The following is a 57671-nucleotide window of genomic DNA, read 5'->3' on the forward strand; positions in this document are numbered from 1 at the left end:
ATCGACGCCGGTCGCGGGAGAGATAACCCGCATTTACGTCGGGCCGGATGCGTCAAAACAGAAATTACAGTCCGCCCTTGGCGAACTGCAACAACTGAGTGGATTGAGCGGGCAGGTCAGGAACTACAGCGCACGTTAAGGGTTGCCAGCAAATTCACCTATCGGTGAAATCGTTGGGAAATAGGCTACGCAAACGTTTTCTTTTTCTGTTAGAATGCGCCGCGAACAGGATGATGAGCGGCGCTACGCTCTGTTGAACCGGCGGTAATCGCTGTTGGTGCGAGAGAGATTGTGTTGGCATCGTTCGTGAGTGAGAGAATTCATGGTTTGGGTTGATTACGTCATCATTGGCATTATTGGTTTCTCTGCGCTGGTCAGTCTGATCCGGGGCTTTGTTCGTGAGGCGCTTTCGCTGATCACCTGGGGCAGTGCATTCTTTGTCGCCAGCCATTATTACCCATACCTGTCGGTCTATTTCACGCGTTTTGAAGACGAGCTGGTGCGCAACGGGGTTGCCATCGCCATTCTGTTTATTGCGACATTGATTGTGGGAGCGATCGTCAACTATGTGATTGGTTCACTGGTTGAACGAACCGGGCTTTCAGGCACCGACAGGGTACTGGGCATTTGCTTTGGTGCGCTGCGCGGCGTGTTGATTGTCTCTGCGCTGCTGTTCTTTTTGGATACCTTTACCGGTTTTTCACAAAGCGACGACTGGAAACGGTCTCAGTTCATCCCGCAGTTTAGCTATATCATCAGGTGGTTTTTCGACTACCTGCAAAGCACGTCAAGTTTCTTGCCGCAGCACATAGAGCTGCGGTAGCGCTGATGAGGAAAAGACAACATGTGCGGTATTGTCGGTATCGCCGGTTTTACACCGGTAAACCAGTCGATTTATGACGCGTTAACGGTGTTACAGCACCGTGGACAAGATGCCGCAGGCATCGTCACCATCGATCCCATGAACTGCTTCCGCCTGCGTAAGGCGAACGGCCTGGTGAAGGACGTATTCGAGGCGCGTCACATGCAGCGCCTGCAAGGCAATATGGGCGTGGGGCATGTACGTTATCCTACCGCAGGCAGCTCCAGCGCATCGGAGGCCCAGCCGTTTTATGTCAATTCCCCGTTTGGCATCACGCTGGCGCACAACGGTAATCTGACCAACGCTCATGAACTGCGCAAACAGTTGTTTGAGCAAGGGCGTCGCCACGTTAACACCACCTCTGATTCTGAAATCCTGCTCAATATCTTTGCCTGCGAGTTGGATCGTTTCCAACACTATCCGCTGGATGCTGACAACGTGTTTGCTGCCGTTGCTGCTACCCACAAGATGATTCGCGGTGCCTATGCGTGCGTCGGGATGATCATCGGGCACGGTTTGTTTGCTTTCCGCGATCCCAACGGTATCCGTCCATTGGTGATCGGCAAGCGCGAACTAGCCGATGGCCGCATCGAGTATATGGTGGCCTCGGAAAGCGTGGCGCTCGATACCCTTGGCTTTGAGTTCTTGCGTGACGTAGCGCCGGGAGAGGCGGTTTACATCACCGAGAAAGGGCAACTGTTTACCCGTCAGTGCGCCGAGAACCCGAAAAGCAACCCGTGTCTGTTCGAGTATGTCTATTTCGCTCGTCCAGACTCCTTTATCGATAAAATTTCGGTCTACAGCGCCCGCGTGCGCATGGGCCAAAAGCTGGGCGAGAAGATTGCCCGCGTGTGGGAAGATCTGGATATCGATGTAGTGATCCCGATTCCGGAAACCTCCTGTGATATCGCCTTAGAGATTGCGCGCATTATCGATAAACCGTACCGTCAGGGGTTTGTGAAAAACCGCTATGTGGGCCGTACCTTTATCATGCCGGGTCAGGAACAGCGTAAAAACTCGGTGCGTCGCAAACTGAACGCCAACCGTGCCGAGTTCCGCGACAAAAACGTGCTGCTGGTGGATGACTCCATCGTACGTGGCACCACCTCGGAGCAAATTGTCGAGATGGCGCGTGAAGCCGGTGCACGTCGCGTTTATCTGGCCTCTGCCGCGCCGGAAATTCGTTTCCCCAACGTGTACGGCATTGATATGCCGAGCGCCAATGAGCTGATTGCCCACGGCCGCGAAGTGGAAGAGATTCGTAAGATTATCGGTGCCGACGCCCTGATTTTCCAGGATCTGGACGATCTGATCGCCGCCGCACGGGAAGAAAACCCGGATATCGTGCAGTTTGAATGCTCGGTATTTAACGGTATTTACGTGACCAAAGATGTCGATCAGGGTTATCTCGATTATCTGGAAGGGTTGCGTAATGACGATGCCAAAGCGTTGCGTGGTCAGAACGAAGTCGAAGATCTGGAACTGCATAACGAAGGTTGATGTCATCCTGGCAGCCGATCGGCAATGACTGTGAAAAGGGAGGTGCGTAAGCGCCTCCCTTTGTTGCTTATTGGGCGGGGATAAGGCAAAGTCAGCCCGTTATCCTTTTTGCACAGCAGCATTTCGAGGTTTGGCATGAAACGACTCATCATTGGACTTTCCGGTGCCAGCGGCGCGATTTATGGCGTGCGCCTGTTGCAGGTGTTACAGTCGTTGGACGATGTGGAAACCCATTTGATCATGAGCCCAGCCGCCCGACAAACGCTGACGCTGGAGAGTGATTACAGCGTGCGCGATGTGCAGGCATTGGCTGATGTGGTGCATGACAGTCGTGACATCGCGGCCTCGCTGTCGTCCGGCTCGTTTCGCACGGCGGGAATGGTGATTCTCCCCTGTTCCATCAAAACCCTCTCGGGCATTGTGCACAGCTACAGCGATAACTTATTGATTCGTGCCGCAGACGTGATATTAAAAGAGCGCCGCCCATTGGTGTTGTGCGTGCGTGAAACCCCGTTGCACCTCGGCCATTTGCGCCTGATGACGGCGGCCGCAGAAATGGGGGCGGTGATCATGCCGCCCGTTCCCGCGTTTTATCACCGCCCGCAAACCTTGCAAGACGTGGTGGACCAAACGGTCAACCGCGTGCTCGATCAGTTTGATATTGCGTTGCCCGAGGCGTTGTTTACCCGTTGGCAAGGCAGTTAACGTCGTCCAATCTGGCAGAGTGATGCAAAAACACACCAATCAGGTGCAATTCCCCTCGTCTTTTCTCGCGCTTTCTTGCCTGTCGGCGCAAGGTTTGCACTACGCTTAAGCGGTGATGCGTTGTTATGGTGCAAAGGTTGATTGATTTGCACCAATATGTTGCCGGGAAAGCGCGCCGTCTCTTTTCCGATCAACCCTCGTATCATCATCCTCGTCAGGGTGCCCCTATCACTACGCGCCTGCGGCAGATTTCGGATTTATCCGTATTTTGCTGCGATTATGGCGTGGATTTTGCAGGGTTTCTGCTGATGAGACTGGCGGCGCTGGCATCCCTCTCGCGCAAGAGCGCGCAGGCGTCTGACCGCCCCTTTACGCTTAGTGATATTCATTCTTTTTGATCATCATTCCATCAAGATAAGGGTTGCGAAATGAAAAAATTATTCAGAATTCTGCCGTTGGCCTTAGTTATTGCTGCGGGAAGCGCGCTGGCCGATGTTCCCAAGAATCTCAAAATCGGCACCGATCCGACGTATGCACCCTTTGAGTCCAAGAATGCCAGCGGTGAACTGGTGGGGTTTGATATTGATTTGGCTAAAGAGCTGTGCAAGCGCATCAAGGCTGAATGTACCTTTGTGGAAAGTGACTTCGACGCGCTGATCCCTTCACTGAAAGCGAAAAAAATTGACGCCATCATCTCCTCGCTCTCCATCACCGAGAAGCGCCAGCAGGAGATTGCTTTCACGGAAAAACTCTACGCTGCTAACGCGCGTCTGATTGAGAAGAAAGGGGCGAACATCCAACCGACGCTGGAGTCGCTGCGCGGTAAACGTGTCGGCGTGTTGCAGGCATCGACTCAGGAAGCTTTTGCCAACGCCAACTGGCAGCCCAAAGGCATTGATGTGGTGGCTTACCAGAACCAGGATTTGATCTACGCCGATTTGACCGCAGGCCGTATCGATGCCGCGTTCCAGGATGAAGTGGCGGGCAGCGAAGGCTTCCTGAAATTACCGGCGGGTAAAGATTATGTCTTCGCGGGTCCGGCGGTGAAGGATGATAAATTCTTCGGTGTAGGCACCGGCATGGGGCTGCGCAAAGACGATAAAGCGCTGAAAGCCGCGTTGGATAAAGCGTTTGAAGAGATTCGCAAAGACGGCACCTACGACACTTTCGCGAAGAAATACTTCGATTTTGACGTATACGGCGGCTAATGGCGTGTTGCCGGGATCTGCCTGCATTATGCAGGCAGAGTGTGCATTTTTAGACGGAAACACGCGATGCTCTACGGCTATACCGACCTGATTCTCGACGGAGCGCGCATGACGCTGCAATTAGCGGTGTGCTCGCTGCTGTTGGCGTTGGTCATTGGGCTGATTGGTGCGGGAGCTAAACTCTCTGCCAATCGTCTGCTGTCCGGTTTTTTCTCCGCGTACACTACCCTGATCCGTGGCGTGCCGGATCTGGTGTTAATGTTATTGATTTTTTATGGCCTGCAAATTGCGCTCAACAGCGTGACGGAAACGATAGGTATCGCACAAATCGATATCGATCCGCTCTCGGCGGGGATTATCACGCTCGGGTTTATCTACGGTGCCTATTTCACTGAAACCTTTCGCGGTGCCTATCTGGCTGTGCCGCCTGGGCAGATTGAAGCGGCCGTGGCTTACGGTTTTACGCCACTGAAGGTGTTTCGTCGCATCATGTTTCCTTCCATGATGCGCTTTGCCTTGCCCGGTATCGGCAACAACTGGCAGGTGATCCTCAAGGCAACGGCGCTGGTGTCGCTGTTGGGGCTGAATGACATTGTCAAAGTGACCCAGTTGGCGGGCAAAGGGGCGCATGAACCGTTTTATTTCGCCATTGTCGCCGGGGTGATGTATCTGATTTTTACCACGGTCTCCAACGGGGTACTGTGGTGGCTGGAACGCCATTACTCGCAGGGCGTGAAGAAGGTGAATTATGAGTGAGATCCTGCAACAGTACTGGCAACCTTTGTTATGGAGTGATGGGTATCGTCTCACCGGTCTGGCGATGACGCTGTGGCTGCTGATTTCGTCGGTGGTGATGGGCGGCCTGCTGGCGATCCCGCTGGCGATTGCCCGCGTATCTCCACGGCGGCGTTTCAGTTTTCCGGTGTGGGTCTTTACCTATGTGTTTCGCGGCACACCGCTCTACGTGCAGTTGCTGGTGTTTTACTCCGGCGTTTACAGCCTGGAGATCGTGCGCGGCACCGACATGCTGAATGCGTTTTTTCGCAGCGGACTGAACTGTGCGGTTCTGGCACTGGCGCTGAACACTTGCGCCTATACCACAGAGATTTTTGCCGGCGCGATCCGCTCGGTGCCTTATGGCGAAATTGAAGCGGCCAGAGCCTACGGTTTTTCCCGGTTTAAACAGTATCGCTGCATTATTTTGCCCGGCGCGTTACGTATTGCACTGCCTGCGTACAGCAACGAGGTGATTTTGATGCTCCACTCCACGGCGCTGGCGTTTACCGTGACGGTGCCGGACATCTTGAAAATTGCCCGAGATATTAACGCTTCCACCTATCAACCGTTTTATGCCTTTGGCATTGCTGCGGTGATCTATCTGGCAATCTCTTTTGTGCTGATCGGCCTGTTTAAACACGCGGAACGGCGCTGGCTGCGGCATATTCATACCCGTTCATCTCATTAACATCAGGAAAAAACAGCATGTCAGACCATAAACTGATGGTGACGGAACTGCACAAGCGTTACGGGGAACACGAAGTGCTGAAGGGCGTTTCTCTTCAGGCGAAAGCGGGCGATGTGATTTCGATTATCGGCTCATCCGGGTCGGGGAAAAGTACGCTGCTGCGCTGCATCAACTTTCTGGAAAAACCGTGCGAGGGGGCGATTTTCGTCAACGATGAAGAGATTCGCATGGTGCGTGACACCGACGGGCAACTGAAAGTGTTTGATAAGAAGCAACTGCAACTGCTACGCACGCGGTTGACCATGGTATTTCAGCATTTCAACCTGTGGAGCTTTATGACGGCACTGGAAAACGTCATGGAAGCGCCGGTACAGGTGCTGGGATTGAGCAAAGCGGAAGCCCGTGAGCGTGCGGTGCGTTATCTCGATAAAGTGGGGATTACCGGCGACGCGCAGAACAAATATCCGGCCAATCTCTCCGGTGGGCAGCAGCAGCGTGTCTCCATTGCCCGTGCGCTGGCGATGGAGCCGGAAGTATTGCTGTTTGACGAACCCACGTCGGCGCTGGATCCTGAACTGGTAGGCGAAGTGCTGCGTATCATGCAGCAACTGGCGGAAGAGGGCAAAACCATGGTGGTGGTCACCCATGAAATGGAATTTGCTCGTCACGTATCGAGCCATGTGATCTTTTTGCATCAGGGTGTGATCGAAGAAGAAGGCCCGCCGGATCGCGTATTTGGCAACCCGACCAGCCCCCGTTTGCAGCAATTTCTCTCTGGCGCGTTGAAGTAGCCGCTACTGTCAGCAACAGGGCGCATTTCCCGACGTTCGGCGATGCGCCCTTACGCTATTTTTTCCCAGTCACATCCTTGAGCGCTTCTTCCAGCTCGAAATAGCGAAAGCCAAAGCCAGCCGCCTCCAGCCGATGCGGAATAGCGCGCTGTCCACCCAATACCAGCGTGGCGGCTTCCCCCATCAGCAATTTGAGCGCAAACGCGGGCACGCGCATAAAACAGGGTCGATCCAGCACGTGGGCCAGCATGGCGCAGAACTGCTCGTTGCGCACCGGATAGGGCGCGGTCATGTTGAACGGTCCGCGCAGAATCGGGTTATCCAGCAGGTAAAGAATGGCATTGACCATATCGTCGATGTGAATCCACGGCATGTACTGTTTGCCGGATCCGAGTGGGCCACCGAGTCCGAGGCGGAAAGGCGGCAGCATTTTGGCCAGCGCGCCGCCGTTTTCTGCCAGCACGATACCGGTACGCAACAAGCACACGCGCGTGCGATCGCTCTCCGCACTCAGCGCCAATTCCTCCCAGCGCGCACAGAGTTGATGGGTAAACTCAGGCGTGGGCGATTCTTCTTCGGTGATCAGCTCGGCACCTTGATTGCCGTAATAGCCGACCGCAGAGCCAGAAATGAATACCGAGGGCGGCGAGGCGCTGGCTTTAATCAGCGTGGCCAACTGCTCGGTAATGTGCCAGCGGCTCTCACTCAGTTTCTGCTTTTGTTGCGGCGTCCAGCGTTTATCGGCAATCGGCTCGCCTGCCAGATTGATCACGGCGTCGATGTCATCCAGCGAGGTGCGATTTTGCAGCGTTGACCAATACTCTACGCGTTCGCCGAGTACCTGACGGGCACGCGCTGTATCGCGGGTGAGTACCGTGACATGGTGAGATAAAGACAGTAATCGAGCAATCAGGAGACGGCCGATCAGGCCGGTACCGCCCGTAATCAGTAGTTGCATCGTTGCCTCACTTATTCCCTATCGGTTCAGATGGCGCTTTAAGGATGTAACGCGGGACCTATCCGTATTTTTATCATGAATGCTAATGATAATAGGTGATTCTGAGCGAGATACCGCGACTATCTGGTAAAAAAACGCTGCATTTCAGTACGCCACGCTGCCCTTGGGATTGGCAAACCCTGCTGCATTATGGGGCGAAATGCTGCAAAACAGCGCAGCCTGAAGCGCAAAGCGGTTCATGTTGCCCGCGTAATTTCAACGTCGGTACGCTTTTTCGGCGTTGGTATGCGCTTTGCAGCATGATGGTGATTCGCTTTCCCCTGCGCGCTGCATCGGGCAGAAGGGCGAGATTGTTCAATTTGCTATTATCCGCGTGTCTGTGACACGGATTCTGTAACTCAGGATCGTACTGAACAGGGAGTGTTCAGTACGTTTTTTTTATGCGGTGCTTACCGCTGGTTGAGCGACGGCCTTGGTCCTCTATCCTCAGCACATTGATGTGTGTAATCGTGCGACACCCACCTGCTAAATGAAAAAAGGATAAGAGATGCGTACGGTAATTTTGTTACACTTTGCCGCATCGCGTAGTGTTTTTTTTCGGGGATCACCATGAAGTTGATGTTTGCCTCAGATATTCACGGCTCGCTAACGGCGACGGAGCGGGTTCTCGATATTTTTACTCGCAGCGGTGCCGAGTGGCTGATTCTGTTGGGGGATTTCCTCAATCACGGCCCGCGTAATCCGCTGCCGGAGGCTTATCAGCCTGCTGATGTGGCGAGCCGATTGAATGCGTTTGCCCGTCACATTGTGGCGGTGCGCGGTAACTGTGACAGCGAAGTGGATCAGATGCTGCTCGACTTTCCGATGACGGCACCGTGGCAGCAGGTGCTGTTGCCACAGCAACGTCTTTTCCTGACGCACGGTCATCTCTATCATCCTCAGCATCTTCCGCCGTTGCAGGCGGGCGATGTGCTGGTGTATGGGCATACCCATCTTCCTGTGGCTGAGCGTCAGGGGGAGATCTACTGCTTTAACCCTGGCTCCGTCAGCCTGCCAAAGGGGGGGAATGTGCCCAGTTACGGGATGTTGACACAGGGCACGCTTGCGGTTTTACCCTTAATGGGTGGCGAGCCTATTGCACAGGTGACTATTAGTCACTAAGTTATCAACGATCTTGCACGACTAACGCTTAGTACGTTTAAAACAGACGCGCGTCGCAACGCGCCAATACTGAAGGGTTCAGAGGATGGTGGAGCAAAGTCAAGCGGCAGGCACCGAGTGGGTGGATATTGTTGACGAGAACAATGACGTTATCGCCCAGGCCAGCCGCCAGCAAATGCGCGCTCAACGTTTACGTCACCGCGCCACCTATATCGTTGTTCATGACGGCATGGGAAAAATACTGGTTCAACGCCGTACCGAAACAAAAGATTTCTACCCCGGTTGGTTGGATGCGACCGCCGGGGGCGTAGTGCAAACCGGTGAACAGATGTTGGAATCTGCTCGTCGTGAGGCGGAAGAAGAGCTGGGCATTGCCGGTGTGCCTTTCGCCGATCATGGCCTGTTCTATTTTGACGGTGACAATTGTCGGGTGTGGGGGGCATTATTCAGCTGCGTTACCCACGGTCCGTTCGCCTTGCAGGAAGAAGAAGTGGCTGAGGTGTGCTGGATGACACCGCAAGAGGTTACGGCGCGTTGCGATGAGTTCACGCCGGATTCTCTCAAAGCCCTGTCGCTGTGGATGAGCCGTTACAACGAGCAAAGCTACGGCAAACCCATCACGCGTGATCCTGTTAAATCGGATAGCGCGGTCGCCGCATCGGACGACGCTGAAGAGTAATTGGGTTGCTCTTGTGCTGCGGGCTGCCAGTGGTGGCCCGCAGCGCGCACGATTATGCACTAGCGACAGCCTGTCGCGAGCCGGGACACACCAGTTGACGGCTCTTGATGTGATACATCTCCAGATCCTCACGCAGGAAGAAGGCCATCTCCCACGGATTTTTGTGAATAAACGCCTCGCGCACCTGCTCGAACAGCGGATTGTGTGACGGGATCAGATGGGCATCGCCCTCAATCAAGGTGTAGTTCCACTCAATGGCGCGTTCAAAGGTGTAGTGTGAGCGCTCATCCATCGCAAAGAAACAGTGCGGATTGCGCTTGAGCTGCCGGGATTTGAACGTTTCAGGGAAGGTGATAAGAAACACATCATTATCCACCGAAGAGAGAAACGCCAGAACCGTGGTGTGGGGCTGTTCTTCTGCCATGGTGACCAGCACGCCTACCTTGTTGGTAAAATCATGGTGTTCCGTCTCTGGCAGCGCATTCAGTGGCGTAAGCGGTACCGGACGTTCTTCGCGCGTATCCTGAGGATAGTGATAGTCCGGCGCGCGAATGTCCAGCACGCAGCTTAACCCATACATCACCTGGCACTCACGTGGCTCCAGCAGTACCCAATCTTCATCCACCTCCGCCACGCGCCCTTTGTAAGAGGCACGGTAAACGGAAATGTTGGCATCAAACTGATCCACGCCGGTGCGATTATCAAGATGCAGCGTGGCGAAATCGCCGACGGCCAGCGCGTGGCCTTTGGGGAAGAAAACCCGCAGGGCATTGTTGGCGCGTGGGTAGACGCCGCAAATGTGCATCACCACCTTGCCCTGCTGGTAGCAGGCTAAAACCCCCAGCGTCTGCTTGCCGAGATAGTGAACCAGATTCATGCTGTGTATTCCTTACGAAGTGAATAGCGAAGCGCTAATGCGTTGTTTTTGTGTTTGTTTCGAGATTATTTGTCTACGTGTACGCTGTCAATAGACGTTGCCATGAAAAACAGACAGGCCAATAATCATCGGGTTACACTGAATATATCGGTCAAACAAAAGGAAAGATTATGCTGGTTATCTGGGGAAGGAAAACCTCATCCAATGTACAGGCGTTAATGTGGTGCGTTGGGGAGCTCGACCTGCACGTTGTCAGACATGATGTAGGGCACCGCTATGGGGGGACAGATACAGCGGCATTTTACGCACTCAACCCTAATCGCACCGTTCCTGTACTTCAGGATGGGGATAACCCAGCGCTGTGGGAAACGGGGGCTATCCTGCGATATTTAGCGAACCGCTACGCAACGGGCGGTTTCTGGCCCGAGGACTTGTTAGCAAGAACGGAAGTGGATCGCTGGGCTGAATGGGCAAAATTGAATATTGCGCTTGGATTTACTGCGCCTGTGTTTTGGCGTGTGGTGCGTACACCAGAGGCTGAGCGTGACCTTCGTGCGATCGATACTGCCGTTACTGCTTTTGAGCAAAAGCTCGACATCGCCGAGCAACAGCTTGCCAAACACCCTTTTTTAGCCGGGGAGGCGTTTTCACTGGCGGATATTCAGTTTGGTCATGTGCTGTATCGTTACTACGATATTGAGATCAATCGTAAGCCTTTACCGAATCTACACGCTTACTATGCAAGGTTGATACAACGCCCGGCCTTTCAAGAGCACGTGATGGTGTCCTATGACGAACTGCGCGCGTGAGCGGGATTGATGTAAAAAAAATCCCCCCGCAACCTGCGTTGCGAGGGGATGGGTGCTGAAGTGGCAGTCTGCCACTCGCCGTGGGTTACCCGAGATTACTGCTGGGTAGCCTGAATGGCGGTCAGGGCCACGGTGTAAACGATATCGTCTACCAGTGCGCCACGGGACAGATCGTTCACCGGTTTGCGCATGCCTTGCAGCATCGGCCCGATGGAGATCAGGTCAGCAGAACGCTGTACCGCTTTGTACGTGGTGTTACCGGTGTTCAGATCCGGGAAGATGAACACGGTAGCTTGACCAGCAACCGGTGAATTCGGCGCTTTGGATTTTGCAACGTCGGCCATTACTGCGGCGTCGTATTGCAACGGACCATCGATGACCAGGTCCGGGCGTTTTTCCTGTGCCAGACGGGTGGCTTCACGCACTTTTTCCACGTCGCTGCCCGCGCCGGAGTTACCGGTGGAGTAGGAGATCATGGCAACGCGCGGATCGATACCAAACGCGGCGGCGGAATCGGCGGACTGAATCGCGATTTCGGCCAACTGTTCTGCGGTCGGATCCGGGTTGATGGCGCAGTCACCGTAGACAAACACTTGTTCCGGCAGCAGCATAAAGAACACGGAAGAGACCAGTGAACTGCCCGGAGAGGTTTTGATCAGCTGCAACGGCGGACGGATGGTGTTAGCGGTAGTGTGAACGGCACCGGAAACCAGACCGTCAACTTCGCCTTGTTCCAACATCAGGGTGCCCAGCACCACGTTGTCTTCCAGTTGCTCACGCGCAACCACTTCGGTCATGCCTTTGCTCTTACGCAGCTCAACCAGACGCGGAACATAGCGTTCGCGAACCGCTTCCGGATCGACAATCTCAATGCCTTTGCCCAGTTCTACACCCTGTGCAGCAGCAACGCGTTGGATCTCTTCCGGATTACCCAGCAGCACGCAGTGTGCAATACCACGTTCGGCACAGATAGAAGCGGCTTTCACGGTACGCGGTTCGTCGCCTTCCGGCAGCACAACGCGTTTGCCCGCCTGGCGTGCCAGTTCGGTCAACTGATAGCGGAATGCCGGCGGAGACAGACGACGAGAACGCTCAGACGCGGCGCTCAGGGATTCGATCCACTGGCTGTCGATGTGACGGGCCACGTAGTCTTGGACTTTCTCAACGCGTTCGCTGTCGTCAGCCGGGACTTCCAGGCTGAAGCTTTGCAGGCTGAGCGAGGTCTGCCAGGTGTTGGTGTCTACCATAAATACCGGCAGGCCAGTCTGGAAGGCGCGTTCGCACAGTTTGGCGATGCTGGCATCGATTTCATAACCGCCGGTCAGCAGCACGGCACCGATTTCTACGCCGTTCATGGCGGCCAGGCACGCGGACACCAGCACGTCAGGACGATCCGCAGAGGTCACCAGCAGGGAGCCCGGACGGAAATGTTCCAGCATGTGCGGAATGCTACGCGCACAGAAGGTTACGGTTTTCACGCGACGGGTCTGAATTTCGCCTTCGTTGATGATGCGGGCATTCAGGTGTTTTGCCATGTCGATAGCGCGGGTGGCGATCAGATCGAAGCTCCACGGCACGCAGCCCAGCACGGGCAACGGGCTGTTGGCAAACAGCTGTTTCGGATCGACGTTCGGCACGTCTGCTTTGCTGGAATCGTCAAAGATTTCAGACAAATCAGGACGGGTACGACCTTGCTCATCCACCGGGGCATTCAGTTTATTGATGATAACGCCGGTGATGTTTTTGTTCTTGCTGCCGCCAAAGCTGCTGCGTGCCAGTTCAATACGCTCTTTCAACTGGTCCGGAGAGTCGTTGCCCAGTGCGATAACGAACACGATTTCGGCGTTCAGGGTTTTGGCGATTTCATAGTTCAGCGCGTTGGCAAACTGATGTTTGCGCGTCGGCACCAGACCTTCTACCAGCACCACTTCTGCATCTTTGGTGTTTTCGTGGTAGTTGGCGATGATCTCTTCCATCAGCACGTCTTGCTGGTTGGTGCTGAGCAGCGCTTCAACGTGGCTCATTTTCAGCGGTTCAGCCGCAGTGATGGCTGAGTTGGCGCGGATGATGGTGGTGGTCTGGTCCGGCGTATTATCGCCTGAACGCGGCTGCGCGATCGGTTTGAACACGCTCAGGCGCACGCCTTTTTGTTCCATGGAACGAATGACACCCAGGCTGACGCTTGTCAGACCAACGCTGGTGCCAGTGGGGATCAACATGATTGTACGGGACACGGCTAAACCTCTTTACGGTTGCTCGCTGAGTCAAAAACAGCTTGGTCAGAAACGACACCGTCAGCCTTGGCTGACGGTGTGGGATTACTTGTCTTACGCGGTGAGACGCAGGGCGTCTTGCGCGATAACCAACTCTTCGTTGGTCGGGATCACCAGCGCAGGGCGGCAGCCCTCTTTGCTGATGTTGCCGCCGTTGCCGAAGCGGGCAGCCAGGTTGCGTTCGTGGTCGACTTCAAAGCCCAGCAGGCCCAGCTTGTTCAGCGTCAGTTCACGCACCATGGCCGCGTTTTCACCGATACCGCCGGTGAAGATAACGGCATCCAGACGGCCTTCCATCAGCGCACTGTAGGCACCGATGTATTTGGCCAGACGGTGGCAATACACGTCCATGGCACGTTTGGCATCCGCCTTGGTGGTGTAGTTGTCTTCAACATAGCGGCAGTCGCTGGTGACTTCAGTCAGGCCCAGCAGGCCAGATTCTTTGGTCAGCAGCTTGTTGATAGCTTCAACGCTCATGCCCAGGGAATCGTGCAGGTGGAAGATGATGGCCGGGTCGATGTCACCGCTGCGGGTACCCATGACCAAACCTTCCAGCGGGGTCAGACCCATGGAGGTATCAACACACTTACCGTTACGCACTGCGGTTACGGAACCGCCGTTGCCCAGGTGGCAAGTGATCAGGTTAACTTCGTCAACCGGCTTGTTCAGCGCTTCTGCGGCCTGTTGGGTCACATAGAAATGGCTGGTGCCGTGTGCGCCATAGCGGCGAACGTGATGCTCGGAGTACAGTTTGTACGGCAGCGCATACAGGTAGGATTCTTCCGGCATGGTCTGGTGGAATGCAGTGTCGAATACGGCAACGTTTTTGTCTGCCAGCGCCGGGAATGATTTCAGCGCTTCGTCGATACCAATCAGGTGAGCCGGGTTGTGCAACGGTGCGAACGGCACGGAATCTTTGATGCCTTGCAGCACGTCGTCGTTGATCACGGCAGACTGGGTGAACTTCTCGCCGCCGTGTACGATACGGTGACCGATAGCAACCAGTTGCGCGGAGAGTTCAGGTTTCTGTGCCAGAATGGTGTTAACGATGAAGTTCAACGCTTCGCTGTGTGCAGCGCCTGCGCCCAGCGCAGCTTCCTGCTTGGCACCATCCATTTTCCATTTGAGACGGGCTTCAGGAAGGTGGAAACACTCGGCCAGACCTGACAGGTACTCTTCCCCGTTAACAGCATCGATGATAGCGAACTTCAGGGATGAACTACCGCAGTTAAGAACCAGTACTAACTTACTCGACATGGAAGTACCTACTTGTTATACATGGTGAACAAATGTCAAACAGCGCGTAGCGTAGCCTAAACAGCCGCTGACATTTATGACTAACGTCATGGCACGGTGTGATTTCCCTGACATGACCATGAAAAAGCGCCGATATGGCCTATCCGCATAGCATACTGGATGCACGGCGTGCGAAGATGACATATCGGCCCTGAAAAGCATGTGGCGAAAAATAAGGCGATAAATGTCGCGCCCGCACCAATGGCCCCCTGTTTTTTGCCTATGCTGTAGTTAATACAGTTGAAAACGGCATTCATCATCAAGCACGATGGTGAATGGATCGTTATTCTGGCATGCAGCATGACCACATTGGCTCAGTGACATGACTACTTTAGTATAGATGGCGGCCTACGCCGAGGTAGGATACCGATAGCGTCAGGCAAACACAAAATATATTTTAAGTTTATCAAATAGAGTTGCTGGCTTGTTTTAGGATTTTATTTTTTATCTGTTATTTTGATGATGCAATTGAAAATGGTAATAACTGAAACGGTAACAAAGGAGTCGCCATGAAATCTCAACCTACTGATAAACGCGGGGGATGGCGTGTACTCCATTACGGGCAGCATTATATGAAAACCTGGCCGCTGGATAAACGTCTGGCGCCTGTTTTCCCTGAAAACCGCGTGGTGCGCGCGACGCAGTTCGGTATTCGCTTTATGCCGCCGCTGGCCGTGTTCACCTTAACCTGGCAGATTGCGCTGGGCGGCCAACTGGGGCCGGCGGTTGCTACCGCGTTGTTTGCCTGTAGTCTGCCGTTACAGGGGCTGTGGTGGCTGGGTCGCCGCTCGGTATCACCGTTACCGCCAACGCTCTCCGAATGGTTTCACGATCTCCGCCTTAAACTGCAACAGGCTGGGCTGGCGCTGGCGCCGATTGAAGGTAAACCTACCTATCAGATGCTGGCCGACGTGCTGAAACGTGCTTTTAAACAGCTGGATAAAACCTTTTTAGACGATCTGTGACCCTCTGCATATAGATAGCATTATTTTGTCCTTCCCCTCTGTTTTAAATCAAAAAACCGGAGGCTAGCGCTATCTTCCCACTTTGGGGTATGCGATTCTGGTATCAGGTTAAACGAGTCAGCGGCGTCAGGCCGGTACTATAGAGGTTCAGGAGAGCACGATGGAAATGACCAATGCCCAGAGATTGATCCTTTCGAATCAATACAAAATGATGACGATGATGGATCCGGACAATGCAGAACGCTATCGTCGGCTGCAAACCATCGTCGAGCGCGGCTATGGGCTGCAAATGCGTGAGTTGGATCGGGAATTTGGCGAACTCAGTGAAGAAGTGTGCCGCACCATCATCAATATCATGGAAATGCACCATGCCTTGCAGGTTTCCTGGGATAACCTGAAAGATCGCAAAGATCTGGATCAGCGCCGCCTGACCTTTTTGGGCTTTGATGCCGCGACCGAAGCGCGCTACCTCGGCTTTGTGCGTTTTATGGTGCATGTGGAAGGGCGCTACCCGCATTTCGATTCCGGTACCCACGGTTTCAACGCACAGACCAAAATGTGGGAAAAATATAACCGTATGCTGGCGGTGTGGATGTCTTGTCCGCGCCAGTATCATTTGAGCGCCGTAGAGATTGCGCAAATTATCAATGCCTGAACCGGTGAAATAAACAAAGAGGTGGTTGTGGAGTGTAAAGGTTTTCTGTTTGATTTGGATGGTACGCTGGTGGATTCGTTACCGGCCGTGGAGCGTGCCTGGGTTAATTGGGCGGTTGCCCATGAGATTGAACCCCAGGAGGTGCTCGATTTTATCCATGGCAAACAGGCGATCACCTCGCTGCGCCACTTTTTACAGGGTAAAAGCGAAGCGGAGATCCAGCGTGAGTTTGATGAACTGGAGCGCACCGAAGCGTCGGACACGCAGGGCGTGCAGGCGATGCCGGGCGCAAGCCAACTCCTTGAACGTCTTGACGCGCTTGGCATTCCCTGGGCAATCGTGACCTCAGGCACCGTGCCTATCGCCCATGCGCGCCATCGCGCCGGGCAATTGCCGCAGCCGCAGGTGTTTATCACCGCCGAGCAGGTGGCTCGCGGTAAGCCGCAGCCGGATGCTTACCTGCTGGGTGCCTCAAGCCTGGGCCTGGAACCGCATGAATGCGTGGTGGTAGAAGATGCGCCTGCCGGGTTGGAATCCGGGTTAGCGGCAGGCTGTCAGGTGATTGCCGTTAACGCACCGGCGGATACCCTGGCGTTAGAGGATGTTGATATGGTTCTGACATCGCTGACGCAACTGACCCTGACACCCACGTTGAACGGGGTACGAGTGCATAAGCTAACCGATTGATATACCCGTCATACTTCAAGTTGCATGTGCGTTGGCGGCACTCGCTCACCCGAATCACTTACTTATGTAAGCTCATCGGGATTCGCTCCCTTGCCGCCTTCCTGCAACTCGAATTATTTAGGGTATAAAAGCGTAACTAAATATGATCAAAACCTCGCCTTGGCGGGGTTTTTTTATGGCAGACTACCAGAACAGACTTGGGTTAAGCGTGCTTTTTTAGGCTGTTACCGTCTGACGGTTGTGAGTGACCGTGTTGCCGCTGGCTTACGCGTTTTTTTCGGGAGGATCTTTTGAACCGCGAACTGCTCTGGGTGTTATCCCTGCTGTTGATCGCTATCTTATTGTTTAGCACCAATAAGCTACGCATGGATGTGGTGGCGCTGCTGGTTATCATCGCCTTTGTGTTGAGCGGTACCTTAACGCTGTCGGATGCGTTAGTTGGCTTCAGCGACCCCAACGTGATTCTTATTGCCGCGCTGTTCGTGATTGGCGAAGGGCTGGTCAGAACCGGTGTGGCTTATCAGGTCGGGGAGTGGCTGATTCGCGTCGCGGGCAGCAGCGAGATCAAAATGCTGGTGCTGCTGATGTTGACCGTGGCGGCGCTGGGCGCGTTCATGAGTTCCACCGGGGTGGTGGCGATCTTTATTCCAGTGGTGTTGAGCGTTTCGGCCAAAATGAAAACCTCGCCGGGGCGACTGATGATGCCGCTCAGTTTTGCCGGTCTGATCAGCGGGATGATGACGCTGGTGGCAACGCCGCCCAACATGGTGGTAAGCAGTGAGCTGATGCGTGATGGTAACCACGGTTTCGGCTTTTTCAGCGTCACGCCGATTGGCATGGTGGTGCTGCTGCTGGGCATCGCTTACATGCTGGTGGCTCGATTCTGGTTGAGCGGTATCGACCCGCAAGCAGCGAACAAAGAGGGCTGGAAGCGCAAGACGTTCCGCGACTTGATCCGCGATTATAAACTGACGGGCAGGGCGCGTCGTTTGGCGATACTGCCCGGTTCTCCTTTTATCGGCCACCGCCTTGACGATTTGCGGCTGCGCCAACGCTACGGTGCCAACGTGGTGGGGATTGAGCGCTGGCGTAAGTTCCGTCGCGTGATGGTCAGCGTGGCGGGCAACACCGAACTGCGTTTAAACGATGTATTGCTGATTGATATGTCAGCCTCTGAGATCGATTTGCGTGAGTTTTGTACCTCGCAGCGATTGGAACCGATGGTGCTGCGCGGTGAATACTTTTCCGAACAGGCGCGCGATGTAGGCATGGCGGAAGTGTCGCTGATTCCTGATTCCGAACTGATTGGCAAGACGCTTTATGACGTAGGTTTCCGTAGTCGTTACGGGCTTTCCGTGGTCGGTATCCGCCGCAATGGTGAGGCGATGGATGGGTTGCTGGCAGACGAACCGCTGCAACTGGGCGATATCCTGCTGGTGATTGGCGACTGGCGCATGATCCGCCAACTGCAATCGCAAAAGCATGTAATGCTGGTGTTGAACTTGCCCGCCGAAGTGGATGACGTTGCGCCCGCGGTGAGCCAGGCTCCGCACGCACTGTTCTGTCTGGCGCTGATGGTCGCCATGATGCTGACCGACGAGATCCCCAATGCGATTGCCGCGTTGATTGCCTGCTTGCTGATGGGCAAATTTCGCTGCATCGACATGGAGAGTGCTTACCGCGCAATCCACTGGCCGAGCCTGATTTTGATCGTCGGGATGATGCCGTTTGCGCTGGCACTCCAGCAGACCGGTGGTGTGACGCTGATTGTGAATGGCCTGATGGACATCGCGGGCGGGGCAGGGCCGCAGGTGATGCTGGTGTGCTTGTTTGTCTTGTGTGCAACTATTGGGTTGTTTATTTCCAACACCGCCACCGCTGTGCTGATGGCACCGATAGCCATTGCCGCCGCCAAGCAGATGGGGGTGTCGCCGTATCCCTTCGCCATGATTGTGGCTATTGCCGCCTCTGCGGCCTTCATGACACCGGTTTCGTCGCCGGTGAATACGCTGGTGCTCGGTCCGGGCGGCTACCGTTTTGGCGATTTCGTGAAAGTGGGTGTGCCATTCACCGTGCTGGTAATGGTTGTCAGTGTCATTATGGTGCCGTGGCTCTATGGTTTTTAATTATGGGTTTTAGGTTTTTTTGATTCGCATAAAAAATTGTGCCGAGGTGGGCGGGGCCGCCGGGTGAGCCGCATGGATGCGGCGAAAGGCAGCGCCGCGCCGGGAGCGCGTCGCTGATGGCCCGAATAGCGGACACGGGTGCCGAGGGAACCGCGTAGCGGCACAATTTCTTGCGAAAAGCCAGGGGCCATGGGGCGACGGCGATTGAGCCGCCCCATGTCGGGCGCGTGCACCTTGGTGTACAGAGAATCACGCGAGCTTTCGCGCACGAAACCTTAACAGCACGAACAGAAATACCGATATCAACGCCAGCGTTGCACGCTGATAATAACTTACAGGGTGGAACCCTGACTAATCTCATCCAGCGACAGGCTAAAACTCGGAATAAATATTTCCATAAAGTAGTCCATCTCCGGACTTTGGCGCTGTTGCAGCGTCTTTTCCAGTCGGGTTTTGGCAAGGGCGAACTCGCTGTTACCGGCTGAAAGCTCTTCAAGACATTTCAGGTAGGCGCACAGGGCATCCGCCTGTTTGACGATGGCGTGCTCTTCTTCGCTACAGCAACTGTCGTCAATCAGTTGGCGATAATCCTGCTGTAATTCGGGCGGCAACATGGCAATCAGGCTGCGCTGCGCCAGTTTTTCAATCTTCTTATACTCATGGGCGATCTGCGCATTGAAATATTTGATAGGGGTCGGCATGTCCCCGGTCAACACCTCGCTGGCATCATGATACATCGCCAGCATCCCAATGCGTTCTGCATTCAGGTTGCCGTTGAATTTTCGGTTTTTAATCACCGCCAGCGCGTGAGCAACAAACGCCACCTGAAGGCTGTGCTCAGATACATTTTCGGTGCGCACGTTGCGCATCAGCGGCCAGCGGCTAATCAGTTTCAAGCGGGATAAGTGGGCGAAAAAGTGACTCTGATTCATCGTGTTCTCTCAGACGGCAGCACCATAGTGGGTTATTGTGGCCGCTCTCGGGAAGGATGTAAACCGGGGGAAAGCCGCCAGCGCGTCGTGAAACATGACGCGCTGGCGTGATGCAAGCAAGGGGTTACTGATGGTAGTGCGACAGGAAACGGCCCAGCTTGTGGATGGCGGAATCCAGTTCATCTACGCGCGGCAGCGTGACGATACGCACGTGATCCGGATGCGGCCAGTTAAACGCGGTGCCTTGCACCAACAGCACTTTTTCTTGCAGCAGCAGATCCAACACCATTTTTTGGTCGTCGTGGATATTGAAACGCTTGGCGTCGATACGCGGGAACATGTAGAGCGCCCCCTGCGGTTTGACACAGGAGACACCGGGGATCTGGTTGATCAGTTCCCAAGCGCGCAGACGCTGCTCATACAAGCGTCCACCGGGGTGGATGAACTCGCTGATGCTCTGATACCCGCCCAGTGCGGTCTGAATAGCGTGTTGCATCGGCACGTTGGCACACAGACGCATTGACGCCAGCATTTCCAAGCCTTCGATATAGCCTTTGGCGTGCTTTTTCGGACCGTTAAGTGCCATCCAGCCCTGACGAAATCCGGCCACACGGTAGGTTTTAGATAAACCGTTAAAGGTCACCGTCAGCAGATCCGGTGCCAGCGCGGCGATGGAGTGGTGCTGCGCCTCGTCGTACAGGATTTTGTCGTAGATCTCGTCAGCAAAAATAATCAGGCTGTGCTGGCGTGCAATTTCCACGATCTCCATCAGCAGTTCTTTGCTATAGACGGCACCAGTAGGGTTGTTGGGGTTGATGATCACGATGCCGCGCGTGCGGGGCGTGATCTTGCTGCGAATGTCGTCCAGATCGGGGAACCATCCGGCTTCTTCATCACACAGATAGTGCACCGCATGCCCGCTGGATAGCGAGACTGCGGCGGTCCACAGCGGATAATCCGGTGCAGGAACCAGCATCTCGTCGCCGGTGTTAAGCAAAGCTTGCATAGATTGCACGATCAGCTCGGAGACGCCGTTGCCGATATAGACATCTTCCAGCGTCATTTCACGCATTCCGCGCGCCTGATAATGCTGCACAATGGCCTTACGCGCGGAATAAAGTCCTTTAGAATCGCAATAACCCTGCGCGGTAGGTAAATTACGAATGACATCGACCAGAATTTCATCCGGTGCATCAAAACCAAATGGCGCAGGATTGCCGATGTTCAGTTTGAGTACTTTATTTCCTTCCTCTTCGAGACGCTTGGCTTCTTTTAGCACCGGGCCGCGAATGTCATAGCAAACATTATCCAGCTTTTTAGACTTCTCAATGGGAGACATCATAGATAGAGCGAACCTTTTTCAGGAAAAGCGTATTTCGCGATGAAATAGCATAACCTGCCTAATGTACTCCTGTGTTTACCCCTTTTGAAGAATGATCGTCGATTTTAGTGCAATGCTGCGGGCGGCTGCACTGTTATTGTGCATTTATATCCCCTTCGCATTGCGCTAATCCCTTTTTGAAAAAAGGGAGATAAAGCATCCTGTGCGCCTTTCTTTTCGTCAGGCTATTTATTCGGAGCGTGAAAATATAATTTCCAGTATAAAGGCGGAGCGGTTGTTTTTTTTCCGAGGGGAGAATGATCCCGACACTATTTGGTGGGGGCGTTAGCTGCTGGGTGAAAAGGCGATAATGGTAACGAAACGTGAGTATTTTTTTGCCCTAATCGAACGACTGCGATACTGTCTCAACATGTATTGTTATTAGCGATACATGTAATAAAACACCAGGAATGTTTGTTAAATACTAAAATAGATAAGTGAAAATCGTATGGCCAATGCAAATCGATCGGTACTCAATCTTGATCTCGATCTACTCAGAACGTTTGTAGCGGTAGCGGATTTGAACACTTTCGCCGCCGCCGCCGTGGCGGTTTGCCGCACGCAATCTGCGGTGAGCCAACAGATGCAACGACTGGAACAACTGGTAGGGAAAGAGCTGTTTGCCCGCCACGGTCGTAACAAATTGCTGACAGAACACGGCGTGCAGTTTCTGGGTTATGCCCGCAAGATCCTGCAATTTAACGATGAAGCCTGCACCTCGCTGATGTACAGCGACATGCTCGGCACACTGGCGATCGGCGCATGTGAAGATACGGCAGATAACATTTTGCCTACGCTTCTGCATCGCGTGACCACGCTGTTTCCCAAACTGACCATTGACGTTAGCGTAAAGCCTAGTCCAGAACTGCACAGTATGCTGGAAAAAAAAGCGATTGATTTGGCCATCACTACCATGTCGAGCGATAGCGCTGAGCAAATTTTGCTGCGCACCTCGCCGACCATGTGGTATTGCGCGGCGGATTATCGCTTTCGCCAGGACGAACCCGTGTCGCTGGTGTTGCTGGATGAACCCAGCAATTTCCGCGCATTGGCGATCACCTTGCTCAATGAGGCGGGGATCCCCTGGCGTATTGCCTATGTCGCGTCAACGCTTCCGGCCGTGCGTGCTGCGGTGAAGGCCGGGTTAGGGGTGACGGTGCGAACTGTTGAGATGATGAACCCGGAATTGAGAGTATTGGGTACGGCAGATGGATTGCCGGTACTTCCCGATACGCAATATTTTTTGTGCAAACGCCTGCAAGAAAGCAACACCTTGGCCGATGCCATTTTCAATGTGGTAGAGTCCGGCCACTACTATCGCGGTACGCTGCTCTCTGGAGCCTCAGCCAGCGATGATAGCAGCGCAAGCGAGGGGGATGCGGCGCTGAAAAACGCCCTGTTTATGTAATTCAGAACGTGGCACGCGTTCATACGGGTATGGCGTAGTAGCAGGACGCCGTCATGGCTATGCCCGTTTTTTACTCCCTTATGATTATCCCACTTCGTGATTATTCCCATTCACTCGCGTTCCTCTTATCGTTACTCCTCGCGCTTTCTAAGGTTTTGTATTTTATGAAAAGCTGTTTCTTATTTTTCAAATGAATGTTGCAAACTTTCAGCTGTTAACATTGCCGCTGACAATTGGGTTTTTTTACTAACTAAATTGACAAAAATGTGTGTTGGATCAAAAAATAACCCTATTAACGCTAAGGGGGACCGGGTTTTCCGCACGAAAATGGTATAGTGCTTGTGCATTATCACCTATCCTTTAGCTAGCAGGTTGTTAACAATTGCACCCGCCAGAGCCAGACTGACTCGATTTAGCTAAAGTGTGAAAAGTGAAATGTTAACAAAACAGCGTGCATGTTAAGTTCTGTACTGTTATTTTTAGTAAGGTTGAAAAAAGGTTACAAAATAAAGGACGCAACCACTGCAAAAGCGCTTAACGGAGATGTTTTCCGCACTGTTTGCAGGGTGATTATCCTTCCTTTTAATCGATGTGACGCATTAACTGCCAGTAGAGCAGGTGTTCAACGTCACTTTTGATGAGTAAGCAAGAGTATGTCAACAACGACTGAAATCCTCGCCCATCACTGGGCATTTGCGCTATTCGTTATCATTGCCGTCGGCCTGTGCGGTTTCATGCTGCTGGGCGGGTTCCTGCTAGGCGGGAGAGCCAGGGCAAGGGCAAAGAACGTTCCCTATGAATCCGGGATTGACTCGGTTGGCTCTGCGCGCATGCGCCTGTCCGCCAAGTTCTATCTGGTTGCCATGTTTTTCGTTATTTTCGACGTTGAAGCCCTGTATCTCTATGCCTGGGCCGTTTCCATTCGGGAAAGCGGCTGGCTGGGCTTCATCGAAGCTGCCATTTTCATTTTGGTGTTGTTGGCGGGGTTGGTCTACCTGGTCCGAATCGGCGCGCTCGACTGGACGCCGACGCGTTCAAAACGGCAGGTTATCAAGTCTGACTTTCCGGTTAACACTACCAACACTCATCCGCAGTAACAGCGAGGCACTTTAAGATGGACTATACGCTCACCCGCATAGAGCCGGACGGTGAGAATGACCGTTATCCCCTGCAACGCCAGGAGATCGTTACCGATCCTCTGGAACAGCATGTTCACCGCAGTGTCTTCATGGGAAACCTGGAGCATGCCTTACATGACACGGTCAACTGGGGGCGCAAGAATTCACTGTGGCCCTACAACTTCGGTCTTTCCTGTTGCTATGTGGAAATGGTGACCTCGTTCACCGCCGTGCATGACGTGGCGCGCTTTGGTTCTGAAGTATTACGTGCTTCGCCGCGTCAGGCTGACTTCATGGTAGTGGCCGGAACCTGTTTCACCAAAATGGCCCCGGTGATTCAGCGCCTGTATGAACAGATGCTGGAGCCGAAATGGGTGATTTCCATGGGGGCGTGCGCCAACTCCGGCGGCATGTACGACATCTACTCAGTGGTGCAGGGCGTCGATAAATTCCTGCCGGTGGATGTGTATATCCCGGGCTGCCCGCCGCGTCCTGAAGCGTACATGCAAGCGCTGTTGCTGCTCAAAGAGTCTATTGGTCAAGAGCGCCGCCCTCTGTCATGGGTGGTGGGAGAGCAGGGCGTGTATCGCGCCAACATGCAATCCGAGCGCGAACGCAAACGCGAAGAGCGTATTGCGGTGACGAACCTGCGTTCGCCCGACGAGATTTAATCTGTTAATGGCAAGCAGATTGGCTGCGTAATACTACTCTCACAGAGTAGCAAGATAATAAACGGCAGCCGCACCATTAACAGAATGGCAAAATTACCGTGGTGACATATTTATGACAGATTTAACGACGCACGACCTCGCGCAGCCGGCCTGGGCTACCCGCGATCACCGGGATGATCCCGTCGTTGGCGAGCTGTGTAACCGTTTTGGACCCGAAGCCTTTACCGTGCAGGCAACCCGTACCGGGATGCCGGTTGTATGGGTAAAGCGTGAGCAATTACTGGACGTTGTCACGTTCCTGAAAAAACTGCCCAAACCCTATGTGATGCTGTTCGATCTGCACGGGGTTGATGAGCGCCTGCGCACTCACCGTGACGGCTTGCCTGCCGCAGACTACTCCGTCTTCTATCACTTTATCTCTATTGAACGTAATCGCGACATCATGATCAAGGTGCCATTGTCTGAAAATGACCTGCGCCTGCCGACCATGGTGAAACTGTTCCCCAACGCCAACTGGTATGAGCGTGAAGTGTGGGACATGTTCGGTATTACGTTTGACGGGCACCCGCACCTGACGCGCATCATGATGCCGCAGACGTGGGAAGGGCACCCGCTGCGCAAAGACTACCCGGCGCGCGCCACCGAATTCGATCCCTTTGTGCTGACCAAGCAGAAAGAAGATCTGGAGATGGAATCCCTGACCTTCAAGCCTGAAGACTGGGGCATGAAGCGCGGGACGGAAAACGAAGATTTCATGTTCCTTAACCTCGGACCGAACCACCCCTCATCACACGGGGCGTTCCGCATCATCCTGCAACTGGACGGTGAAGAGGTTGTCGATTGTATTCCTGATGTTGGCTATCACCACCGCGGCGCGGAGAAGATGGGCGAGCGCCAGTCCTGGCACAGCTATATCCCGTATACCGACCGTATCGAATACCTGGGCGGCTGCGTCAATGAAATGCCCTACGTGTTGGCCGTCGAGAAACTGGCAGGGATCGTGGTGCCGGAACGTGTGAACGTTATCCGCGTCATGCTCTCAGAGCTGTTCAGAATAAACAGCCACCTGCTCTACATCAGTACCTTTATTCAAGACGTCGGTGCCATGACGCCGGTCTTTTTTGCCTTTACCGATCGCCAGAAAATTTATGATTTGGTGGAAGCCATCACCGGTTTCCGTATGCACCCGGCCTGGTTCCGTATCGGCGGCGTAGCACACGACCTGCCGCGTGGTTGGGAACGTCTGCTGCGTGAGTTCCTGGACTGGATGCCCAAGCGTCTGGATACGTATGTAACGGCGGCGCTGAAAAACACTATCCTCAAAGGACGTACGCAAGGCGTGGCGGCGTACAACGCCAAGGAAGCGCTGGAGTGGGGCGTCACCGGGGCGGGGTTGCGCGCTACCGGCGTGGCGTTTGACGTGCGTAAATGGCGTCCGTACTCCGGCTATGAAAACTTTGACTTTGAAGTTCCGGTCGGCGATGGCATCAGTGACTGCTATGCCCGTGTGATGCTGAAAGTGGAAGAGCTGCGTCAGAGCCTGCGGATTCTGGAGCAGTGCCTGAACAACATGCCGGAAGGCCCGTTCAAAGCCGATCACCCGCTGACCACGCCGCCGCCGAAAGAGCGCACGTTGCAGCACATCGAAACGCTGATCAACCACTTCCTCCAGGTTTCCTGGGGTCCGGTGATGCCGCAAAACGAGTCGTTCCAGATGGTCGAGGCGACAAAAGGCATCAACAGTTATTACCTGACCAGCGACGGCGGCACCATGAGCTACCGCACCCGTATTCGCACCCCGAGCTACGCACACTTGCAGCAGATCCCTTCCGTGATTCGCGGTTGTCTGGTGTCTGACCTGATCGTGTACCTCGGGAGTATTGATTTCGTTATGTCAGATGTGGATCGCTAATTATGCATGATCAAGACACTCAACAACCTATTAACGCCGCAGCCGATGCCGCGCCGAACGAGTCTGTTTTTGTATTGAGCGACGCTGAGCGCGATGCCATCGAGCATGAGAAACATCACTACGAAGATGCGCGCGCGGCGTCCATCGAAGCGTTGAAAATTGTCCAGAAGCATCGTGGTTGGGTGCCGGATGGCGCTATCCATGCCATTGCCGACATTCTGGGGATTCCGGCCAGCGATGTGGAAGGCGTGGCGACGTTTTACAGCCAGATTTTCCGTCAACCGGTCGGACGACACGTGATTCGCTATTGCGACAGCGTGGTGTGTTACATCAACGGTTTTCAGGGCGTGCAGGCGGCGCTGGAACGAAAACTGAAGATCAAGCCCGGTCAAACCACCTTTGATGGCCGTTTTACCCTGTTGCCGACCTGCTGCCTGGGCAACTGTGACAAAGGCCCGTCGATGATGATCGACGAGGATACGCACAGTCATGTCAAGCCTGACGATATCGATTCGCTATTGGAGCCGTATCAATGAGTATGAACAGGATTTTGACGCCCGAACAGCATCCGCTGACCTGGCGTCTGCGCGATGACAAGCAGCCGGTATGGCTCGACGAATACCGCGCCAAGAATGGCTACGCGGCGGTGCAGAAAGCGCTCAGCGGCATGGCGCAGGACGAAGTGGTCAGTCTGGTAAAAGACGCCGGCCTGAAAGGGCGCGGCGGTGCAGGCTTCTCCACCGGTCTGAAATGGAGCCTGATGCCGAAAGACGAAAGCATGAACATCCGCTATCTGCTGTGTAACGCGGATGAGATGGAGCCGGGCACCTACAAAGACCGCTTGCTGATGGAAGAACTGCCGCACCTGCTGGTGGAAGGTATGCTGATCAGCGCGTTCGCGCTCAAGGCGTATCGCGGCTATATCTTCCTGCGTGGCGAATACGTGGAAGCTGCGGTTAACCTGCGTCGCGCTATCGAAGAAGCCAAACAGGCGGGCCTGCTCGGTAAAAATATTCTCGGCAGTGGATTCGATTTCGAGCTGTTCGTGCACACCGGTGCCGGACGCTATATCTGTGGTGAAGAGACCGCGCTGATCAACTCGCTGGAAGGCCGTCGCGCGAATCCGCGCTCCAAGCCGCCGTTCCCGGCTTCCGCCGGTGCATGGGGCAAGCCGACCTGCGTGAACAACGTGGAAACCCTGTGTAACGTGCCTGCGATCATCGCGCACGGCGCCGAATGGTATCAGGGATTGTCTGCTGGTAAGAGTAAAGATGCTGGCACCAAGCTGATGGGGTTCTCTGGCCGTGTGAAAAATCCCGGTCTGTGGGAACTGCCGTTTGGCACCACGGCGCGCGAGATTTTGGAAGACTACGCGGGCGGCATGCGCGATGGGCTTAAATTTAAAGCCTGGCAGCCGGGCGGTGCAGGTACCGATTTTCTCACCGAGGCTCACCTCGATCTGCCGATGGATTTCGAGCATATCGCCAAGGCAGGCAGCCGTCTCGGCACCGCGCTGGCAATGGCGGTGGATCACGAGATCAATATGGTGGGGCTGACCCGCAATCTGGAAGAGTTCTTTGCCCGTGAATCCTGTGGCTGGTGTACGCCGTGCCGCGACGGTTTGCCGTGGAGCGTGAAGATCCTGCGTGCGCTGGAGCGAGGCGAAGGGCAACCCGGCGATATCGAAACGCTGGAACAGCTGTGCCGCTTCCTCGGGCCGGGCAACACCTTCTGCGCCCATGCGCCAGGTGCCGTTGAGCCGCTGCAAAGTGCTATCAAGTATTTCCGTGACGAATTTGAAGCGGGCATTGCGCCGCAATATCTGGGAAATACCAAAGCGATTGGCGGTATTCAGCCGAACCTGCTGAAAGAGCGTTGGTAATCAAGCCGACAATAACAGGAGACGAAGCACGTCTCCGCTGGCGGATAGCCTGCTCTTATTACAGAATTTTTGATTAGCGCCTGTGGCAACACGGGCCATTATGGAAGCATGCTGACTATGGCTACGATTCATGTAGACGGCAAAGAGTATGAGGTGAACGGCTCGGACAACCTGCTAGAGGCTTGTCTGACGCTGGGGCTTGATATTCCTTACTTTTGCTGGCATCCCGCGCTGGGTAGCGTCGGTTCCTGCCGCCTCTGCGCGGTGAAGCAGTACCAGAATGCGGAGGACACGCGTGGCCGTCTGGTCATGTCCTGTATGACCCCCGCAACCGATGGCGCATTTATCGCCATCGACGATGAGGAAGCCAAACTGTTCCGTAAAACCATCGTCGAATTCCTGATGACCAACCACCCGCACGACTGCCCGGTCTGCGAAGAGGGTGGCAACTGTCATTTGCAGGATATGACGGTGATGACGGGACACAACTTCCGTCGCTATCGCTTTACCAAACGTACTCACCGCAATCAGGATTTGGGGCCGTTTATCTCGCATGAGATGAACCGCTGCATCGCCTGCTATCGCTGTGTGCGTTACTACAAGGACTATGCCGGTGGCACCGATCTGGGCGTGTATGGTGCCCATGACAACGTCTACTTTGGCCGTCCTGAAGATGGCGTGTTGGAAAGCGAGTTTTCCGGCAACCTGGTCGAAGTGTGTCCGACCGGGGTGTTCACCGATAAAACCCACTCTGCGCGCTACAACCGCAAATGGGATATGCAGTTTGCGCCCAGCGTTTGCCAGCAGTGCAGCGTCGGATGTAACACCAGTCCGGGCGAGCGTTACGGCGAGCTGCGTCGTATTGAAAACCGCTATAACGGCAGTGTGAACCACTATTTCCTGTGTGACCGTGGCCGCTTTGGCTACGGCTACGTCAACGCGAAAGATCGTCCGCGTCAGCCGATGCAGCGTCGTGGCGATGACTGGATTGCCCTCAACGCCGAACAGGCGCTGCAAGGGGCGGCGGATGTGCTGCGTCAATCAAAACGCGTCATCGGCATCGGTTCTCCGCGCGCCAGCGTGGAAAGCAACTTTGCGCTGCGTGAGCTGGTGGGGGCGGAAAGCTTCTACACCGGTATTGCCCACGCTGAGCAGGCGCGTCTACAACTGATCCTCAACGTGTTGCGCGACAGCGGTGTACGTACGCCGATGTTGCGTGATATCGAAAGCTATGACGCCGTGTTGGTGCTGGGTGAAGATTTGACCCAAACCGGCGCGCGCATCGCGCTGGCAGTACGTCAGGCGGTGAAGGGTAAAGCACGTGAAATGGCAGCGGCGCAAAAAGTGGCCGACTGGCAGATTGCGGCCATTCTCAACATCGGCCAGCACGCCAAGCACCCGCTGTTTATGACGTCGGTGGATAAAACCCGTCTGGATGACATTGCGGCCTGGAACTACCGCGCACCGGTGGAGGATCAGGCACGCCTTGGCTTCGCCATCGCCCATGCGCTGGATGAAAATGCCCCGGCAGTCACCGATTTGGATGCCTCGCTGGCACCGAAAATCGATGTTATCGTGCAGGCGCTGGCAGGGGCGAAAAAGCCGCTGATTATCTCCGGCACCCATTCTGGCAGCGAAGCGATTATCGAAGCGGCCGCCAACGTGGCGAAAGCGCTCAAACAACGCGGTTCTGATGTCGGTGTGACTTTTGTTGCCTCCGCCGCGAACAGCATTGGCCTGTCAATGATCGGCGGCGGTTCGTTGGACGATGCGCTGGCGCAGTTGGAGAGCGGTGCCGCCGATAGCGTGGTGGTGCTGGAAAACGATCTCTATCGCCACGCTCCGCAGGCACGTGTGGATGCGGCGCTGGCTAAAGCCACCAACCTGATCGTGCTGGATCATCAGCGCACCGCGATCATGGACAACGCGTCGTTGATCCTCCCGGCTGCCAGCTTTGCTGAAAGTGACGGTACGCTGGTCAATCAGGAAGGCCGCGCTCAGCGCTTCTTCCAGGTGTACGATCCGGCCTACTACGATAACAGCGTGGTGATGCTGGAAAGTTGGCGCTGGTTGCATTCGCTGGCGACCACCTACCAGAGCCGCAAGGTCGATTGGACGCAACTGGATCACGTTATCGATGCCTGTGTGGCCGCGTTGCCGCAGTTGGCAGGCGTCAAAGACGCTGCACCGGATGCCAATTTCCGCATCAACGGGCAAAAACTGGCGCGTTCGCCAAACCGCTCCAGTGGTCGTACGTCCATGCGCGCCAACATCAGCGTGCATGAACCACGTCAGCCACAAGACAAAGACACCATGTTCGCCTTCTCGATGGAAGGGAACAACAGCCCGACGGCCGCGCGCCAGCAGATTCCGTTTGCCTGGTCTCCCGGTTGGAACTCCCCGCAGGCGTGGAACAAATTCCAGGACGAAGTGGGCGGTCACCTGCGCCACGGCGATCCGGGGGTGCGTTTGATCGAAGCGGGTGAAGGCAAACTGGGTTACTTCGACGCCATTCCGGCAGCGTTTAACGCACAGCCGGGGCAATGGCGCGTCGCACCTTACTACCACCTGTTCGGCAGTGAAGAGATGACACAGCGCTCTACGGTTATTCAACAACGTATGGATGAAGCTTACGTGATGGTCAGTCTCGCCGATGCGGCGCTGCTGGGCGTTAACGCAGGCGCGCTGCTTGAGCTGCGCTGTCAGGGGCAGACCCTGCGTCTGCCGCTGCGCCTGAGCGACGCTCTGCGTCAGGGACAGGTCGGATTGCCGTTAGGGTTCCCGGGTATTGCGCCGTCGCTGGCAGGGGCAACCATTGAAAGTCTGCGGGAGGCTGCACAATGAGCTGGTTAACACCGGAGGTTATGGATACCTTGATCGCCGTCGGCAAAGCCGTGGTGATCCTGCTGGTGGTGGTCACCTGCGGCGCATTCATGAGTATGGGCGAACGCCGTCTTCTGGGGCTGTTCCAGGGGCGTTACGGACCCAACCGTGTGGGCTGGGGCGGCTCGTTGCAGCTGGTCGCGGACATGATCAAGATGTTCTTCAAAGAGGACTGGGTGCCGCGCTTTACCGACCGCGTGATTTTCACGTTGGCACCGGTAATTGCCTTTACCTCGCTGCTGCTCTCGTTTGCCATCGTGCCGGTCACCCCGACCTGGGGCGTGGCCGATTTAAACATCGGCCTGCTGTTCTTCCTGATGATGGCGGGGCTGGCGGTATACGCCGTGCTGTTCGCCGGTTGGGCGAGCGGTAACAAATACTCCCTGCTGGGGGCGGTGCGTGCATCCGCACAAACGCTGAGCTACGAAGTGTTTCTCGGTTTGTCGCTGATGGGCGTGGTGGCACAGGCGGGCTCGTTCAACATGCGCGATATCGTCGAATCTCAGGCGCATTTGTGGAACGTTATCCCGCAGTTCTTCGGCTTTCTGACCTTTGCCATCGCCGGTGTGGCGGTGTGTCACCGTCATCCTTTCGACCAACCGGAAGCGGAACAGGAACTGGCGGATGGTTACCACATCGAATATTCCGGTATGAAGTTCGGTCTGTTCTTCGTCGGTGAATATATCGGTATCGTGACCGTATCGGCGCTGATGGTAACGCTGTTCTTCGGTGGCTGGCATGGCCCGCTGTTACCGCCTTTCGTCTGGTTTGCGCTGAAAACCGGTTTCTTCATGATGATGTTCATCCTGATCCGTGCTTCGTTGCCGCGTCCGCGCTATGACCAGGTGATGACCTTCGGGTGGACCGTCTGTTTGCCGTTAACGCTGCTCAATCTGCTGGCGACGGCGGCCGTGATTTTGTACAACGCACACTAAAGGGAACTGAACCATGAAGATAAAAGACATTGTGGTTGGTTTCGGTACCCAGGTACGCAGTATCTGTATGGTCGGGTCCAACGCCTTTAAAAAGCGTGAAACCAAAATGTATCCGGAAGAGCCGGTTAACCCACCACCACGCTACCGTGGCCGTATTGTGCTGACGCGCGATCCGGATGGTGAGGAGCGCTGTGTGGCTTGTAACCTGTGCGCCGTGGCCTGTCCGGTTGGCTGTATCTCGTTGCAGAAAGCGGAAATGAAGGATGGCCGTTGGTATCCCGAGTTTTTCCGCATCAACTTCTCGCGCTGCATTTTCTGCGGCTTCTGTGAAGAAGCGTGCCCGACTACCGCGATTCAGCTGACGCCGGATTTTGAGATGGGCGAGTACAAGCGCCAAGATCTGGTGTACGAGAAACAAGATCTGTTGATCTCTGGGCCCGGTAAATACCCGGAATACAACTTCTACCGGATGGCGGGCATGGCTATCGATGGGAAAGAGAAGGGCGACGCCGAAAACGAAGCCAAACCCATTGATGTCAAAGGCCTGTTGCCCTAAGGAGCCGAGCATGGAATTCGCGTTTTATGTATCGGGGTTAATCGCCATTCTGGCGACCATACGTGTGATTACCCACACTAACCCCGTACATGCATTGTTGTATTTAATCGTCTCACTGCTGGCTATCTCCGGCGTATTTTTCTCGCTGGGGGCCTATTTCGCCGGTGCGGTGGAAATCATCGTTTATGCCGGTGCCATCATGGTGCTGTTCGTGTTCGTGGTGATGATGCTGAACTTGAATAGCGTAGACCAACAGGAAAGTGCCTGGTTGAAACCGAGCGTGTGGATTGGCCCGGCGTTGCTGGCGCTGGTTCTGCTGCTTGTCGTGGTGCGCGCCATTTTCAGTATCAGCAGCGCGGAAATTGCAGGGAACATGATTGATGCCAAAGCCGTTGGCATCACGCTGTTTGGACCTTATGTGTTGGCGGTGGAGTTGGCCTCTATGCTGCTGCTGGCCGGGCTGGTGGTAGCGTTCCATGTGGGCCGTGAGGACAAGATGGTCGATAGCCAGGCTAAAGAAGAGACCGAGAAGAAACTGGCGGAGGAGCGTGCATGATCCCGTTACAACATGGGTTAGCTTTGGCTGCCATTTTATTTTTTCTCGGCCTGACGGGCCTGATTATTCGGCGTAACTTGTTATTTATGCTGATTAGTCTGGAAGTAATGATCAATGCCGCCGCGCTGGCGTTTGTGGTTGCCGGCAGCTATTGGGGGCAAGCGGATGGGCAGGTGATGTATGTTCTGGCGATCACGCTGGCAGCAGCGGAAGCCAGTATCGGTCTGGCGCTGTTGCTCCAGATGTATCGCCGTCGTCATACCCTGAATATCGATACTGTCAGTGAGATGCGCGGATGAACTTACTCTACTTAACCATACTATTCCCGCTGCTCGGCTTTTTGCTGTTGGCATTTTCACGCGGTCGCTGGTCGGAAAACACCGCCGCTACCGTGGGCGTGGGGTCTATCGGGTTGGCCGCATTGACCACCTGCTGGGTCGCGATTGATTTCTTTGCGCAGCACCATGAAGGCGGCGTGACCTTTTTCAATCAACATCTGTGGACCTGGATGGCAGTAGGCAACTTTGACATTGCCTTCCGCTTGGCGCTGGATGGTCTGTCTCTCACCATGTTGTCGGTGGTGACGGGCGTTGGCTTCTTTATCCATCTGTTTGCCTCCTGGTATATGCGCGGTGAAGAGGGCTACTCCCGTTTCTTCGCTTACACCAACCTGTTTATTGCCAGCATGGTGATTCTGGTGTTGGCGGATAACCTGCTGCTGATGTACCTCGGCTGGGAAGGGGTAGGGCTGTGCAGCTATCTGCTGATCGGTTTCTACTACACCAATCCGAAGAACGGTGCGGCGGCGATGAAAGCCTTCGTGGTGACGCGCGTCGGTGACGTGTTCCTGGCCTTTGCGCTGTTTATCCTGTTCAAAGAGTTGGGCACGCTCAATTTCCGCGAGCTGATGGTGTTGGCACCGCAGAAACTGGCAGAAGGGTCTCCGGCGATTACCTGGGCAACGCTGATGTTGCTGGGCGGCGCGGTGGGTAAATCTGCCCAGTTGCCGCTGCAAACCTGGCTAGCGGATGCGATGGCGGGCCCGACACCGGTTTCTGCGCTGATTCACGCGGCCACCATGGTGACCGCGGGGGTTTACCTGATTGCCCGTACCAACGGTTTGTTCCTGATGGCACCGGATGTGCTGCATCTGGTGGGCGTTGTCGGTGCTGTGACGCTGGTGCTGGCAGGGTTTGCCGCGCTGGTGCAAAGCGACATCAAACGCGTGTTGGCCTACTCCACCATGAGCCAGATTGGTTACATGTTCCTGGCGTTGGGCGTGCAGGCGTGGGACGCGGCGATTTTCCACCTGATGACGCACGCCTTCTTTAAAGCGTTGCTGTTCCTGGCCTCCGGCTCGGTGATTCTCGCCTGCCATCATGAACAGAACATCTTCAAGATGGGCGGGCTGCGTAAAACCATTCCACTGGTGTACGTCAGCTTCCTGATTGGCGGCTCGGCGCTGGCGGCGCTGCCGTTGGTCACCGCAGGTTTCTTCAGTAAAGATGAAATTCTGGCGGGTGCCTGGGCTAACGGCCATATGGATCTGATGATGGCGGGGCTGGCCGGGGCGTTTATGACGTCGCTGTACACCTTCCGCATGATCTTTATCGTGTTCCACGGCGAAGCGAAGACCAAAGCGCACGCAGGTAAAGGGCTGTCTCACCACATTCCGTTGCTGGTGCTGATGGTGCTCTCAACCTTCGTCGGGGCGCTGATTGTGCCGCCGTTGCACGGCGTGCTGCCGCAGACCACGGAACTCGGCCATGACCGTACCTTGACGCTGGAAATCGCGTCTGGCGTGGTGGCGATTGCCGGTATTTTGCTGGCTGCCGTGCTGTGGCTGGGTAAACGCCAGTTCGTGACCAGCGTAGCGCAGAGTGCACCGGGTCGCTTCTTCTCCACCTGGTGGTTCCATGCCTGGGGATTTGACTGGCTGTATGACAAAGTCTTCGTACAACCGTATCTGGCGATTGCCAAACTGCTACAGCACGACCCGTTGAACGCGATGATGGGTTTGCCTGCCGTGGTGGTGCGTTGGGGCAACAAAGGGTTGACCGTCAGTCAGAATGGTCAACTGCGCTGGTATGTTGCGTCAATGGGCATAGGGGCGGTTGTGGTGCTGGCATTGTTACAGTTTATCTGATGGCCTGTTTTTTGATGAAACAGTGCCGTGAGATAAACGCGATGAAAGACACGCAGTAATGATGCGCAGGGGCGGGAGGCCAATAATAATGGCTTCCGCCACAGCAAGTTTTCAGATTTCTTAAAATTAGGGACGCAAAACGCCATGCTACTACCTTGGCTAATACTTCTCCCCTTTATCGGCGGCCTGCTGTGCTGGCAGCTCGAGCGCTTCGGCACCCGCGTGCCGCGCTGGATCGCACTGATATCGATGGGGTTAACGCTGGTGCTGTCGCTGCTGCTTTGGTCGCAGGGCGGGTACTCTTTAACGGCGCAGGCTGATGTGCCGCTGTGGCAGTCTGAATACAACGTGTCGTGGATCCCGCGCTTCGGTATCGGTATTCACCTGGCACTGGACGGGTTGTCGCTGCTGATGGTGGTGCTGACCGGTCTGCTGGGGGTGTTGGCAATCCTGTGTTCGTGGAATGAAATCCAACGTTATCAGGGCTTCTTCCACCTCAACCTGCTGTGGATTCTGGGTGGCGTGATTGGCGTGTTCCTGGCGATCGACATGTTCCTGTTCTTCTTCTTCTGGGAGATGATGCTGGTGCCGATGTATTTCCTCATCGCACTGTGGGGACACAAAGGTTCCGATGGGAAAACGCGTATTACCGCGGCCACCAAGTTCTTTATCTACACCCAGGCCAGCGGCCTGATCATGCTGATCGCCATTCTGGCGTTGGTGTTTGTGCATCACGATGCCACCGGGGTATGGACCTTCAGCTACACCGATCTGCTGCACACGCCGATGTCGCGTGGCGTGGAATACATGCTGATGCTGGGCTTCTTTATCGCCTTTGCGGTGAAGATGCCAGTGGTGCCGCTGCACGGCTGGTTGCCGGATGCGCACAGTCAGGCACCGACGGCGGGTTCCGTCGACCTGGCGGGTATCTTGCTGAAAACGGCGGCCTACGGTCTGCTGCGTTTCAGCCTGCCGCTGTTCCCGAATGCCTCCCATGAATTTGCCCCCATCGCGATGTGGCTGGGCGTTATCGGTATCTTCTACGGCGCCTGGATGGCGTTTATGCAGACCGACATCAAGCGCCTGATTGCCTACACCTCGGTGTCTCACATGGGCTTTGTGATGATCGCCATCTACTCCGGTAGCCATCTGGCTTATCAGGGGGCGGTCATTCAGATGATTGCGCACGGGCTTTCTGCGGCCGGTCTGTTTATTCTGTGCGGCCAGTTGTATGAGCGTCTGCATACGCGCGATCTGCGCCAAATGGGCGGTTTGTGGGCACGCATTCGTTTCTTGCCCGCGCTGTCGCTGTTCTTCGCGGTGGCGACGCTGGGGATGCCGGGTACCGGCAACTTCGTGGGCGAGTTCATGATTCTGTTCGGTAGCTATCCTGTCGTGCCGGTGATTACCGTGATTTCGACCTTTGGTCTGGTGTTCGCCTCCGTCTACTCGCTGGTGATGATGCAACGCGCTTACTACGGCACACCAAAATCCGAGGAGAAACTGCCGGGGATGTCCACCCGTGAATTGTCGATGGTGATGTTGCTGGTGGTATTGCTGGTGCTGCTCGGGTTGTTCCCGCAGACCATCCTGAATACGTCTGATGCGGCAATGGCTAATATTCAGCATTGGTTTATGTCATCAGTGACTGATTCAACACTTTCAACGACAAGGCCGTAATTCGCCATGACAATAACTCTTCAACACCTGGTCGCGCTTCTGCCGCTGTTAATCGTCGGTTTGACCGCCGTGGTTGTGATGCTGTGCATTGCGTGGCGACGCAACCATTTCTTCAATGCCACTGTCACGGTGATCGGTCTTAACATTGCGTTGGTCTCACTGATTCTGGTGGGTAACGCCGGGCCGATGGACGTGACGCCGCTGCTGCGGGTAGACGGTTTTTCGATGTTCTACACCGCGCTGGTGCTGCTTGCCAGTTTGGCGACCTGCACGTTCGCTTACCCGTGGCTGGAAGGCTATCCGGATAACCGCGACGAGTTTTATCTGCTGGTGGCGATTGCCGCACTGGGCGGTGTTCTGTTGGCGAGCGCTAACCATTTGGCATCGCTGTTCATCGGTATTGAGCTTATCTCCCTGCCGCTGTTTGGTCTGGTGAGCTATGCCTTTCGTCAGCGTCGCTCACTGGAAGCGGGCATCAAGTACATGCTGCTTTCTGCTGCCGCCTCTTCCTTCCTGCTGTTTGGGATGGCGCTGGTGTATGCTGATTCGGGCAACCTGAGCTTTGCCAGCCTGGGCGCACGTATGGCCGATCGCACGCTGCACGAGCCGCTGCTGCTGGCCGGTCTCGGCATGATGATCGTCGGTTTAGGGTTCAAACTCTCGCTGGTGCCGTTTCACCTGTGGACGCCGGACGTGTATCAAGGTGCGCCAGCGCCGGTCTCGACCTTCCTGGCGACCGCCAGCAAGATCGCCATTTTTGGTGCCGTGATGCGTTTGTTCCTGTATGCACCGATGGTGGACAGTGATTCGGTCAGAACCGCGCTGGGTGTGATTGCGTTTGCCTCCATCCTGTTTGGTAACCTGATGGCCGTCACGCAAAGCAACGTCAAGCGTCTGCTCGGTTACTCTTCCATTGCGCACCTCGGTTACCTGCTGGTAGCGCTGATAGCGGTGCAAACTCACCAGTTGGCGTTGGAAACCGTCGGCGTCTATCTGGCGGGTTATCTGTTCAGCAGTCTGGGCGCTTTTGGCGTCGTCAGCCTGATGTCCAGCCCGTACCGCGGTCCAGATGCGGATTCTCTGTTCTCTTATCGCGGACTGTTCTGGCACAAGCCGATTCTGTCTGCGGTAATGACGGTGATGATGCTCTCTCTGGCCGGTATCCCGATGACGCTCGGCTTCTTCGGCAAATTCTATGTGCTGGCCGTGGGCGTTGATGCCAAGCTGTGGTGGCTGACAGGCGCGGTGGTGGTGGGGAGTGCTATCGGCCTCTACTACTATCTGCGCGTGTTGGTGAGCCTGTATCTCACCGCACCGCAAGAACGTCAGCGTGATACGCCTAATAACTGGGCGCTGACCGCAGGCGGCGTGGTGGTACTGATTTCCGCCATCGCGGTATTGCTGCTGGGTCTCTATCCGCAGCCGTTGATTTCACTGGTACAGATGGCGCAGCCGCTGATGTAATGCATTAGCGTTGCGCTATAACGCCGTCGCAGCTGTTACCGGTTGCGGCGGCTTTTTTCTGCGCGTCATGTTGGTCTGATAGCCGCCTTTATTGCTATTTTCGGAATGGTCTGTGGCCATCGAGGTCCTAAGGTGCCAAGAACTTGACTATAGTTAATCTACCGTTGTGTGAAATAACATGGAGTAGATTATGGCTGATAAAAAACAACCGACTGAAGATATTCGTATTGAAGACGATGCTAAATTATTAGCAGATACGTTGGATGATATATTGCGTTATTCTGGCGACAGTGCTGATGAGGCCTATATAACGTTAAAGAAAAATGCGGAAAATGCCCTATTGGAAGTTAAATCGAGATTAGGTATATCCGACAGTTATTATGCCAAGGCAAAACAAGTCGCAAATCGTGCGGATGGTTATGTGCACAAAAAGCCATGGCACAGTGTCGGTGTGGGCGCATCGATAGGGATCGTGCTTGGCCTGCTGTTGGCGCGCCGCTAACGTTATTTTTCAACGAGGTACGGTGATAATGTGATTATTACCGTGCTGTTTTTTCGCCTTTATTAATACGCTGACTATTTTCAAGGAAATATTATCTCGCTGTTATTATATTACGCCGACTCATCGAATAAATCCGTTACTTGTTTATCGACGCTAAATATCTTTGCAATAAGCGAAGATTCTCATTTATTTTCTCAGTGGGTAAATTTGTTTCTTCCTGGCTAGCATATCTGCTACTGTGTTGCCGTCATTAACGTTACTCTTACCTGTAAATAATATCACTAACGGATAAGTGCATTACTGCTTTGGTGCGGGGCTGATGCGGGTATTATCATCACACACTTCAGTTGAGATACTCCGCGGTATAAACCGGCATTGCCAGAATGCATGAAGATATTGAGGAGCACCGTCAAGCATGAAGACGCCAAGGCCTCGATGGAACAGAGGCACCTTGTTTTCTTCCCGGCCACCTCTGTTTACCTCGGCGCGCAACAAACTTAGCCGCAAATACTTATTACCTCAATCACTGTCAAATGCGTGGGGTGTTGAAGCGCTGCAACTTGATGAAGAGGCAATGCAACATCAGTCATTAACGCTAAAGCAACTGCGCCTTTGTCTGCCCGATGGCTCTCGGATTGACACCGCCGGTGTGTCAGCGCTTTGCTGCGCAATACCGCTGGAACAACATCTGGCACAACGGCAGCAACAGGTGGATGTGCTGCTGGCGGTCCCTGCCAACGAGCACCCGCGTAATCTGTTACCTCATCGCTGTCGTGCGCAGGAACCGACTGCATTAGCCTATCCAGTCAGAACATCGGGTAGAGAATCCAGCGAAAGCGGTGTGCCAGCAAGCCGCGCGATCCGTGTGCGCTTTAGCGTTGATGAGAACCGTGGTTATCAAACCTATCCCATTGCGCGACTTAATCGCAATGCGCAAGGGCGCTGGGAAATCGATCCCTCGTTCATCCCACCGCTGCTAACGTTTTCCGCCTCACCGATGCTGGTGGCACTGTCGAAGAAACTGTTGTTACGTTCACGCATGAAACGTCGCCTGCTGGCGCTGCGCCATGAACCACCGGAACAAAATGGACAGCCCGATATCCCGCGGTTTTGGCTGCTGAATGTGCTAAATCGCTACGAGTCTGTGCTGAGTGAGGTCAGTCTGGCGACAGCGTTGCATCCGGAATTGGTCTATCGCGAGCTGGTTAAACTCGCCGGGCCGTTGTTGCCCTATACGCAGGCGTGGAGCTCGGCTGATATTCCACGCTATGATCATTCCCGGCTTGGCGACGTGTTCCCGTCTCTCTTTTCACTGCTCAGTGCGTTACTTGAAACCTGTTTGCCTGCACGGGCCGTGGGGATAGCGCTGATGCGTGAAAAGGATCACCTGTGGGTCGGGCAGTTGCCGCCGCATAATCTGGATTCTGTCTCCGGGATTTATCTGCTGGCGCGCTCTTCCTGGCCTTCACACCGACTGCGCACACATATCATGACACAGTGTGAGGTTGGGACGCGGCATGCCGTCCATGCGCGTAAAGCGGCGGTGGATCAGGGCAAAGCGCTACAACCCGTGAGCCACATTCCTGCGGCGATCCCGCTGAATTGGGAAAACCTCTGTTTTGTGGTCGACCTTGAACATTCCGGCGTGCAGGATGCGCTGGCTTCCGGGCATTGTGCTATCTCGGTGCCCGATCACGGCGGTGATTTAACGCTGAAGCTGTTCGCCGTGATGAAGGAGTGAGCCGCCGCCTTCCCCTCAGAGTTCGGTGTCAGACAGCCAATAAATGGCTTCGTAAGGGCGCAGCGTCAGTGACGCCGGGTGTACGGGCGGGTCATCATAGTTGCTCAGCAGCAGACGCCAGCCCTGTAGGGGAGGCAGAGTCGGCAGCATGTAATACTGCATGTCCCGGCTGAGGTTGGCGAGCACCAGCAACTGTTGTCCCTGCCAGCGGCGGCGATAGAACCAGATGCGTGGATGCTCAGGGTCCAGGTCTTGATAGTCGCCATAGGTCAGCAGTGGAAGCGCTTTACGCAGGGCGATCAACCGTTGGTAGGTGTAAAACACCGAGTGCGGATCGGCAAGTGCCTGCGCAACATTGATCTCCGCGTAACCTGCGCCGGGGGAGATCCAGGGGGTACCTGAGGTAAAACCAGCAGACGGCGCCGCTGACCACTGCATCGGGCTGCGCCCATTATCGCGTGATTTGTGGGCAAGAATGCGCAACACCTGCGCTGGCGTTTCGCCGTTGGCGAGACGTTCCGCGTAGACATTCAGGCTTTCGATATCGCGATAGTGCTCAAGGGTGTTATAACCGGGGTTGGTCATGCCGATCTCTTCCCCCTGATAAATATAGGGGGTGCCCTGCATACCGTGCAGCACCATCGCCAGCATTTTGGCCGACGGAGTGCGATAGTCGCCCTCATCGCCAAAACGAGAAATGATGCGTGGCTGATCGTGATTACACCAGAACAGCGCACTCCACGCTTTATTATGCATACCGCGCTGCCAGCGATTGAACAGTGCCTTTAACTGAACAAAATCGGGGGCTGCCAACGTCCATTTTTCCCCACCGGGGTAATCCACCTTTAAATGATGGAAGTTGAACGTCATCGACAGCGCATTGCCCGACAGCGGCGCATAGTGCAGGCACTGTTCAAGGGTGGTCGAGGACATTTCACCGACAGTCATTAGCCCGCGCGGTGAAAATACGGCGCGGTTGAATTCATGGAGAAACTCCACCATGCGTGGCCCATCAGTGTAATAACGTCGGCCGTCCCCTTCGCTGTCTGAAGGGAAGTCCTGCTGTTTTGACACCAGATTGATCACATCCAGACGCAGGCCATCCACCCCTTTGTCAGCCCAAAAGTGGCATACCGCCTGCAACGCCTCACGCACCGGCGCGTGCTCCCAGTTCAAATCTGCCTGTTCTGGTGCGAACAGGTGCAGGTAATGTTGCTGGCTGGGGGCGTGCCACTGCCAGGCGCTGCCGCCGAATTTTGAACGCCAGTTGTTGGGCGGCGTGGTTTCTGTTCCCGCGCGCCAGCAGTAAAAAGCGCGATAGTCGCTGTCGGGCGTTTGGGCCTGCACAAACCAGGGATGCTGGCTAGAGGTATGGTTAAACACCATATCCATAATGATGCGTATGCCGCGCCCGTGCGCTTGCGCGATCAGCGCTTCCATATCGTCCATCGTGCCATAGGCGGGGTCGATGTCGCAGTAGTCGGCAACGTCGTAGCCATTATCCACCTGCGGCGAGGGATATACTGGCGTAAGCCACAGCGCATCGACGCCTAACTGTTGCAGATACGCCAGGCGCGAAATGATGCCTTGCAGATCGCCAGTGCCAGAACCGGTGCTGTCCTGAAAACTTTTGGGATAGATTTGATAGATGACGCCCGTGCGCCACCAGGGAAGCGGTGCTGTCATGCCATTGCCTGTTTATGCTTTATTTATACGCTAGTTATAGGACGCAATTACCCATTGGGCAATGCGCCCAGCCGTTGTTTCCGTCGGTACATCGTGGTGGTCAGTATCACGGGTATCACGACCGCAATCGCCATGGCGACCAGATACACGCTCCAAAATGAGGGCTTGATAGACAGAATACCGGGTAAGCCACCGACGCCAATGCCGTTGGCCATCACGCCGCTAACGCCGCACAACAGTGCCGCCAGCGCCGAGCCAATCATGGCACACAGCATGGGAAAACCGTATTTGAGATTGATACCGTACATGGCGGGTTCTGCCACGCCCAACATAGCGGAAATCGCCGCTGGCACGGAGGTTTCCCGTTCATTCACCTTGCGACTGATCAGCATAATACCAATCACCGCAGAACCCTGGGCAATGTTTGACAGGGCGATCAGCGGCCAAACCGGGGTGTGTCCCATACTTTGGATCATTTGCAAATCGATAGCCAACGTCGTCTGATGTACGCCGGTAATCACCAGTAGCGCATAGAGAAAGCCAAACAGCGCGGCACCGACTGGAGCAAAGCTGCCGGTCATCACGCTTGCGATCGCCCAGGCGATACCATCGCCAATGCTGCGCCCAACCGGGCCTATCACCGTGTGCGCCAGAAAGACTGCCAGCAGCAGCGACAACACCGGGACGCTCACCAGATGCAGCGAAGCCGGTATCCATTTTTTAAGACGTAGCTCAATCATTGCCAGCGCAATACCGGCCAGCAGGGAAGGAATAACCTGCGCCTGATAGCCGATACGCTGTATCGTGAACCCGCCGAAGTCCCACACCGCCGGTATTTGCTGACCGATAGAATAGGCATTCATCAACTGAGGTGAAACGAGTGTGATGCCGAGAATAATGCCCAGCACCGGTGTGCCACCCATTTTTTTCACCGCCGACCAGCAGATTGCCACGGGCAGATAGTAGAAGATGGCCTCGCCCAGTAGCCAGAGGAAATCATAGATCGTGTGGCAAATTGGACTACGCTCGATCAGCGACTGACCGTCAATCAGTGGAATGTCCCCGATAACGTTGCGCACGCCGAGGATCAAACCGCCACTGATCAAGGCGGGCAACAGCGGGTAGAAGATCTCTGCGAAATGTGAAATGGCCCGTTCCCACAGTGACATCCGGTGGTGCATGGCGTGCGGGGTGGTTTCCTCACTTTCAGGGGCTTTACCGATGGCGGCCTGTAATGCCTGGTAATAGGCCTCAACGTCAGTACCGATGACGATTTGGCATTGGTCGCCATGGGTAAAACACCCTTTGACCATGGAAAGCGTTTTGATGCCGTCGATGTTGACCTGTTCGGGGTGTTGTAATACCAGGCGTAATCGAGTGATACAGTGCGTGAGCGCGACAATGTTCTGTCTCCCTCCGAGCTGCTTAATCAGGTCTTCAATCGTTTGTGGCGGTACCTTGCTCATTTCTCTACCCTTTTCTTTGTATGGGGCGAAGTGGTGGATCAAGGATAGGCAACGATGCGTCGGTAATCGCCGATGAACGGGTATTACGAGCGAATTATTAGATTTGTCAGGCACCAAGTGATAAACCTGATGCCTGCGGCGTATTGAACGCATAACTTACTGGAAAGGTAAGGTCGCGTTGCGCAGTTTACGGCGATAGACCACCATGGTTAACAGCGCTGGTATCACCAGGGCAATCGCCATTGCCGCCAAATAGATGGCCCAAAAGGCGGGCTTGATGGATAAAATACCCGGTAAACCGCCAACGCCAATGCCGTTCGCTGTGACGCCGACCAATCCACACAGCAACCCGGCCAAGGCTGATCCCGTCATGGCGCACAGCATCGGGAAGCCGTATTTCAGATTGATGCCGTACATGGCAGGTTCAGTGACACCCAGCATGGCGGACAGGGCCGCTGGCACGGAAACGTCTCGCTCGTTGTGTCGGCGGCTGATGATAATGATGCCAATTACCGCGGAACCCTGAGCAATATTCGATAATGCAATCAGTGGCCATACTGGGGTTCCTCCCATGCTATGAATCATTTGCATATCAATGGCGAGCGTCGTTTGGTGCACGCCAGTAATGACCAACGGTGCGTAGAGAAACCCAAACAGTGCGGCACCTATCGGTGCGAAACTGCCGGTCATTAGCCCTTTCACCACCCAGGCGACGCCGTCACCGATCAAGCGGCCAAACGGGCCAATCACCGCATGCGCCAGTGCCACGGAGGCCAGCAGGGCGGTGACAGGCACCACCACCAGATAGAGTGAGTCTGGCACCCATTGCTTCAACCGCGTCTCAATCATGGCCAGGGTAATGCCAGCCAGCAGTGACGGAATAACTTGCGCTTGATAACCGACCTTTTCGATGGCGAACCAGCCAAAATCCCAGACGTCTGGGATTTGCTGGCCTATCTGGTAAGCATTCATCAGTTGTGGCGACACCAGGGTAATGCCAAGGATGATGCCCAATACTGGCGTGCCGCCCATTTTCCGCACCGCCGACCAGCAAATGGCGACCGGAAGGTAGAAGAAGATGGCTTCACCCAACAGCCAGAGGAAATCATACAGCGATTGCCAGGCAGGATTGCGTTGGATCAGGGTTTGCCCGTCAGAGAACGGAATGTCGCCAATCACGTTGCGCAACCCCAAAATCAGCCCACCGCTGATCAGCGCTGGCAGCAGCGGGAAGAAAATTTCAGCAAAGTGAGAAATACCGCGCTCGAGAAACGTCATGTTATGACGTGCAGACTGGCGCAAACGCTCTTTGTTGGCTTTGACCTTGCCCGTGCGCGCGCTGAGTGCCTGAAAATAATCGCCCACCTCTGTGCCGATCACCACCTGAAACTGCCCGGCGGTGATGAAACAGCCTTTGACCATCGGCAGCATTTCAATGCCTTTCGCGTCGGCCCGGGCAGGATCTTGCAACACAAATCGCAAGCGGGTAATACAGTGAGTGAGAGTAACAATGTTCTCGCTTCCGCCCAGCAGCGTGATTAATCGCTCAATATCTTGTTGTTGTACCTTGCTCATTGCGCGTCCTTGTGTGAATACCCAATGTAATCAGGTTTAAGGATAGGTAACGAACGAACGGCTGGGGAAACAACGTCACCGCAGTGCGATCACAATCAAATAATCGCGGCAGTTATAATCGGTTCTTGGCAGAAGGTAAGGTGTGGGCAGAGAAAAACAAAGGCCGCCTGTTAAGAAAAGGCGGCCTTAGAGAGGAAAGTGGCTGTTATCAGAACGGGCTGATGATTGAGCCGATACGTTCGCAGTAGCTGACATAGACATTCCCCATTTTTTTGAAGAATTTACTGATATCACGGAACATTTTCATAATCAGTCTCCTTGGGTTCGTTAATAAGTGTGATGTTCATCACGTTTTAAAGAATAGCCCAAAGAGAACGTCGGTTCAATATTTTTGTGACGAATATCACTATTTTTTGCCAAAATGACATTCGCCACCGAGCAGCGACTTATCGCGCCGCCGCGCGCTGCAAGCGATAACGGTTTTGATCGTAAACGTTATCCCCAATTTTTTCTGCTGCGGGTAAGCACTCGACAAACTCAAAACCCAAACGTTGGGCCAGCGCATTGCTGCGCTGATTCACCGTGGCGGCCTTGATGATAAAGGTGTCCAGTATGGCGGCATTGGCGAATGAATCGATTAACAACGCGATCGCCTGCGAGGCGATGCCTTGCCCCTGAAAGCGTTCAGCCATCCAATAACCTATTTCTCCCTGTGAATCCTTCAGGCTGTTAAATGAGGCCACACCGGCGATCTCCCCCTGCCAGCGGATGAGATAGACCGCTGCGCGTCCGGCAAAAAAATCCTCACGGTTCTCTTTGATGGTTGTCAGGGTATCCTCGATGTGTCGCACGCTGTCTGGCCAGGCCAGAGTGTGGCGCAGACGCGCCTTTTCCAGTTGTATCAGAGAAAATAACGCCGGTGCATCCTGCTCTTCTTGCAATGCCAATGTGAGATGTGGCGGGCGATGTAGCCTGTGTAGTGTCTGTAACATTGAAGCTCCCTGCTGTTGTTTTATGTGGTGTGCATTGGAGGGGTTGTGGTGAAACTCTTGCCATCTGCTAGTAAATGATTCTACTGTGCTGATCTGTCGGGTCAACGTCTTCCATCTCGAGGTTTTATGAAGCACAGGCATTTACAACGCGCGCGTCCATCACAGGGGCCGATGGCTCTCGTATTCACCGGAATCATAGCGTTGATGGCAGCCTGGAGCGGGGCGGTATTCGCCAACGGGACGCTGATTGCCGTGAAAGCCTCAACGATTCATCCCACCCAACCGGCGATCGGCAGGGCAGAAGTTGCCTACGATCTCGCCCACTACCGACAAAAACCGCGCGCGCTGTTTGATGATTTTTGTAAGGGAGAAGGGGCGGGAAAGGTGGCTGATTTCTCAGACGCCTCGACGCTGGCCACACCTACGAGTTTTCGCTGCACCAAACCGGCCGGGACCCATCCCGATGCGGTAAAATCCGCGGTGATTGCCCCGGATGGTCTGGTCTACCTGACGGACGGCCATCACTCGGTGAGCGCATTACGCGCCAGCACGCCGGATAGCGATATCACGCTGTCGTTGCGTATTACCGATGACTTGCGCCATTTACCCTCAATGGCGGCATTCTGGGACTACATGCAACAGCATCATCTGGTGTGGCTGGAGGGGCCTACCGGCAAGGTTGCACCGCAGCAACTGCCCACCCAGGTGGGCATTGACGCCATGCAGGACGATCCTTATCGCTCGGTGCTCTATTTCTTGCGTGGTATTGCCTATGAACGGCCAGAACCCTCTCCTCCGTTTTTGGAGTTTTATCTGGGGGCGTGGCTGAAAAGTCAGATGGCGATTACGCCTGCGGATACGGCAACACCACAGGCGTACTTTGCTCTGTTGCAAAAGGCGGCGCAGCGTATGGCACAAGCGTCACCGCAAACCCATACCTTACCCGATACTGCTTCGCCGACGCTGCAACAACTTGGACAACTTACCGAGCTAAACCACAAGAAATTAAACAAGTTAAATAAACCCGACGGTAAGTTGGCGCTGTTGTTTTGCTCTGAATGTAAATGATGATTACCCTAAGCCAAAATTATAGCGATAGGGGTTAAGTCCATTCCGCGCGGCGGGACGATACCCAATAAGCGATGACGGGGTGATAGTGATAACAGAGGGTTCCTCTGCGGATGCGAACTGTTCTCTGTTATAGATAAAAGCGCCAACCGCGGTGGTGATCAAGGTGAGTCCACCTAGCAGTATCCATCGGTTTGATCGCCCCTTGGGTGGCCTGGTTTCAACTGCGCCATCCACCGGGCTACATTGTGCTGATGGCGCAGATTGCTGGTGCGTGACATTCGAAGCCAGCCTTTCTGTTGCTGAACCTGTTTGCATGTTTAGGGTTACTTGATGGCTTTTATTTGATACTGCTGATGTTTCACGATCTTCTGATGTGTTGGTCAGTAACCTAATACGCTCTGGCAGGTAATAGCGCTTGCCGGTATTTTCGTGGCCATGCCCCTGTTTTAATGGCATATATGCCAAAGGGGAAACAGGTGAAGCGGTAGAAACACTGTTCATGGTTTTATCTCGCAGTATGAATATTCGAAATGGCTCACTACCTATATTAAAGAGAGCCTACAGCACGCCTGTAGCGCCCTCACGGCTGGCCATTCTAAGTCTGTCCCATCAACCATGTTTACAAATAATAATCACACTGCTGGTAGGCTGACACTCAATTCTGATAGCACATCGTCGTTTTTCACTGGGCGCAGTCGCATAAAACGATAGGCGACCGAAAGGGTGATCTGTGGCATAATGAGCGTTAAATCACACTTTTTATTTGAGTCAACGCCGTGTTAAGTACCAACAACATTACGATGCAGTTTCATATGTAATAATTTGTTTTTATTCCTGCTGTGCTGATGATAGTTTCAGTAAAGGTTCACCTTCTTACCTCCTTACCCTCCCTTATCATCGTGTCAACAAGTTGCTCTGTCTGGTCTTGGATGGCTGTGATTTGTTCCTGTATGTGTACTGGAAGTCCCTCAGTACGACAGTGAAGGACTAACGAGAGAAATACATCAAGTTAAACAATGGATTAAGCTACATGCTCCTGATTAGTCAAGTGTGAAGAAATTTTGGTCACTCAATCGATCTGTAAAAACGATCGATAACTGTATATTGATAGATTTTATAGATCGAAATGTGTGGGGATGATATACTTCATCTGGTTGTGAAAAGCAGTTTGTCTTATCCACTTTTTTGCTAAATGGACTTAACTAGTTGAATTAATGTTAATAACAAGGTGTTTCTAATGACAGTGAAGAGTGTCTTGGGCTGTAGTTTGTTAACGATGTCATTGCTATTCAGTAATGCTAATGCAGCTAACAATGTTTATGTCATTCCTGAGGTAAAATCTTTTGGTGTTGCAAGTAATGACAATAAGGCCGTAATCTTTCTTGGTTTAGATAAATATGGTCAATTTAAAGGGATGTGCTTTGCATTAAAAGATAAATTCCATTCCATCATTCCTGTGGTTGACATCGACGTAACCTTTGATAATAAAAGGCTCAACTTACATGGTATGAGACCTAATGTTGATGATGAAAAAGAAGTGGTGTGTATTCTTGGTTCAGAAGCTACAGATTTTTTAAATTCATTGAATGGATCTAATAACCTTAATGCTAAGTTAAACTTTAATGGTCAAATGAAGAAATATGCATTTGATATTAAAGACTTTAACCGAATTGCCAATAACGATAAAGAATATATGAAAAAGCTTGCAGATGATTATAAGAAAGGTAGACGGGCACCATTGTTTGATGATTAATTACCCTCTTAAATTAATTTTTTGTAATTAACACCTTAATATGACTGTGTAATTAACTATAACAGAGGTTTAAATGAAGGTTGTAATTATAATGCTCTTGATGGTCTCTGGTAATGTTTTTGCAAAGGGATTGGAGGAAAGAAATGACACTATCATTCCTAAGTGGGTCTGCCAAGCTATACTAAAAGATGATCAGACAGGGCAAGTTTTACGCAAAACAGAGTTAGAAGTATTCGGTAATAATATAACTACTCAGCGAGTGGGAAATGAGTATTATTTTAAGGAGTCAGATGAGACTGGGTCTACTCTAGCGATTGTTGATATTAAAACGAGAAGTGGAACACTAAAGTTTTTGGATGAAAAAGGACAGGTTTTTCTTACTGGAATAGTGAAAAACTGCAAATAAAAACTCAACCTATAAAAGCAAGTTATTATATGGGGTTGTTTTCAGTCAAGTAAAAGCACTTTTATTATAGAGATGAAGGTGCTCTTTCTGATGATTACATTCATGGTTTATTTGATAACGATTGTTAGGTGATGTAGATGTGCGTTCTTGAAAAAGTGTATAAAGATGATTGGGTACCTCATATGAACAAAAATATATACCGAGGGGCTTATTCTGTTGGTCGTTTCGAAATGAGTAATGAATTTATATTAAGCTATATGTCTGCTATCTATGATATTGATATAAAAGACGAAGATGTTCAATTCATATCTGAAGTATCCGAGCTTAATGATAAAAAGATACTATATATGCAGATGAGCGATATTTTAACTAATCATATTATAAATGAAATAAGAACAACTGTTAAAAACCCACCGGAAAATCATCTGATTATTAGAAAAGGGTGTAAGTTATTATCTATTGAGTGTTTAAAATAATCTGCGTAATTTATTAATTTGCAAAAAATATCTTTGAACTTGAATTGTCTATCTCCATTGTTAATGAGTGTTGTAATATAAAGGTTAATGGTAAATGAAAATAATATATGTGGCTTTTTTTATGGTCGCTCTTAGTTCTTATGTTCAAGCTGAAACTATTGGTGACGTTACGTATACCCCAGAAGAACTACACGCTGAATATAAAAAGAATGAACTAAGAGCTGATAATAAATTTAGCTGCCAGTTTATTATAAAGGGAAAAGTAAAAGAGATTTATCGTAGATCTTTGAGTGATAATGATTACCAAATTAGATTACAAGGCAATGTTAATATTAATTTTGATAAGTTAAATAAGAAGTCTGATACAGCCAAAGATATAGCTGATTTGAACATCGGTGAACTAGTTTATGTTTCTACATCTTCTGCATATTTATCATGGGGAAGCGTATTTGGAAAGAATGGTTTTTGGGTATCAAAGCATCTGGATGAGAGTGCCAATTTGAAGAGTACAGATGGGGTGTGTTTAAAGGAAATAAAACTCGGTGAAAAATATAGCGAAAATGAAAAGTTATCAAATAGTAATAGTGGTTCTTTAAGCCAATCAGAGAAAGAAAAAACAATAGTAACTTCGTATGCTATGGCTGACAAAAAATTGAATGAAGTATGGCAGTCTTTAGCGAAGGCAAAGAGGAATGAACTATTACAAGAACAACGAAATTGGATTAAAGAGAAAGAAAAATGTGCTACAATTGAATGTAAGGTTGAAATGACTACGGATCGTATCGTTGTTCTTGAAAAAATTTCGTTTTAGAAAGTATCTTACGTTTTTGATAACTAATTTTAATCAGGTCTCTTTGTGTTTTTATGCTGATCATAGAATATTAAAAGAATGATTTTGAGTATTTTATAAATAATGACTTCATTAAAATGTATTTTTTAACATGATTGAAATTGATTGTTATTCCGACATTTAATTCCAATAAATTCGGTATTTGTAAGAAGTGAAAAATTTTAGCAGAATCTAGAGGAAATATTTAGAATTAGAGTTGGCTTAATCACATAAGCTATGAAAATAGATGGGTTATACTAGGGGAAATAGGCGTGTATAGTTAAGGCCACTGATGTGGCCTTAACTAATCATCAGAAACTCGACATATCATAACCGGAGTTATCTGAACACCGCTTAAAGGCAGTGCAATAAAGTTCTAAACTGCTGGCTTTTTCATAAATAATTCGTGCGAAATCGGAGGGCTCTATAATCCATCTTGGTGAGTTTCCTGTTGTGTAAAACCGACCATAAGGATAACTGGGGGTAAAATATGCGGAAGTTTCTTCACTATCTTCGATAAAGGTATTGTAACTAATATGGTCCCTTCCTATATAAATAGCTGAGATAATAGCGCATTGATCGTCAACTAAATATTTGGAAAGAAAGTCATTTGCATCATCCTGATTGGCAGGGATGTTTTTTAAAAGATCTTCAAGAAGAATAGTTATATGCGTCATGCTAGGAAAATCCCAATGTTTGTTTAAATTCATTATTATTATAAATCCCCCATTAAAGATTTAAAAGTGTTATTGGTTGGATTTTTATATTAAAAATGAATAATCTATCTTCTGAATATAATTAGTTTTTTAGAACGGCTATCTTATTTTTCCTCCTAACATGGTATTGATTTATACTATCAATCAAATTCTAACACAATTTTGGTGATGCAATAGAAAATGGAACTTATTATTTGTTAGGGGCTTTAGTCATGTTTACTTCTGACAAATTATGTATGTCCGCGAACAGGGAATATGTTAGAACGATTCTTGCTAATATAGATTACTAATGATGGAAGCTAAATTATGAAAGTATTTTACTCCACTCATTAGGAATGCTTTCCCATCTTGAACGATTACACGCTCTTGTTATAGGAGAAGGATGGGCTGATTTGAATATCTTAATATTTTTATGCTTAATCAATTTTTCTGCTTTTTGAGCTTGATTTCCCACCAAGATCACAGCTTTTTTTTTAGGTAGTAAGGCAAAGATCCCATCAAGAAGCTGAATTCCATATTTTACGTCATCTGCTTTGAAACGACGGCCTCCATCCCAGTAAGGAATAGTATTCCATAAAATAGTTCGGTTTCTATCCAGCCCTATCGCATTCATAAAGTTAAATATATTCTTAGCTGTTTCATCATTATTGTCGCGAGAAATAAAACCTGAACCAATGTTTCTTTTATCAGTTTTTGGCCCGGGCTTTTCTAATAAAAAAATAAATTCTGCATCAATACCGCCATCTAGTGGATCAAAATCAGGAATGAACACGGTTGGTCCTAGGGTTTCTCTAAGTTTTTTTACATACCGATTCAATGGCTGCATATGAGATGAAGAGAGTAAAGCGTTTCTTATTTGTATATTTGATGGATCTTTTAGTGATTTTGGTGTTGTTGGCGGTATGGAGATCATTATTGTTTCCATGTTTTTGTATGTTACAGTTACCGATATTACTCCTGATTCTAATGAAAAGCACCTTAGCATCTTTTGAATAATTACATAGTTCACAAATTGCTGATTTTAGTGTTGGTGATATACCGTACAGATTCCATGTTTGCTAGTTGCATTTATGTATACACAACGACTACCACTCTGAACAGGTCTGCAAAGACGATATATAAATATTGCTACCACCTATAAACTACTTGTATAATCACTACCATATAAATGCTACTAGGTCATGAGATAACTATGACAAATCGAGTTTATGCATACTTAAGGGCATCAACGAAAGAGCAGGACGCGGAGAGGGCAAAAGATGAGTTACTCAGTTTTGCGAGTGATAAGCGGATAACAATTGCGGGATGGTTCATTGAAAATGAATCAGGGGCCTGTCTTACTAGGCCTGAACTCATCAGATTGATCGATCTTGCACAGCCGAATGACGTTTTGCTGGTGGAGCAAGTTGATCGGTTGAGCCGCCTTAATGGAGAGGATTGGGACAAGCTATCATGCCTAATCAAGTCGAAAGGGATTCGCGTTGTAGCATTAGATCTGCCTACCTCTCACATGTTGATTCAGAATGGTGATGAGTTTACTACGCGTATGATGGATGCGTTGAATGGGATGATGTTAGATATGCTGGCTGCTATTGCGCGTAAGGACTATACAGATAGAAGGCGTAGACAGTCGCAGGGAATAGTAAAAGCAAAGGCTGAAGGCAAATTCCGTGGTCGTCAGGCTGATACTGACATGCATGAACGGATCAGAAAGCTCCGTGATGCAGGGATGTCTTATAGCGATATTCACCAATTGACGGGGGTTGCTCGGACAACAATTAGCAGGGTAATTAAATTGCACGGCTAGTTCTTACTGAGCTGTTTTATACCTAGCTGTATGATTAACTTTACGGACTGATGTTTGATATGATAATTTGTACATTCATTTATCGACGCCTTATTAAGTTAATAGTTTTCACCATAATCGGACATATCCAACAGCATTGTGATGTTCTTAAAGGGAAATTAGCTTAATTTATTGGTATTCTGCCAACTGCTGAATTCTTATGCTCACAATAGGAGTTATTCTACATACATCATGATTTGAAAATTTAAAGATAGATAGTAGGCGTGATAAGTGATAATATTTCCTGTCTATCCGAACATCCGAACTATATAAAACAAAGGGCTAATTTAGTGATTAAAGTTACTGGCGATGGCTGGGAAGTTCCTTCAATTTCTTGTAGTACCCAAAAGTTAGCTGAGGCTGTCTATAAAATATTTTCCAGTTATGTTGGGGAAGAGATTAAAAGTGATATTTTAGTAAATAATAATCGTCATGAAAAATATCCTCTTGCTCACTTTGAAAAAAATAATGGAAACTGGGAGATTACTCTATGTTGTGAATCTGGTGATCATTGGGCACAAATGGCTTATCAGCTCTCACATGAGTTATGCCATTTATACTGTAACCACTCTCTTGCTCGCAAACATAAGCATAAATGGTTTGAAGAAAGTTTATGTGAATGTGCTTCTATAGCAGTCATGTATAAACTCGGTGAAGATTGGAATTTCTTTGAAATATCATCTTATAATTCGAGTTACGGATCTCATATTACTGAGTATATCGGTCAAGTGGTAAATACTGTCCATAGATTATTTGATACAAGTAATGAATTTACGTCTTGGCTATCTAGTATGTTACCTCAATTAGAAAAATCTTCGACACAGAGAGAAATCAATAAAGTTGTTGCTATATATCTCTTTAATTCAATCCTAAAGGAACAATCTGATAATTGGTCGGCAATAATATCTTTAAATTTATGGGATTGTTCAATGGATAGAAATTTCTATTCATTTATTGATAATTGGTTGTTTGCTTCTGAAAGCAATTTTGAAGAGGTTAAAAAAATCACTACTCTTCTTGGGGAGAGTTGACACCATTTAATAAGCTAAAGTACGAAAGAGATATTTATTTTTATAATATCTTTTAAACAATTCTATTGAAAATAGAATAATTGCATATGAGATATTTTCAATATGTTAAGTTTTTATTACTCAAGTCAACATCTGCTAAATACTCCCGTATTATTGATGCTTGACTTCTCATCGTGCAAGGCCAACTCTGACGGGAGGTAGCACACTTCTAAGTACAGCGCTATTATGCGAGGCTATTTATATGTTGACTTCTAAATAGCTGGTCCGAATAGTAAATCACTTAGTAACTTATGGTGATTAATCCGTTTCTTATCATTATAGCTATTTAGTTCTAGCTCACACCAACCCGAAGACATTGCTACGAGCAGGTCTGTGACGTAAGTATACATTGGTAGTTTTAATTAAATTAACAATCGGAACTGAATTAAGATCTATTATTAATGCCTAAGATTAATCACCAGTTTCTTCTGAAAGTGCCTGTATAACTTGTCCACACTCTCCACATACTACGAGAAGTTGGCTACCTTCTTCATACCCATAAACTTCACTAATTAAACTATGACAGTTAGGGCATTTTATTTCTCGATCAAAGCCTATGAATTTAAGGAATAAATTTTGAATCAATGAAACTGCTGTACAAGTAAGTAGAAGGCAAATTTTAGCATCGGGGAAATTTTTATTTGAAGAGTGTACGGTTTCTGCAGCGAGGTCCCATGCGGATTCAATCGTTGAACGACAATACTTTCTGAGGCTAGAATTGCGTTTCCCAGTAGCATATAAACCAATGATAATCCGGCAAATATTTTTAAAGTCAGCTACTTTAATGTTCTCTTTTTTTAATATGTCCTCATGATTTTTATAAAGATATCCAGCAAGCTCAACCATGCTCTCTCTGCATGTCAATCCAACACTTTGAATATCTTCAGGAGCACTAATATTGTTCAGAGCAATGGCGGAAGCATTTAATCTCCGACTAATAGAACTTAGCATATCAATATCTAAAGGTAACTCATTAATGACATGTTTGAAATCATTACTATGCCTTGCTTGTAGTCTTTGCGTTATGCCTAAGTGGAAAGAATATGCTTCATCAGCAGAAAAGAAAAACTCATTTTGAGTATATAGATTTAAAGGGATATTTTCACCTTCAGCAACCCACCAGTTACCATCGTTTTTTGTTCTGACATTCCAAATATTAACCTCAAAATCTAAGTCATTAAATGTTTTCTCGACCTGCATGTTTTTTATGTTTTCCAGATGTTGAGATTTTAAATATTCAGTTATTCTTCTCTCAGCATCAATTCTATACTCAGGCGTCATCTGCAATCCTTTTCGGTGAGATCATAAACATGATAAAAAAACACAACACGAAAGTGTATGTTATTAACATATGTTTTTATGTCTTGCAATATCTACATAATAACTATTTTTATGCAACAGATCCTTCAGTCGAGTTGTACTGCAAACTGCATGATTCCTGCTCCTTGCTTTTTACCGACAAACACATTTAGTGGGGCAGTCTACGCCAGAACCGGATCTTAATCACAGCACAATGAAGCAGATCAAACATAGTATTGAAAGATTACTCTCATTATCTGGATCATCCAGTTGACAATGGAGTAAATTAAAACAGCGTATGTGAATCCACGGCTGCTTGCAGCAGCTTTTCTATGGTTATGGTTCTATCTTTCAGTTGGGGGCCCTGGGACAGCAATGGGACGCAGATCTGGATTTGAAGGTTTGATACGTGCAACAGTTAGGGCAGCAGCGGCTGCGGAACGCGAGCGAAAGAGAGCAGAAAGAAATCATTTTGCTGGAGTCCGGCGTCTGGAGCGTGAAATTAAAAGAGACAACGCTCAAAGATTTCGTGAGCAAAAAGAAGCCGAGAAATTAGCTAAGGTTATGTATCTAGAGGGACGACAAGAAGAGGTGTCTGATTTAAACTCAGAGCTTGAAGATACTATTCTTGCTCTTTCGACCCTACTTGAACATACGCTCGAATTTGATGATTCGATAGATTTTTCCACATTGAAGAAAATCCCTAAGTTTGAAGACTTCAAAACTCCCCATCACTTATTACCTGAACCAGAGCCAGAACTGAGAGTTGTGAGTGTTCCTCCTATGTGGAAAATGATTTTTCCTTGGGTAAAAAGAAATTATCAACGTGAATTGCTAGTAGCTGAAGAGGCTTTCGTTAGATGCAAAGAAGAGCATTCGAGAAAGATTTCAAATCAGAAGATTGAATTAGATAAATTAACCGCAGAATATCAAAAACGCAGAAAAGTGTATTTTGATGAAATAAAAAATCAGCATGATGAAGTGGACCAGTTTGAGCAAAGTTATCTAAATTGCGATTCTGATAGCGTATTAGCCTATTGTGAAATGGTTCTTACAAGATCTGAATATCCTGAAACTGGGTTCCCCCAATCATTCAGACTTGCATATTTATCTGAAAATAAAGAATTGGTGGTGGAATATAACTTGCCTGAAATATCAATTGTCCCACGCGAGCTTGAATACAAGTATGTTAAGACAAGAGATGCAATTGATGCTAAGGCGAGAAAAGCGAATGAAATAAAAGATCTTTATCAGAATGTAATAGCCGCAATTACACTCCGAACTTTTCATGAGCTATTTGAAGCAGATAGGGCCCTAGCTTTAACTTCTGTACTTTTTAATGGTGTCATCGACACCGTTGATCCGACGAGTGGACACGATATTAAGATTACCTTAGTTTCTGCCCGAGCGCACAAGGATGATTTTATGCAAATCAAACTTGATCGGGTTGAAAAAAGTGCATGCTTACGAAGTTTGGGGGCTCAAGTTTCAGTTCGACCTGATGAGCTTCAGGCAGTCAAACCCATTCTTGAATTTGACATGGTCGATAAACGGTTCATTGAACAAGGGGATGCTCTTTCTGGCCTTGAAACACGCCCGAACCTGATGGAGCTTTCTCCTTCTGAATTTGAAGTACTAGTTTCAAATCTGTTTACGCAAATGGGGTTAGATACGAAACTCACCAGAGGTACAAAAGATGGTG

54 protein-coding genes (2 of these 54 cut by a window edge) are annotated in these 57671 nt (G+C 51.5%); 40 read left to right on the forward strand and 14 right to left on the reverse strand.

What is annotated here, in order from left to right:
* The 9 genes from dedD to hisP all read left to right on the forward strand — a co-directional run.
* A protein-coding gene (gene dedD / locus J5067_RS14885) for a cell division protein DedD (protein ID WP_264651447.1) crosses the window boundary here: on the forward strand, window positions 1–139 show its 3' end. The gene continues 632 nt to the left of window position 1, outside the view; only the last 139 of its 771 coding nucleotides appear in the window; its start codon lies off the left edge, out of view; its stop codon occupies window positions 137–139.
* A gap of 183 nt (window positions 140–322) precedes the next feature.
* A complete protein-coding gene (gene cvpA / locus J5067_RS14890; RefSeq protein WP_264643380.1) occupies window positions 323–823 on the forward strand; it encodes a colicin V production protein in 501 nt (166 codons plus the stop codon).
* A gap of 21 nt (window positions 824–844) precedes the next feature.
* The gene (purF, locus tag J5067_RS14895; protein WP_264643379.1) at window positions 845–2362 is read left to right on the forward strand and encodes an amidophosphoribosyltransferase; all 1518 of its coding nucleotides are present in this window, start codon (window positions 845–847) and stop codon (window positions 2360–2362) included.
* A gap of 135 nt (window positions 2363–2497) precedes the next feature.
* Window positions 2498–3067 (forward strand): UbiX family flavin prenyltransferase, encoded by a 570-nt coding sequence (locus J5067_RS14900; protein ID WP_264643378.1) that lies wholly within the window; start codon window positions 2498–2500, stop codon window positions 3065–3067.
* A 125-nt stretch (window positions 3068–3192) separates the two neighbouring features.
* The gene (locus J5067_RS14905; protein ID WP_264651448.1) at window positions 3193–3465 is read left to right on the forward strand and encodes a hypothetical protein; all 273 of its coding nucleotides are present in this window, start codon (window positions 3193–3195) and stop codon (window positions 3463–3465) included.
* Window positions 3466–3495: 30 nt separating this feature from the next.
* Window positions 3496–4275: a lysine/arginine/ornithine ABC transporter substrate-binding protein gene (locus J5067_RS14910; protein WP_264643376.1), complete on the forward strand. Its 780-nt coding sequence runs from the start codon at window positions 3496–3498 to the stop codon at window positions 4273–4275.
* 66 nt (window positions 4276–4341) lie between these two features.
* Window positions 4342–5031, forward strand: a complete 690-nt coding sequence (locus tag J5067_RS14915; protein ID WP_264643375.1) for a histidine ABC transporter permease HisQ — start codon at window positions 4342–4344, stop codon at window positions 5029–5031.
* Window positions 5024–5740 carry an ABC transporter permease gene (locus J5067_RS14920; RefSeq protein ID WP_264643374.1) on the forward strand — a complete coding sequence of 239 codons (717 nt, stop codon included), beginning with the start codon at window positions 5024–5026 and terminating at the stop codon, window positions 5738–5740. The genes J5067_RS14915 and J5067_RS14920 overlap by 8 nt, the downstream gene beginning before the upstream one ends.
* 17 nt (window positions 5741–5757) lie before the next feature.
* A complete protein-coding gene (gene hisP / locus J5067_RS14925) occupies window positions 5758–6531 on the forward strand; it encodes a histidine ABC transporter ATP-binding protein HisP (RefSeq protein ID WP_264643373.1) in 774 nt (257 codons plus the stop codon).
* A 55-nt stretch (window positions 6532–6586) separates the two neighbouring features.
* Here hisP and J5067_RS14930 read toward each other — a convergent pair whose 3' ends face one another.
* Complete coding sequence (locus J5067_RS14930) at window positions 6587–7489, reverse strand: TIGR01777 family oxidoreductase (RefSeq protein ID WP_264643372.1); 903 nt, start codon at window positions 7487–7489, stop codon at window positions 6587–6589.
* Window positions 7490–8098: 609 nt separating this feature from the next.
* On the opposite strand from J5067_RS14930, the gene yfcE reads away from it, so the two are divergent.
* Together yfcE and yfcD are read left to right on the forward strand one after the other, a co-directional pair.
* Window positions 8099–8650, forward strand: a complete 552-nt coding sequence (yfcE, locus tag J5067_RS14935) for a phosphodiesterase (RefSeq protein WP_264643772.1) — start codon at window positions 8099–8101, stop codon at window positions 8648–8650.
* An 85-nt stretch (window positions 8651–8735) separates the two neighbouring features.
* Complete coding sequence (yfcD, locus tag J5067_RS14940) at window positions 8736–9329, forward strand: NUDIX hydrolase YfcD (protein ID WP_264643370.1); 594 nt, start codon at window positions 8736–8738, stop codon at window positions 9327–9329.
* Window positions 9330–9381: 52 nt separating this feature from the next.
* Here yfcD and J5067_RS14945 read toward each other — a convergent pair whose 3' ends face one another.
* Window positions 9382–10206: a hypothetical protein gene (locus J5067_RS14945; protein ID WP_264651449.1), complete on the reverse strand. Its 825-nt coding sequence runs from the start codon at window positions 10204–10206 to the stop codon at window positions 9382–9384.
* A gap of 170 nt (window positions 10207–10376) precedes the next feature.
* On the opposite strand from J5067_RS14945, the gene J5067_RS14950 reads away from it, so the two are divergent.
* On the forward strand, window positions 10377–11015 hold the full coding sequence (locus J5067_RS14950) for a glutathione S-transferase family protein (protein ID WP_264628610.1): 639 nt from the start codon (window positions 10377–10379) through the stop codon (window positions 11013–11015).
* A 95-nt stretch (window positions 11016–11110) separates the two neighbouring features.
* Here the strand turns inward: J5067_RS14950 and pta are convergent, their stop codons facing one another.
* Both pta and ackA read right to left on the reverse strand, forming a co-directional pair.
* Window positions 11111–13249, reverse strand: a complete 2139-nt coding sequence (pta, locus tag J5067_RS14955) for a phosphate acetyltransferase (RefSeq protein ID WP_264643368.1) — start codon at window positions 13247–13249, stop codon at window positions 11111–11113.
* A 93-nt stretch (window positions 13250–13342) separates the two neighbouring features.
* The gene (gene ackA, locus J5067_RS14960; protein ID WP_264643367.1) at window positions 13343–14545 is read right to left on the reverse strand and encodes an acetate kinase; all 1203 of its coding nucleotides are present in this window, start codon (window positions 14543–14545) and stop codon (window positions 13343–13345) included.
* A gap of 548 nt (window positions 14546–15093) precedes the next feature.
* Between ackA and yfbV the strand changes: the two genes are divergently transcribed.
* The 4 genes from yfbV to J5067_RS14980 all read left to right on the forward strand — a co-directional run bounded on the left by yfbV (window position 15094) and on the right by J5067_RS14980 (window position 19017).
* Window positions 15094–15549: a terminus macrodomain insulation protein YfbV gene (gene yfbV / locus J5067_RS14965; protein WP_264643366.1), complete on the forward strand. Its 456-nt coding sequence runs from the start codon at window positions 15094–15096 to the stop codon at window positions 15547–15549.
* 160 nt (window positions 15550–15709) lie between these two features.
* Window positions 15710–16204 carry a YfbU family protein gene (locus J5067_RS14970; RefSeq protein ID WP_264643365.1) on the forward strand — a complete coding sequence of 165 codons (495 nt, stop codon included), beginning with the start codon at window positions 15710–15712 and terminating at the stop codon, window positions 16202–16204.
* A gap of 27 nt (window positions 16205–16231) precedes the next feature.
* Entirely contained in the window at window positions 16232–16891 is a 660-nt protein-coding gene (locus J5067_RS14975; protein ID WP_264651450.1) for a sugar phosphatase, read from the forward strand.
* A 290-nt stretch (window positions 16892–17181) separates the two neighbouring features.
* A complete protein-coding gene (locus J5067_RS14980; RefSeq protein WP_264643363.1) occupies window positions 17182–19017 on the forward strand; it encodes an SLC13 family permease in 1836 nt (611 codons plus the stop codon).
* 332 nt (window positions 19018–19349) lie between these two features.
* On the opposite strand, the gene yfbR is transcribed toward J5067_RS14980, so the two are convergent.
* Both yfbR and J5067_RS14990 read right to left on the reverse strand, forming a co-directional pair.
* Window positions 19350–19949, reverse strand: a complete 600-nt coding sequence (gene yfbR / locus J5067_RS14985; RefSeq protein ID WP_264643362.1) for a 5'-deoxynucleotidase — start codon at window positions 19947–19949, stop codon at window positions 19350–19352.
* 124 nt (window positions 19950–20073) lie between these two features.
* Window positions 20074–21288 (reverse strand): pyridoxal phosphate-dependent aminotransferase, encoded by a 1215-nt coding sequence (locus tag J5067_RS14990; RefSeq protein WP_264643771.1) that lies wholly within the window; start codon window positions 21286–21288, stop codon window positions 20074–20076.
* 490 nt (window positions 21289–21778) lie between these two features.
* Between J5067_RS14990 and J5067_RS14995 the strand changes: the two genes are divergently transcribed.
* The 16 genes from J5067_RS14995 to tssK all read left to right on the forward strand — a co-directional run bounded on the left by J5067_RS14995 (window position 21779) and on the right by tssK (window position 40784).
* Window positions 21779–22738 carry a LysR family transcriptional regulator gene (locus J5067_RS14995; protein ID WP_264651451.1) on the forward strand — a complete coding sequence of 320 codons (960 nt, stop codon included), beginning with the start codon at window positions 21779–21781 and terminating at the stop codon, window positions 22736–22738.
* 653 nt (window positions 22739–23391) lie between these two features.
* Window positions 23392–23835, forward strand: a complete 444-nt coding sequence (locus tag J5067_RS15000; protein WP_222157561.1) for an NADH-quinone oxidoreductase subunit A — start codon at window positions 23392–23394, stop codon at window positions 23833–23835.
* A 17-nt stretch (window positions 23836–23852) separates the two neighbouring features.
* Entirely contained in the window at window positions 23853–24527 is a 675-nt protein-coding gene (locus J5067_RS15005) for an NADH-quinone oxidoreductase subunit B family protein (RefSeq protein ID WP_222157560.1), read from the forward strand.
* A 112-nt stretch (window positions 24528–24639) separates the two neighbouring features.
* Window positions 24640–26439 carry an NADH-quinone oxidoreductase subunit C/D gene (gene nuoC, locus J5067_RS15010; RefSeq protein ID WP_264643360.1) on the forward strand — a complete coding sequence of 600 codons (1800 nt, stop codon included), beginning with the start codon at window positions 24640–24642 and terminating at the stop codon, window positions 26437–26439.
* 2 nt (window positions 26440–26441) lie between these two features.
* The gene (nuoE, locus tag J5067_RS15015) at window positions 26442–26975 is read left to right on the forward strand and encodes an NADH-quinone oxidoreductase subunit NuoE (RefSeq protein ID WP_222157558.1); all 534 of its coding nucleotides are present in this window, start codon (window positions 26442–26444) and stop codon (window positions 26973–26975) included.
* Entirely contained in the window at window positions 26972–28321 is a 1350-nt protein-coding gene (gene nuoF, locus J5067_RS15020) for an NADH-quinone oxidoreductase subunit NuoF (RefSeq protein ID WP_264651452.1), read from the forward strand. The genes nuoE and nuoF overlap by 4 nt, the downstream gene beginning before the upstream one ends.
* A gap of 117 nt (window positions 28322–28438) precedes the next feature.
* Entirely contained in the window at window positions 28439–31165 is a 2727-nt protein-coding gene (gene nuoG, locus J5067_RS15025; RefSeq protein ID WP_264651453.1) for an NADH-quinone oxidoreductase subunit NuoG, read from the forward strand.
* Entirely contained in the window at window positions 31162–32139 is a 978-nt protein-coding gene (gene nuoH / locus J5067_RS15030; RefSeq protein WP_264643357.1) for an NADH-quinone oxidoreductase subunit NuoH, read from the forward strand. The genes nuoG and nuoH overlap by 4 nt, the downstream gene beginning before the upstream one ends.
* 13 nt (window positions 32140–32152) lie before the next feature.
* Window positions 32153–32695 carry an NADH-quinone oxidoreductase subunit NuoI gene (nuoI, locus tag J5067_RS15035; protein WP_222157554.1) on the forward strand — a complete coding sequence of 181 codons (543 nt, stop codon included), beginning with the start codon at window positions 32153–32155 and terminating at the stop codon, window positions 32693–32695.
* A 10-nt stretch (window positions 32696–32705) separates the two neighbouring features.
* A complete protein-coding gene (nuoJ, locus tag J5067_RS15040) occupies window positions 32706–33251 on the forward strand; it encodes an NADH-quinone oxidoreductase subunit J (RefSeq protein ID WP_264643356.1) in 546 nt (181 codons plus the stop codon).
* The gene (nuoK, locus tag J5067_RS15045; protein ID WP_264643355.1) at window positions 33248–33550 is read left to right on the forward strand and encodes an NADH-quinone oxidoreductase subunit NuoK; all 303 of its coding nucleotides are present in this window, start codon (window positions 33248–33250) and stop codon (window positions 33548–33550) included. The genes nuoJ and nuoK overlap by 4 nt, the downstream gene beginning before the upstream one ends.
* Window positions 33547–35397: an NADH-quinone oxidoreductase subunit L gene (nuoL, locus tag J5067_RS15050; RefSeq protein WP_264651454.1), complete on the forward strand. Its 1851-nt coding sequence runs from the start codon at window positions 33547–33549 to the stop codon at window positions 35395–35397. Before nuoK ends, nuoL begins: the two co-directional genes overlap by 4 nt.
* 144 nt (window positions 35398–35541) lie before the next feature.
* On the forward strand, window positions 35542–37077 hold the full coding sequence (gene nuoM / locus J5067_RS15055) for an NADH-quinone oxidoreductase subunit M (RefSeq protein WP_264643353.1): 1536 nt from the start codon (window positions 35542–35544) through the stop codon (window positions 37075–37077).
* Window positions 37078–37083: 6 nt separating this feature from the next.
* Entirely contained in the window at window positions 37084–38541 is a 1458-nt protein-coding gene (gene nuoN / locus J5067_RS15060) for an NADH-quinone oxidoreductase subunit NuoN (protein WP_264651455.1), read from the forward strand.
* A 190-nt stretch (window positions 38542–38731) separates the two neighbouring features.
* Window positions 38732–39043: a stress response protein ElaB gene (elaB, locus tag J5067_RS15065; RefSeq protein ID WP_264651456.1), complete on the forward strand. Its 312-nt coding sequence runs from the start codon at window positions 38732–38734 to the stop codon at window positions 39041–39043.
* A gap of 415 nt (window positions 39044–39458) precedes the next feature.
* Window positions 39459–40784 (forward strand): type VI secretion system baseplate subunit TssK, encoded by a 1326-nt coding sequence (gene tssK, locus J5067_RS15070; protein ID WP_264651457.1) that lies wholly within the window; start codon window positions 39459–39461, stop codon window positions 40782–40784.
* Between the two features lie 15 nt (window positions 40785–40799).
* Here tssK and treC read toward each other — a convergent pair whose 3' ends face one another.
* The 4 genes from treC to J5067_RS15090 form a co-directional block, all read right to left on the reverse strand.
* Window positions 40800–42470: an alpha,alpha-phosphotrehalase gene (treC, locus tag J5067_RS15075; protein ID WP_264651458.1), complete on the reverse strand. Its 1671-nt coding sequence runs from the start codon at window positions 42468–42470 to the stop codon at window positions 40800–40802.
* 47 nt (window positions 42471–42517) lie between these two features.
* Window positions 42518–43936, reverse strand: coding sequence for a PTS trehalose transporter subunit IIBC (gene treB, locus J5067_RS15080; RefSeq protein WP_264651459.1), 1419 nt, complete (start codon window positions 43934–43936; stop codon window positions 42518–42520).
* A 156-nt stretch (window positions 43937–44092) separates the two neighbouring features.
* Window positions 44093–45511, reverse strand: coding sequence for a PTS trehalose transporter subunit IIBC (treB, locus tag J5067_RS15085; protein ID WP_264643347.1), 1419 nt, complete (start codon window positions 45509–45511; stop codon window positions 44093–44095).
* Between the two features lie 446 nt (window positions 45512–45957).
* Window positions 45958–46503 (reverse strand): GNAT family N-acetyltransferase, encoded by a 546-nt coding sequence (locus J5067_RS15090; protein WP_264643346.1) that lies wholly within the window; start codon window positions 46501–46503, stop codon window positions 45958–45960.
* 171 nt (window positions 46504–46674) lie between these two features.
* On the opposite strand from J5067_RS15090, the gene J5067_RS15095 reads away from it, so the two are divergent.
* Window positions 46675–47571 carry a ParB/Srx family N-terminal domain-containing protein gene (locus tag J5067_RS15095; RefSeq protein ID WP_264627585.1) on the forward strand — a complete coding sequence of 299 codons (897 nt, stop codon included), beginning with the start codon at window positions 46675–46677 and terminating at the stop codon, window positions 47569–47571.
* 3 nt (window positions 47572–47574) lie between these two features.
* Here J5067_RS15095 and J5067_RS15100 read toward each other — a convergent pair whose 3' ends face one another.
* Window positions 47575–48075, reverse strand: coding sequence for a hypothetical protein (locus J5067_RS15100; protein WP_264627584.1), 501 nt, complete (start codon window positions 48073–48075; stop codon window positions 47575–47577).
* 736 nt (window positions 48076–48811) lie between these two features.
* Between J5067_RS15100 and J5067_RS15105 the strand changes: the two genes are divergently transcribed.
* The 4 genes from J5067_RS15105 (at window position 48812) to J5067_RS15120 (ending at window position 51020) form a co-directional block, all read left to right on the forward strand.
* Window positions 48812–49327, forward strand: coding sequence for a hypothetical protein (locus J5067_RS15105; RefSeq protein ID WP_264627583.1), 516 nt, complete (start codon window positions 48812–48814; stop codon window positions 49325–49327).
* A 73-nt stretch (window positions 49328–49400) separates the two neighbouring features.
* Window positions 49401–49733: a hypothetical protein gene (locus J5067_RS15110; protein ID WP_264627582.1), complete on the forward strand. Its 333-nt coding sequence runs from the start codon at window positions 49401–49403 to the stop codon at window positions 49731–49733.
* Between the two features lie 137 nt (window positions 49734–49870).
* Entirely contained in the window at window positions 49871–50209 is a 339-nt protein-coding gene (locus tag J5067_RS15115; protein ID WP_264627581.1) for a hypothetical protein, read from the forward strand.
* A gap of 94 nt (window positions 50210–50303) precedes the next feature.
* Complete coding sequence (locus J5067_RS15120) at window positions 50304–51020, forward strand: lysozyme inhibitor LprI family protein (protein ID WP_264627580.1); 717 nt, start codon at window positions 50304–50306, stop codon at window positions 51018–51020.
* Window positions 51021–51349: 329 nt separating this feature from the next.
* Here J5067_RS15120 and J5067_RS15125 read toward each other — a convergent pair whose 3' ends face one another.
* Together J5067_RS15125 and J5067_RS15130 are read right to left on the reverse strand one after the other, a co-directional pair.
* A complete protein-coding gene (locus J5067_RS15125) occupies window positions 51350–51748 on the reverse strand; it encodes a hypothetical protein (protein ID WP_264627579.1) in 399 nt (132 codons plus the stop codon).
* A 310-nt stretch (window positions 51749–52058) separates the two neighbouring features.
* Entirely contained in the window at window positions 52059–52667 is a 609-nt protein-coding gene (locus J5067_RS15130) for a uracil-DNA glycosylase (RefSeq protein ID WP_264651460.1), read from the reverse strand.
* Window positions 52668–52946: 279 nt separating this feature from the next.
* Between J5067_RS15130 and J5067_RS15135 the strand changes: the two genes are divergently transcribed.
* Both J5067_RS15135 and J5067_RS15140 read left to right on the forward strand, forming a co-directional pair.
* Complete coding sequence (locus J5067_RS15135) at window positions 52947–53561, forward strand: recombinase family protein (RefSeq protein ID WP_264651461.1); 615 nt, start codon at window positions 52947–52949, stop codon at window positions 53559–53561.
* Between the two features lie 329 nt (window positions 53562–53890).
* Window positions 53891–54631 (forward strand): hypothetical protein, encoded by a 741-nt coding sequence (locus J5067_RS15140; RefSeq protein ID WP_264627637.1) that lies wholly within the window; start codon window positions 53891–53893, stop codon window positions 54629–54631.
* A 450-nt stretch (window positions 54632–55081) separates the two neighbouring features.
* Here J5067_RS15140 and J5067_RS15145 read toward each other — a convergent pair whose 3' ends face one another.
* Window positions 55082–55951, reverse strand: a complete 870-nt coding sequence (locus J5067_RS15145) for a hypothetical protein (RefSeq protein WP_264627636.1) — start codon at window positions 55949–55951, stop codon at window positions 55082–55084.
* Between the two features lie 393 nt (window positions 55952–56344).
* Here J5067_RS15145 and J5067_RS15150 point away from each other — a divergent pair, with 393 nt between their 5' ends.
* Window positions 56345–57671: the 5' portion of a restriction endonuclease gene (locus tag J5067_RS15150; RefSeq protein WP_264627635.1), read on the forward strand. The gene runs 287 nt beyond the window's last position; the window shows 1327 of its 1614 coding nt (coding positions 1–1327); its start codon is at window positions 56345–56347; the stop codon falls past the right edge of the window.

Source organism: Candidatus Symbiopectobacterium sp. NZEC151 (assembly GCF_025962655.1).
Classification (GTDB): Bacteria; Pseudomonadota; Gammaproteobacteria; order Enterobacterales; family Enterobacteriaceae; genus Symbiopectobacterium.

Excerpts from the sequence above, each read along its gene's own strand:
- cvpA (WP_264643380.1), top strand. The coding sequence starts at position 323 with ATGGTTTGGGTTGATTACGTCATCATTGGCATTATTGGTTTCTCTGCG.
- purF (WP_264643379.1), top strand. The coding sequence starts at position 845 with ATGTGCGGTATTGTCGGTATCGCCGGTTTTACACCGGTAAACCAGTCG.
- J5067_RS14900 (WP_264643378.1), top strand. The coding sequence starts at position 2,498 with ATGAAACGACTCATCATTGGACTTTCCGGTGCCAGCGGCGCGATTTAT.
- J5067_RS14905 (WP_264651448.1), top strand. The coding sequence starts at position 3,193 with ATGGTGCAAAGGTTGATTGATTTGCACCAATATGTTGCCGGGAAAGCG.
- J5067_RS14910 (WP_264643376.1), top strand. The coding sequence starts at position 3,496 with ATGAAAAAATTATTCAGAATTCTGCCGTTGGCCTTAGTTATTGCTGCG.
- J5067_RS14915 (WP_264643375.1), top strand. The coding sequence starts at position 4,342 with ATGCTCTACGGCTATACCGACCTGATTCTCGACGGAGCGCGCATGACG.
- J5067_RS14920 (WP_264643374.1), top strand. The coding sequence starts at position 5,024 with ATGAGTGAGATCCTGCAACAGTACTGGCAACCTTTGTTATGGAGTGAT.
- hisP (WP_264643373.1), top strand. The coding sequence starts at position 5,758 with ATGTCAGACCATAAACTGATGGTGACGGAACTGCACAAGCGTTACGGG.
- J5067_RS14930 (WP_264643372.1), bottom strand. The coding sequence starts at position 7,489 with ATGCAACTACTGATTACGGGCGGTACCGGCCTGATCGGCCGTCTCCTG.
- yfcE (WP_264643772.1), top strand. The coding sequence starts at position 8,099 with ATGAAGTTGATGTTTGCCTCAGATATTCACGGCTCGCTAACGGCGACG.
- yfcD (WP_264643370.1), top strand. The coding sequence starts at position 8,736 with ATGGTGGAGCAAAGTCAAGCGGCAGGCACCGAGTGGGTGGATATTGTT.
- J5067_RS14945 (WP_264651449.1), bottom strand. The coding sequence starts at position 10,206 with ATGAATCTGGTTCACTATCTCGGCAAGCAGACGCTGGGGGTTTTAGCC.
- J5067_RS14950 (WP_264628610.1), top strand. The coding sequence starts at position 10,377 with ATGCTGGTTATCTGGGGAAGGAAAACCTCATCCAATGTACAGGCGTTA.
- ackA (WP_264643367.1), bottom strand. The coding sequence starts at position 14,545 with ATGTCGAGTAAGTTAGTACTGGTTCTTAACTGCGGTAGTTCATCCCTG.
- yfbV (WP_264643366.1), top strand. The coding sequence starts at position 15,094 with ATGAAATCTCAACCTACTGATAAACGCGGGGGATGGCGTGTACTCCAT.
- J5067_RS14970 (WP_264643365.1), top strand. The coding sequence starts at position 15,710 with ATGGAAATGACCAATGCCCAGAGATTGATCCTTTCGAATCAATACAAA.
- yfbR (WP_264643362.1), bottom strand. The coding sequence starts at position 19,949 with ATGAATCAGAGTCACTTTTTCGCCCACTTATCCCGCTTGAAACTGATT.
- J5067_RS14990 (WP_264643771.1), bottom strand. The coding sequence starts at position 21,288 with ATGTCTCCCATTGAGAAGTCTAAAAAGCTGGATAATGTTTGCTATGAC.
- J5067_RS14995 (WP_264651451.1), top strand. The coding sequence starts at position 21,779 with ATGGCCAATGCAAATCGATCGGTACTCAATCTTGATCTCGATCTACTC.
- J5067_RS15000 (WP_222157561.1), top strand. The coding sequence starts at position 23,392 with ATGTCAACAACGACTGAAATCCTCGCCCATCACTGGGCATTTGCGCTA.
- J5067_RS15005 (WP_222157560.1), top strand. The coding sequence starts at position 23,853 with ATGGACTATACGCTCACCCGCATAGAGCCGGACGGTGAGAATGACCGT.
- nuoC (WP_264643360.1), top strand. The coding sequence starts at position 24,640 with ATGACAGATTTAACGACGCACGACCTCGCGCAGCCGGCCTGGGCTACC.
- nuoE (WP_222157558.1), top strand. The coding sequence starts at position 26,442 with ATGCATGATCAAGACACTCAACAACCTATTAACGCCGCAGCCGATGCC.
- nuoF (WP_264651452.1), top strand. The coding sequence starts at position 26,972 with ATGAGTATGAACAGGATTTTGACGCCCGAACAGCATCCGCTGACCTGG.
- nuoG (WP_264651453.1), top strand. The coding sequence starts at position 28,439 with ATGGCTACGATTCATGTAGACGGCAAAGAGTATGAGGTGAACGGCTCG.
- nuoH (WP_264643357.1), top strand. The coding sequence starts at position 31,162 with ATGAGCTGGTTAACACCGGAGGTTATGGATACCTTGATCGCCGTCGGC.
- nuoI (WP_222157554.1), top strand. The coding sequence starts at position 32,153 with ATGAAGATAAAAGACATTGTGGTTGGTTTCGGTACCCAGGTACGCAGT.
- nuoJ (WP_264643356.1), top strand. The coding sequence starts at position 32,706 with ATGGAATTCGCGTTTTATGTATCGGGGTTAATCGCCATTCTGGCGACC.
- nuoK (WP_264643355.1), top strand. The coding sequence starts at position 33,248 with ATGATCCCGTTACAACATGGGTTAGCTTTGGCTGCCATTTTATTTTTT.
- nuoL (WP_264651454.1), top strand. The coding sequence starts at position 33,547 with ATGAACTTACTCTACTTAACCATACTATTCCCGCTGCTCGGCTTTTTG.
- nuoM (WP_264643353.1), top strand. The coding sequence starts at position 35,542 with ATGCTACTACCTTGGCTAATACTTCTCCCCTTTATCGGCGGCCTGCTG.
- nuoN (WP_264651455.1), top strand. The coding sequence starts at position 37,084 with ATGACAATAACTCTTCAACACCTGGTCGCGCTTCTGCCGCTGTTAATC.
- elaB (WP_264651456.1), top strand. The coding sequence starts at position 38,732 with ATGGCTGATAAAAAACAACCGACTGAAGATATTCGTATTGAAGACGAT.
- tssK (WP_264651457.1), top strand. The coding sequence starts at position 39,459 with ATGAAGACGCCAAGGCCTCGATGGAACAGAGGCACCTTGTTTTCTTCC.
- treC (WP_264651458.1), bottom strand. The coding sequence starts at position 42,470 with ATGACAGCACCGCTTCCCTGGTGGCGCACGGGCGTCATCTATCAAATC.
- treB (WP_264651459.1), bottom strand. The coding sequence starts at position 43,936 with ATGAGCAAGGTACCGCCACAAACGATTGAAGACCTGATTAAGCAGCTC.
- treB (WP_264643347.1), bottom strand. The coding sequence starts at position 45,511 with ATGAGCAAGGTACAACAACAAGATATTGAGCGATTAATCACGCTGCTG.
- J5067_RS15090 (WP_264643346.1), bottom strand. The coding sequence starts at position 46,503 with ATGTTACAGACACTACACAGGCTACATCGCCCGCCACATCTCACATTG.
- J5067_RS15095 (WP_264627585.1), top strand. The coding sequence starts at position 46,675 with ATGGCTCTCGTATTCACCGGAATCATAGCGTTGATGGCAGCCTGGAGC.
- J5067_RS15100 (WP_264627584.1), bottom strand. The coding sequence starts at position 48,075 with ATGAACAGTGTTTCTACCGCTTCACCTGTTTCCCCTTTGGCATATATG.
- J5067_RS15105 (WP_264627583.1), top strand. The coding sequence starts at position 48,812 with ATGACAGTGAAGAGTGTCTTGGGCTGTAGTTTGTTAACGATGTCATTG.
- J5067_RS15110 (WP_264627582.1), top strand. The coding sequence starts at position 49,401 with ATGAAGGTTGTAATTATAATGCTCTTGATGGTCTCTGGTAATGTTTTT.
- J5067_RS15115 (WP_264627581.1), top strand. The coding sequence starts at position 49,871 with ATGTGCGTTCTTGAAAAAGTGTATAAAGATGATTGGGTACCTCATATG.
- J5067_RS15120 (WP_264627580.1), top strand. The coding sequence starts at position 50,304 with ATGAAAATAATATATGTGGCTTTTTTTATGGTCGCTCTTAGTTCTTAT.
- J5067_RS15125 (WP_264627579.1), bottom strand. The coding sequence starts at position 51,748 with ATGAATTTAAACAAACATTGGGATTTTCCTAGCATGACGCATATAACT.
- J5067_RS15130 (WP_264651460.1), bottom strand. The coding sequence starts at position 52,667 with ATGATCTCCATACCGCCAACAACACCAAAATCACTAAAAGATCCATCA.
- J5067_RS15135 (WP_264651461.1), top strand. The coding sequence starts at position 52,947 with ATGACAAATCGAGTTTATGCATACTTAAGGGCATCAACGAAAGAGCAG.
- J5067_RS15145 (WP_264627636.1), bottom strand. The coding sequence starts at position 55,951 with ATGACGCCTGAGTATAGAATTGATGCTGAGAGAAGAATAACTGAATAT.